This window comes from Oceanicaulis sp. HTCC2633 (assembly GCF_000152745.1).
Lineage (GTDB): Bacteria > Pseudomonadota > Alphaproteobacteria > Caulobacterales > Maricaulaceae > Oceanicaulis.
Map to the genome: position 1 here is coordinate 363481 of NZ_CH672428.1, position 55059 is coordinate 418539.

The window sequence follows — 55059 nt, forward strand, 5'->3', positions numbered from 1 at the left end:
GAGCCGATCACCATTGTGCTGTCGCGCATGGGCTGGGTGCGCGCGCTCAAGGGCCATACCGATGACGTCACGGGCATCAAGCACAAGGATGGCGACGAAACCGCCTTCTCGCTAAAGGCCGAGACGACCGACAAGATCCTGATGCTCACCACCGATGGCCGGGTCTATACGCTGGACGCCTCCAAGCTTCCCGGCGGGCGCGGCTTTGGCGAGCCGGTGCGTCTGTTGATCGATATGGATGAGAGCGCCGAGCCGGTCGCGCTGTTCAAATACTCGCCTGATCGCAAGCTGCTGCTGGCCTCCACCTCCGGGCATGGTTTTGTGGTGGCGGAGAAGGAACTGCCCGCCATCAAGCGCGCGGGCCGGCAGGTGCTCAACGTTATCGACGGGCACAAGGCCATGATGGCCCTGCCCATGACGGGCGACCGCATTGCGGTGCTGGGCGAGAACAAGAAGTTGCTGGTCTTCGCCGCTGACGAAATCCCTGAAATGGTGCGCGGCAAGGGCGTGCGCCTTCTGGGCGGAAAGGCGGGCGAGGTCGCCGACATCACCGTGTTCAATGCCGAAGAGGGCCTTGTGCGGGTCGATCCGGCGGGCCGTCGCCATCTTGTGGAAGACTGGCGCTATTACGAAGGCAAGCGCGCCCAGGCCGGCAAGCTGGCCCCGCGCGGCTTCTCATCAAAGAGCTTTGGCGGACGTTAGGGCTTTTACCGAACCATAACTTGGCCTTCTCCCCCAATCGGAGTAAGGCTTTGATGGGTTTCCCCTCAGCGCCATCAAGGAGCGTTACATGGAATTGCTGATTGTTTTCGGTGTGATCGTCCTGATCGGCCTGTTCGTGATGATGATCTACAACCGGCTGGTGGCGCTGCGTCAGACGACGCGCCAGGCCTGGGGCGATATCGATGTGCAGCTCAAGCAGCGGCACGATCTGGTTCCGAACCTTGTCGAGACCGTCAAGGGCTATGCCGGTCACGAGAAAGAGACGCTGGAAAGCGTCGTGAAGGCCCGCCAGCAGGCGGTGGACGCCAGTTCGGTCAAGGACCTGGCCCAGGCCGAGAACGTGCTGTCCGGTGCGCTGCGTCAGCTCTTCGCGCTGTCTGAAAGCTATCCGGATCTGAAGGCGAACCAGAACTTCCTGTCGCTGCAGAACGAGCTCGCCGATCTTGAGAACAAGATCGCCGCCTCGCGCCGCTTCTTCAACAATGCGGTCAGCGAATACAACACGGCGCGCGAGCAGTTCCCGGCGGTGATCCTGGCGAACTCCTTCGGCTTCAATGAGGCGGACTTCTTTGAAGTCGCCGCCAATGAACGCGCGGCGGTCAACGCTGCGCCGTCGGTGAAGTTCTAGGGCGATGCGCAGGTCTGAGGGAGGCGCATGATGATCGCCGCCACGGGCCTGCGCACCCATATCTGGAACAACAACCTCAAATCCATCCTGCTGCTGGCCGGGTTTCCGGTTCTGGTCCTGGCGCTCGTCTTCGCGGCGGCGCTGATCCTGGTCGAGCCGGGCGCGCCCACGGTCAAGGGCGGCGCGGGCGAGGACGTGATGCTGGCGGCGCTCGACTGGACGCTCAGCGCCTTTCCCTTTGTGGTGATCGGGGTGGCGATCTGGTTCGCCATCGCCTGGTTCAGCCATCAGGCGATCATCGACGCCTCGACCGGGGCGAGGAAAGTCAGTCGCACCGACGCGCCCGAGCTTTACAACCTTCTTGAGAACCTCACGATTTCGCGCGGCATGCCGATGCCGTCGCTGCGGATTATCGAGACCGATGCGCTGAACGCCTATGCGTCCGGCCTGAGCGAGAAGAAAGCCGTGATCACCGTCACGCGCGGCCTGATGGAGCGGCTGGATCGCGATGAGCTCGAAGCGGTGCTGGCCCATGAGTTGAGCCATGTGATCAACCGTGATGTGCGCCTGCTGGTCATAGCGGTGATCTTTGTCGGCATCATCTCCTTCACCGTGGAGATCGCCGCTCGCAGCGTGTTCTATGGCTCGCTCTCGCGGGCTGGCGGCGGTCGACGCGGCCGGTCCGGCAATGCGGGCGTCATTCTGCTGGTGGCGGGCCTGATCGTGGCGTTGGCGTATGGCCTCGCCATCGTCATCCGTTTCGCGCTTTCCCGTTCTCGCGAATACATGGCGGACGCAGGCGCGGTGGAGCTGACGAAAAACCCGGACGCCATGATTTCGGCCTTGGAGAAAATCTCCGGCCATAGCGAGATCAAGGACGCGCCCAAGGAGGTGCGTCAGATGTTCATCGACAATGAGACCCAGGCGAGTTTCGCCGGTCTTTTCGCCACGCACCCGCCCATCGAGAAGCGCATCGAGGCGCTGGTCGACTATGCGGGCGGTCATCGCCGGGTGCGCGAGACCTCGATCCCTGAAATCTGACCTAGTCCTTCAGCTCTTCGGGATGGTCCTCGCTGAGCAAGGGCGCATAGGACAGGGCGTAGAGATACCAGATCGAGGAGAAGAGGGCGGCGATCATCGGTCCGACAATGATCCCCACCGCGCCAAACAGCGTCAGCCCGCCCAGCGTGGAGATCAGGATCATCAGGTCAGGCAGCTTGGCGTCCTGACCCACGAGGCGCGGGCGCAGCAGATTGTCGATCAGACCCACCACCAGCGCGCCCCAGGCGATCAGAAGGCCGCCGGCGACATAATGACCGCTGGCGATCAGCCAGATGCCCGCCGGTCCCCAGACCAGAGGCGGTCCTATGCCCGGAATGACCGACAGCACGGTCGTCACGGTCGCCCAGAACAGCGCGCCGGGCACGCCGGCGAGCGCGAGCGCAATGCCTGTCAGCACGCCCTGGATGATGGCGATGACGAAGGTGCCCTTCACCGTGGCGCGAATGGTCGACATGGCGCGCTCGACCAGCAGATCGCGATCCTCGCGCGGCATGGGCATCAGCTTGAGGCCGTGCTCGGCCAGCGACGGCCCACGTGTAAGAAAGAAGAACAGCGCGAACAGCATCACCACCAGATCGAGAAACGCTCCGAAGGTTCCCGATGTGGCCTTGCGCAAACCGTCCACCAGCCAGCCGCCGGCATTGGAGGCGAATTGTGCAGCCTGATTGGTGATGTCCTGTTGGTAAGGGGCGAGACTTTCACGGAAGGGCAGCCAGTCGGGCAGGGCCTCGATGCCGCCTTCGCGGATGAGCCGGATCTGGTCTTGCAGCCAGGGCGCGACCGTGCCGGTCACCTGCACGGCCTGATCGGCCACGAGCGCGAGGATGGCGGTCAGCGGGATCAGGACGACGAAGACGGCCAGAACCAACACAAGGCCCGCGGCTGCAGATGAAGAGCCGAAGGTGATGGGTTTGAGGAAACGATGCACGGGGTTGAGGAACATCGCAAAGACCGCCGCCATGAAAAGCGGGCTGAGAAAGCCGCGGATCATCCAGATGAAGATGACCGAGACGCCCAGCGCCAGCAGCACGATGAAGACCCGCTGCAGCGCCTGCCGGTCCGACATCAGGGCGGACAGATTGCTGTCTCCAGAGGATGAGTCCGTCTCTGTGTCGTCAGTCATAAAGCAGTCCAGGCAGCGCTGTCGCGAGCCAGGGCAGAGCCGCCACGGTCGCGATCATCAGAAGCTGGATTATGACGAAAGGCGCCGCGCCCCGATAGATCGCGGCTGAAGTCACTTCCGGCGGCGCGACGCCGCGCAGATAGAACAGCGCAAAGCCGAAGGGCGGGGTCAGGAAGCTGGTCTGAAGATTGAGCGCCATCATCACGCCGAGCCAGACCGGATCCACGCCCATCATGAACAGGACGGGCGCAACGATCGGCACCACGACGAATGTGATCTCGATGAAGTCGAGGAAGAAGCCCAGCAGGAACATCACCACCATGACCACGATGAGCGCGCCGGTCGCGCCGCCGGGCGCGGCCTCGAGCGCCGCGCGGACGGTGTGATCCCCGCCGAGCTCTCGGAAGACGAGCGCGAACAAGCTCGCCCCGATCAGGATGACGAAGACCATGGCCGAGATTTGCGCAGTGGACCGCATTACCGCGTCGAGCACGCCGGTTCGGAACAACCGGATGCAGGCGAAGAGCACGCCGAGAATGGCGAGCGCGGAGAGGGCGTAGGCCACGCCGGTCTGAAGCGCCGTCGCGCCTGCCCGCAGATCAAAAAGCAAAGGTGAGAGCAACAGGGCGAAGAGGGCGATGGTGCTGAGAAGGATCAGGCGCTGGCCAAAGACGGGATTGCGCGTCGCGCCGCTATTGCGATAGCCCGCGAGAAGTATCGCGCCCAGAGCGCCCACGCCTGCCGCCTCGGTCGGGGTGGCGAGACCGCCCAAGATCGAGCCCAGCACCGCGATGATCAGGATGAGCGGCGGGACGAGCGCCTGCAGCAGCTTGCCCCAGTCCGCGTGCATCTCCTCTTTCGGAATGGCGGGCGAGGCGGACGGGCGAAGGATCGCGACGCTGACCTGATAGAGCACATAGACCACCACCAGCAGCAAACCCGGGATCAGAGCCCCTGCGAAGAGATCGCCCACAGAAACGATGTCGGGCGAGAAGATGCCCTGGGCGCGCTGCGCCTCGGCATAGGCGGATGAGAGTTGATCGCCCAGCAGCACCAGCACGATGGAGGGCGGAATGATCTGGCCGAGCGTGCCGGCCGCGGCGATCGAGCCCGCCGCCAGTGAGGGCGAATAGCCGCGCTTGAGCATGGTGGGCAGGGACAGAAGGCCCATGGTCACCACCGTGGCGCCGACAATGCCGGTGGAGGCGGCGAGCAGTGCGCCCACAATCACGACAGAGATCCCCAGTCCGCCGCGTAGCGAGCCGAAGAGCGAGCCCATGGCGTCGAGCAATTGTTCGGCGATGCGAGATTTTTCCAGCATCACCCCCATGAACACAAAGAGCGGCACGGCCACGAGAATGGCTTTGTCCATCTCCATGATGTTGCCGTAGATGCGCTGCGGGAAGGCGCGCAGATGGAAGGGGTCAAAGAGCCCCAGCGCCAGTCCGATGAGGGCGAAGGCAAGCCCGACGCCCGCCAGCGTGAACGCCACGGGAAAGCCGCGCAGCAAGGCCACAAACGCTGCAACGAACATGGCGAAGGGCAGAAGAGAGATAATCAAGTCCATGGATTAGCCTCTAAAGCTCATGTTCTGCATCATCGTGGCCGGCAGGCGGCGGAGTCTCGCCGGACAGGGTCAAAGCGGCGCGAGAGGCCATGGCGAAACCCTGCGCGATCATCATCACGGCGAAGACCGGAATGGCGGTTTTCAGAAGGAAGACCAGCGGCAGGCCGTCGCTTTCGCGCGAGCGCTCGAGAATGCGCCAGGCGCCGCCCACATAGCTTTCGGACGTCATCAGGATCAGCCAGCACATCGGAATGAGCGCCAGATAGACGCCCAGAAGGTCCGTCCAGGCTTTGCCGCGCTCGGACAGCCTTGTGTAGAGAATGTCCACGCGGACATGGCCGCCATGGTAGAGCGTCGCCGCGCTCGACAGCAGGAACAGGATCGCGTGAAGATAGATCACGCTTTCCTGCAGCTTGGTGATCGAGACGCCGAAGACATAGCGCTGCACGACGATCAGGCCGGTCACGAGAACAAGGCCCAGCGCCGCCCAGCGCACCATGTCCCCGACGGTCAGGGAGATCGCATCAAAGAGCGCGATCAGACGTCTCAAGAGCTTTGAAACCGGCTGCGGCAGGCCTCTGAAACGCCCGTAGAGCGCGCTCAGAAGGGCGATGAGAAGAAACGGGCTCAGCCCCAGACCGAGCCAGCCGAGCCCCGTGCCGGCCAGGGCGGCGACACCGCGCAGATGGGCGTCCAGAAGGGCGCCCACGGCTCCGCCGCTGATAGCGTCCACACCGAGCAACAGGACCGTGATCCCGATCAGGGCGAGCAACAGGAGGTCGGCGAGCTTCATGGTCTAGCGACCAAGCACGAGTTCGCGGTTCTGATAATAGGGCGCTTCGGACACATTGGCCCAGTCCCGTCCCAGACGGCGCGCTTCGCGATAGCTCTCATAGACGCGACGGCTGAGCGGATCGGCATTTGCCGTATCGGCCACCACCTGTTCGGAAATGCGCCCGACTTCGCGCCAGATCTCTTCAGAGAACTGACGCAGCTGCACGCCATGCTCTCCCGTCAGGGTGCGCAAGGCGAGGCCGTTCTGATAGGTGAATTCGGCGAGAGACTGGTTGTTGGCGGCGCGCGCTGCGGCGCGGACGATGGCCTGCTGATCGGCGGGCAGGGAGTCCCAGACGCCGCGATTCAGGCCGACGGCGAGCGCCGAGCCCGGCTCGTGGAAGCCCGGACCGTAATAATAGGGCGCCTCACGATAGAAGCCGAACGCCAGATCGTTCCACGGGCCCACCCATTCGGTGGCGTCGATCGCGCCCGATTGCAGGGATTGATAGATCTCGCCGCCCGACAGCGCCACGGCGGCGCCGCCAAGCTCGCGCAGCACTGAACCGCCCAGACCCGGAATGCGCATGCGCAGGCCGCGGAAATCCTCGAGCGTGTTCACCTCGCGCTTGAACCAGCCGCCCATCTGGTGGCCCGAATTGCCGGCCTGGAAGGCGATCAGGCCGAACTGGCCGGACAACTCCTCCCAGAGCTCCTGACCGCCGCCATATTCGACCCAGCCCATGATTTCATGGGCGGTCATGCCCATGGGGACGGCGCAATAGAAGTTGAAGGCGGGCGAGCGGCCCTGCCAGTAGTATTCCGCGCCATGATACATGTCTGCGACGCCGTTCGAGACTGCGTCGAAGACCTCGAACGCGCCGACGATCTCGCCTGCGCCATAGACCTCGACGTCCAGAGCGCCGCCGCTCATCTCGGTGATGAATTGCGCGGTGCGCTCCGCCGCCGAACCCAGTCCCGGAAATCCGGTGGGCCAGGTGGTGACCATGCGCAAACGGCGCGTGCGATTGCGGTTCACCGCCGGGGCGGCCGGAGCGCTCTGCGCGCCATTTTCCTGAGAACAGGCCGATGCGGCGCCAGCGGCGACCACCGCCGCGCCGGACAGGAATGTACGACGATCCATGGTTCCTCCCCCTTGGATGGCCTGATTATGGTTCAGGTCCTCATCCGGTGTTGCGTCTGATCAATCGTGCGCGTCCCCGGGCGGCTGCAATATGCGCCAGCCTTCAGGTTCAAGCACTTCAAGCGGTTTGTACTGAGCCTTGTAGTCCATTTTCGGACTGCCTTGCACCCAATATCCCAGATACACGAACGGCAGGTTTTCCGCCTTCGCCCTTTCCACGTGGTCCAGAATGATATGGGCCCCGAGGCTGTCCTTCGCGCGTTCCGGCGCAAAGAAGCTGTAGACCAGAGAGAACCCGTCGATCAGCCGGTCAACGAGAACGCAGGCGATGAGCTGGCCTGCGCTATCGCGGTATTCCACCAGTTCGGTCTGTTCCGACCCGTCCTCGACCATCGACGCGAAGTCGAAGAAATCCATCCCCGCCATGTCGCCGTCGCCATGACGCGTATTGAGATAGCGGCTCAGAAGCGCGAACTGCTCGGGCATGGCTTCGGCCGGACGCGCCATACGCAAGAGGTCCGCATTCCGCCGGGACACCCGGCGTTGGGTGCGCGAGGGTTCGAAGTCGGCGACCGGAATGCGCGCCGACTTGCACGCCGAACACAGCTCGCAGGCCGGACGGTAGAGAATGGACTGGGACCGCCGAAAGCCGGCATGGGTGAGGATGTTGTTCAGATGCGCGGTCTGGTCATTGTCCACGCGCGTGAAGATCTTCCGCTCCATCCGGCCCTCGAGATAGGGGCAGGGCGTCGGCGCCGTCAGGAAGAACGGCAATTGACGGGTGGCGAACGGTCGGGTCACGGACATCCTCTGCGCGTTACGAGTCGAGCCAGTCTAACCTGAGCTAGGTCAGCGTGAAACTGATCGCCACCAAAACCGTGAAGGCCAGCCAGATCAAGACAGCGAGCGGCGCGCCGGCGCGAATGAAGTCGGCGAACCGGTATTTGCCGGGCCCCATGACCAGAAGATTGGTCTGATAGCCGATCGGGGTGGCGAAGCAGGTGTTGGCGGCGAACAGCACCGTCAAGGCGAACAGGTGCGGGTCTGCGCCCACCGAATTGGCCGCCGTGACTGCGATGGGTGTGAACAGGATCGCAGTGGCGTTGTTGGAGAGCACGTTGGTCAGCACCATCACCAGGAAGAACAGCGCAGAGACTAGCGCCGTCGTTCCGAGGGGTGAGAACACATGCACCACGCCCATGGCGAGCACGGTGGCGCCGCCGGTCGCTTCCATCGCTGTTCCAAGGGCGAACGCCGATCCGATGAGCAGGTAGAGCTTGAGGTCGAAGGCGCGAGCGGCCTGGCGCACATTCAGACATCCCGTGCCGATCATCGCGGCGGCGCCGATAAGCGACGCGGCCACAATGGGCAGGATGCCGGTGGAAGCGGTGAGTATGACGCCCGCCAGAATGAGCCGGGCGATCGAGGCCTTGCGGATGTCGGGCAGGTCTGACGTCGCCCAGTCCATCAGCAGCACGTCCCGGTCCAGACGCAAGCGACGCATGGCGTCCGCGCCGCCGAACAGCAAGAGGACATCGCCAGCCTCGAGACGGATTTCCCCCAGCTTCGCCCGGATCATGCGCGAGCGGCGCTGCACGCCCAGCACGATGGCGCCCACCGCGTGACGGAACCCGATCTGACGCACGGTGCGGCCGATCAGGCGTGAGCCGGGAGACACCACCGCTTCTGTCAGAGCCAGGCGTTCGCCCCGGGTGGGCAGGTCGGCGGGGCCGGCCGAGCGCAGAACGCCCTCAACAAATTCGGCCCGGCTCGAGAGCAGTTCGGTCAGTTTCTTGCGCGTCGCCGCAATGATGATGAGATCACCCTGCTTGAGCTCGATCTCGTCAAAGGGCGGCAGGAAGGCGTCCTCTCCGCGCTGGATCATGCGCACGGTGATGTCGCCCAGCTCGGTGAACATGCCGGCGACCGGTTTGGCGCCGATCATGGGGTGACCGGCCGTGACTTCGATCTGGGCGATATACTGCTTGCCGGGGGAGCCGCCCTTGTCGTCCTCGGCTTCCTCCCGCTCGGGCAAGAGTCGGGGCATGATGAAGGTGATGTAGAGTATGCCCACCACAGAGAGGATCATGCCGATGCGGCCCGGCTCGAAGAAGCCCAGCTTCTCCCCCGTGGTCGCCAGCAGGCTGTCCGCCACAAGAAGGTTGGTGGACGAGCCGATCAGCGTGGTCATGCCCGCGAAGATGCACACAAAGCTGAGCGGCATCATGAAGATGGACGCCGACCCTCCCATCCGCGCCGCCACAGCGCCCAGAATGGGAATGAACATCACCACGACAGGCGTATTGTTGATGAAGGCGGAGACCCCGAAGACCAGCGCGAACAGCGTGATGATGGTCAGCTTGGGCCGCACGTCGAACATCGACAGAAGCGTCCGGGTCGGTCCGTCCAGCGCGCCGGTGTGGAAGATGCCCTGACCCACGACGAGCAGCGCCATGATGGTCAGAAGCGCCGGATTGGCGAATCCGGCCAGCAGCGTGGCGGCTGTGGGCGCATCCGGCGCGCCGAAGAACTCGAAGAAGACAAGAGCGACGCACAGGATCACCACCGAGACCAGCTCGAGGGCGAACTTTTCCCAGCAGTAAAAGACGATGGCTCCGCAAACGCCGAGCAGTACCGCCCACATCCGCCAGTCCGAAAGGACCGAAAGATCGTCCATGCCTGTCACTCTTGCCGCACGCGGATTCGCGCCAAAGGCTTCAGGTTAACGTCTTTGCGCCCGGATGCGAGCGTCAAGCGCTGCATCCGGGCCAATCGGGTGTGGAGGGCTAGAGGGAGTGACCCGGCGGTATGGCGGGCGCTTCACGCAGCAGCGTGATCGACAGGCGTCGATTGCCCGGCAGATAGGGATCGTCGGGGAAGAGCGGCTCGGCGCCGGCCTTGCCGCGGACTTCCGCAATCCGGTGATCGGGAATGCCGGCCTCGGTCATGATGTTCAGCGCGGCGTTGGCGCGCGCGGAGGACAATTCCCAGTTGGACACGCCGCCGACCGGAGCCGGGCTGGCGTCGGTATGGCCGGAAATCGTGATCCGGTTCGGCAGGCGCAGGACGATCTCGGAGATCGTGCGCAACAGCACGCGGGCGCGGCTGTTGGGTTCGATCGCGCCCGGCTCGAACATCGGGCGGCCTTCCTGGTCGATCAGCTGGATGCGCAGTCCTTCAGGCGTTTCCTCGATGAGGACATGACGCGACAGCTCGGCGAGTTCGGGCATGTCCTGCAGCGCCTGACGCAGGGATTGCTCGGCGCTTGCGAATTGCGCCGCTTCACGACGCGCGACGGCGCTGGCGAGGGCGTCAGAGGACGCCTCGGGCTGGCCGCCGGCTGCGCCTGAGGCCTGATCGGCCTCCTGTTCGCGCGAGACATCCTGTTCGGAGCGGGGCGCGAGGCGTTCAACGATGGAGGAGGAACCCGATCCCCGCGCGCCGTCATCGCCAAAGCTGGTGCCGCCCAGAACGCCGCCCGAACCGGACGTGGTGCGGCTGACGCTTGCGGGTGCGAAATAGTCCGCGATGCCCTGACGCTGTTCGGGTTCTGTGTTATTGATCAGCCACATCATGAGGAAGAACGCCATCATTGCCGTCACGAAGTCGGCATAGGCGACCTTCCAGGCGCCGCCATGGTGACCATGGCCGCCGCCCTTCTTGACTTTCTTGATGACGATCGGTTGATCCGAACTCATATCCACCCACCTTCGGCTTTTCTGGCGGACACCTTGGCGCAACAGGGTTAAATCTGCGTTGTCAAAACGAATCAGGAGTGAAATTTGTCACTGTTCGAGCGCGAATTCCGTGATTGCCTTGGCCGCTTCGCGACCGGAGTGGCCCTGATCACGGTTATGGATGAAGGGGCTGCGCGGGCGATGACGATCAATTCGTTCGCCTCTGTGTCCCTGGATCCGCCGCTGATCCTCTGGTCGCTCGCCAAGGATAGTCATCGCTATGATCGCTTCCTGAATGCGCAGAACTTCGCCGTGAACATCCTCGCGGCCGATCAGGCGGATCTGTCCGCCGCCTGTGCGCGCAATGACGATCTTCACGCCAATGGAGGCCAGTGGACGCTGGCGGACAATGGCGCGCCCCTGCTCAAGGACGCGATTGCGCGTTTTGAATGCCGTCGCCATGCCGTCATGCCTGGCGGCGACCATGAGATCATTCTGGGCGAAGTGCTGAACGTGGACCGGCCGCGGGATGCAGAAGCGCTGGTTTTCGTTCGTTCGGGTTACAAGCAGATCTGAGACCGCATCATGTTCGCAGACGTCAAACGCCTAGAGGCCGAGTTCGCCCAAATCCACGAGCACTGGTCGCCGCGGGTCATCGCCCGTGTCAATGACCAGTATGTCAAGCTCGCCAAGCTCAAGGGCGAGTTTGTCTGGCATGATCATGCGCACGAGGACGAGTTGTTCTTCATCGTGAAGGGACGGCTCGAGATGCAATATGAGGACAGGAGTGTGGCCCTGTCCGAAGGCGACATGCATGTCGTTCCCAAAGGCGTCCAGCACAATCCCGTCGCGCAAGAGGAATGCTGGGTCATGCTGGTCGAGCCGGTCGAGACCAAGCACACAGGCGATGTCATGGCGGACAAGACCCGCAGTCTGGACGAGCAATTGGCCGGTAGCGGCCTTGAAGGAGCATAAAATGGCGGTTGTCGCATTCCTGGGTCTTGGCGTGATGGGGTTCCCCATGGCGGGGCATCTGAGTAAGGCCGGACACGACGTGCGGGTCTGGAACCGGACCGCCGCCAAGGCGAGAGACTGGGCGACGAGGTATGACGGCGCGGCCTGCGACTCTGTGGAAGCGGCGGTCGATGGCGCCGATTGCGTCTTCATGTGCCTGGGTGACGATCCAGATGTGCGTGTGGTGGCGGATCTGGCCTTGCCTGCCATGAAGTCGGGCGCGGCGCTGGTCGATCACACCACGGCGTCCGCCGAACTGGCGCGTCAACTCGCTGAAACGGCGAAAGTGATGGGCATCGGGTTCCTCGACGCGCCGGTCTCCGGCGGTCAGGCGGGCGCCGAGAATGGCCAGTTGTCGATCATGTGCGGCGGCGAGACGGAGGTGTTCGCGAAGGCCGAAGCGATCATGAGCTGTTACGCCAAGGCCATGGTCCACGCCGGACCGGCAGGCGCAGGCCAGCTGACAAAGATGGTCAATCAGATCTGCATCGCCGGTGTGGTGCAAGGGCTGGCCGAGGGCCTTCACTTCGCCAAGCGCGCGGGACTTGATCCGGAAACAGTGATCTCCGCAGTCTCGAAGGGCGCTGCTCAAAGCTGGCAGATGGAGAACCGCTGGCAGACCATGGTCAACGGTGAATTCAATTTCGGATTTGCAGTGAACTGGATGCGCAAGGATCTTCGCATTGCGCTCGAAGAGGCGCGCAGCAATGGTGCGCGCCTGCCGGCGGCAGCGCTGGTTGATCAGTTCTATGCCGAGATCGAGGCCATGGGCGGGGATCGCTGGGACACTTCCAGCCTGATCGCCCGTCTGGAAAACGCCGATCGGACCTGACGCTCATGCGCCTGATTGAAGTCACCTTTCCCGATGGCGAGAAAGTCCAGCCGATCCTCAAGGCCACCTTGAAGACCAATCCGCTCGACCATCGCCTGACCGAGCCGGACAATCAGGGCAAGCGCCTGTTGCGCCTGACGTTTCGGGACGGGGATGGACAAAAGGCGATCGATGCTGTCCAGGCCATTCTGGAGGGCGAGCAGAACTGGCGGCTCGTCGTCATACCTATCGAGGCGAGCGTGCCGCGCCTTGAGGAAAACCCTGACGAGGAGACTCGCACAAAGCGTCGTCTGGCGTTGCGCGAGGAGATGTATCAGGACATCGCCAAGGGCGCCGAGATCAATTCCGACTTCCTGATGCTGACCGCGCTGTCCACGGTCGTGGTGGTGTTCGGCCTGTCTGCAGACAATGTCGCCGCGGTGATCGGGGCCATGGTGATCGCGCCGCTGCTGGGGCCCATCCTCGCCTTTTCCTTCGGATCCGCCCTGGGTGATCTGGCCTTGATGCTGAAAGCGGCGAAGACGGCTGTCACGGGCCTCGCCCTGGGGCTGGCGCTCAGTTTCGTGGTGGGGCTGATCTACGAACCCAATCTGTTTTCTGACGAGCTGATGAGCCGCACCGTGGTGGGACCTGACTCCGCAGCGCTCGCCTTGGCCGCGGGCGCGGCCGCCGCCTTGTCGATCGCGACCGGTCTGCCGGCCGCGCTCGTGGGCGTGATGGTGGCGGTGGCGCTGTTGCCGCCGGCCTCCGCTGCAGGCTTGCTCGCGGGCAGCGGGGCGTGGGAGCTGGCCGGGCGGGCGACCCTGCTCCTGTCGATCAATGTGGTGGCGGTCAATCTCAGCGCGCTCATGGTCTACTATTTCAAGGGCGTGAGGCCGCGCACCTGGCTGGAGCGCCGATCCGCCAAGCGCTCGGTTTATGTGAATGCGGGCGTCTGGATCACCCTGATCGTGATCCTGTCTGCGCTGGCGGCCCATTTCGCGGCGACGGGCGGTGAGGGTGTCCAGCTATGAATGTCGCCTTCGTGTTCCTGACTCTGAACTATATCGGCATCTTCGTGTTCGCCCTCTCAGGCGGAATCCTTTCGGCGCGCAAGCATCTCGATCCGTTCGGCGCCGCCGTGATCGGCGCTGTCACCGGCATGGGCGGCGGCACGCTGCGCGACATGCTGCTGGGGAGGTTGCCGGTCTACTGGATCGATGCGCCGCATTATCTTCTGCTCGCGCTCGCGGGCGGCGTGATTGGCTATTACGGCTCCGAACTCGTGCGGGGTGAAGAGGGCGCGCGCTATCGCGCCCTTGTCTGGGCGGACGGCGCGGGACTGGCGGTGTTCTGCGTGCTGGGCGCCCAGGCGGGCCTGACGGCGGGCGCGCACTGGACCATTGCGTTGGTGACGGGGGTGATGAGCGCCGCATTCGGCGGGCTGGTGCGCGACATCATCGTCAATGATGTGCCGCTGATCCTTCGCGCGGACGTGTATGCGCTCGCGGCGCTTTTTGGCGCGTCGGTCTATGTGGGCGCCGTCTCTCTGGATGTTCCGACCGGCGCCGCGGCTGTCGGGGCCGCCCTCGCAGCGTTTGTGCTGCGGGGTTGCGCAATCCAGTTCAGATGGTCGATCCCGCCGATCGGACGCGTGGACTAGCGGATGACGGGACGCACCGCGCAAGTCGCGAGATAGGCGGACGCCGCTGCGATGGCGGCGACGCCGACCAGAAGGATGCCTGTGCTGATCTGCTGCAAAGTCAGCATCAATCCAATTGCGCTTGTCCCGACCAGAGCCAGCAACAACAACAAGATGGGCGGCGAAAACTCCCATCGATAGAGGTGACCGCACGTCGAACATCGTGCGTGTCTGGATGAGATCAGGCTGAAAAGTGCGGACACTTCAAGCGGCGTCTGACAATTCGGACACCTGTACATAATAATCCTCAAAAAAGCGATTTCGCCTTTGAGGTATATCACAGATGGTCAAGAACAACCACAAGGTCGTCTATCAGGTCTTCAGCCGCTTCTATTCCGCATGACAGCCGTACAAGATCGTCCGGTGTCGGGCTGCTAGGCCCTTCAATCGGCTTGCGATGCTCGATCAGGCTCTCCACGCCGCCAATGGATGTGGCTTGCAGGAACACCCTGGTGGAGGCGCACAGCTTGCGTGCTGCATCCGCGCCGCCCTTGAGCCGGATCGAGAGAAGGCCGCCAAAACCGCCCGTCATCTGACGCGCGGCGACGGCATGGCCCGGATGGCTTTCCAGACCAGGATAGAGCACATGGCTTACCGCCTTGTGCTGGCTCAGGGTCTGCGCGAGCTGCATGGCGTTGCGACTCTGGCGTTCGTAACGGACGAACAGGGTGCGCAGGCCACGCATCATCAGCCAGCTGTCGAACGCGCTCGGGATCGCCCCTGACAGGCTGTGTCCCGTGCACAGTCTTTCCCAACGCTCATTGTGTTCCTTCGTCGCCACAGCCCCCATCAGCACGTCGGAATGCCCGTTGAGATATTTGGTGGCCGAATGCATGACGAGGTCGGCCCCCAGATCCAGAGCGCGTGTGGTGCAGGGCGGGGCGCATGTGCTGTCAACGCCCAGCATCGCCCCGGCCTCATGCGCGATCTCGGCGGCGCGCGCGATATCGACGATCGCCCAGCTGGGGTTGGCGGGCGTCTCGATCCACACAAGCTCGGTCCGGCCGCCCTGGACCGCTTTTTTCAGGCCATTGATATCGTGCGGTTCAAAGAAGCTCAGCGAGATGAGGCCCTTTGAGGCGAGGTGATGCAGGAGCTTCTTCGCGCCGTAATACATTTCGGTCTGCGCAACCACATGCGCGCCGACCTCCAGCGTGTCGAGCACGGCGGAGATCGCCGCCAGGCCGGAGCTGAACAGGCGCGCATCCGCAGCATTCTCGAGGGCGGCCAGGACCTTGGCGGCTTGCACTTCGGTCGGGCCCTGAGGGCGGCGATAATCCATCTCGCCCACCAGCGCGTTCTTCTGGTCGCGCATGAACGTGGTGGCGGGGTGGACAGGCGGGATCACCGCGCCGGTTTCCCGGTCGGTCTGGTGCAGGGCCTGGGCGGCGAGAGTTTCGGGACGCTTAGCCATTGAGGAGTTCCGCCGCTTTCGGTGCAAAATAGGTCAGGACGCCGTCTGCGCCGGCGCGTTTGAACGCCAGGAGGCTTTCGAGCATGGCGCGTTCGCCATCAATCCAGCCGTTTTGCGCGGCGGCCTGGATCATCGCGTATTCGCCCGAGACCTGAAAGGCATAGGTCGGCATCTCGAAGGTCGCTTTCAGGCGCGCCACGATATCGAGATAGGGCAATCCCGGTTTGACCATGATCATGTCCGCGCCTTCATCGATATCGAGCGCGACTTCGCGGATCGCCTCGTCGGTATTGGCGGGGTCCATCTGGTAGGTCTTCTTGTCGCCCTGGAGCGCGGTGGCGCTGCCAATGGCGTCGCGATAGGGGCCATAGAAGGCCGAAGCGTATTTTGCGGCGTAGGACATGATCATCGTGTCCTGGAAGCCCTCAGCGTCGAGCGCCTCGCGAATCGATCCGATTCGCCCATCCATCATGTCCGACGGAGCGACCACGTCGGCGCCCGAAGCCGCCTGCATGAGCGCCTGGCTGCACAGGCGTTCGACTGTCGCGTCATTGAGGATGACGCCATCCTCGATCAAACCGTCATGGCCATGGTCGGTGAAGGGGTCGAGCGCGACGTCGCAGATGATTCCCACTTCAGGAGCCGCATCCTTCATCGCCTTGATGGCCTGCGCCACCAGACCGTCCGGATTGTCCGCCTCACGCCCGTTTTCATCCTTCAGGGACGGATCGATATGGGGGAAGATCGCAATGGCCGGAATGCCCAGATCGCGGGCCCGACGGGCCGCGTCGGCGGCCGCCTTCACGCTCAGGCGCTTCACGCCCGGCATGGAGGCGACAGGCTCGGTCGGGTCCGCCTTGTCAGACACCACCAGCGTCCAGATCAGGTCGTTCGGCGTCAGCGTATGTTCGCGCATCAGGCGGCGAGACCAGTCATGAGCGCGCATTCGGCGCATACGGGTGGTGGGAAAAGCGGCCATCTTGGTCTATCTCGCTTGCAGCAAATCAGAACACATCGCGTTTTTCGCGGTCGGAGCCGGTCCAACCCGGTCTGTTTAGGAGGTTTCCCCGTGCATTTCGAGCTGTCAGAAGAGCAAGCGCTGATTCAGGACGCAGCCCGCAAGTTCGCCGACGATCGTCTCAAGCCCCATGCGGCGCAATGGGACGAGGACAAGCACTTCCCCGTGGATGTGCTGCGCGAGGCGGCCGAGATGGGGTTCGCCGGCATCTACACCCGTGAGGATGTAGGCGGGTCGGCCATGAGCCGGGTTGATGCGGCCCTGATCTTTGAACAACTTTCGCGCGGTTGCGTATCCACTGCAGCCTTCATCTCCATCCACAACATGGTCAGCTGGATGATCGACAGCTGGGGCAATGACGAACAGCGCCAGCGCTGGCTGCCTGAAATGACCCGGATGGACAAGATCGCATCCTATTGCCTGACCGAGCCGGGCGCAGGGTCCGACGCCGCCAATCTGCGCACCAAGGCGGTGCGGGATGGCGATCATTATGTGCTTAATGGCTCGAAGGCCTTCATCTCCGGCGCAGGCACGAGCGATCTTTACGCCGTGATGTGCCGCACCGGCGAGGATGGCCCCAAGGGCATTTCCACAATCATCGTGGAGAAAGACACGCCCGGCCTGAGCTTCGGTGCGAATGAGCGCAAGATGGGCTGGAATTCCCAGCCGACCCGCGTGGTCACCTTTGAAGATTGCCGCGTGCCGGTCGAGAACCGGATCGGTGAGGAAGGGCAGGGCTTCGGCTTCGCCATGCAGGGCTTGAATGGCGGTCGCATCAATATCGGCGCCTGTTCGCTGGGCGGCGCCGCGGAAGCCGTGGATCTCGCCACACAATACGCCAAGGAGCGCAGCCAGTTCGGTCGCAATATCGCAGACTTCCAGGCCACCCAGTTCAAGCTGGCCGACATGGTCACCGAGCTTGATGCGTCACGCATGATGCTCTTGCGTGCGGCTGACAGCGTGGATCGCAAGGATCCGTCAGCCGCCATGCATTGCGCCATGGCCAAGCGCTTCGCCACAGATATGGGCTTCAAGATCGCCAATGACGCGCTGCAGATCCATGGCGGTTACGGCTATCTGAAGGATTATCCGCTCGAGCGCATCGTGCGCGATCTGCGAGTCCACCAGATCCTGGAAGGCACCAACGAGATCATGCGGGTGATCATCGCCAAGGACGTGCTGCGCTAGGTCGCGTGGCCGATACGCTCTATAGGCGCTAGAAACTTTTTCAATTGGCCCCGCCGGACCGAGCGGGGCATTGAACTCTATTCCGTCCAGAGAGGATCTCTCATGACTGAAGACGTCATCGTTCGCAAAGCCGGCTCGGTGGGCCGCATCACCCTGAACCGGCCCAAGGCGCTCAATGCGCTCAATCAGGAGATGGTCACCGCCATGGTCGAGGCGCTTCAGAGCTGGGCCGACGACAAGACGGTGAAGGCTGTGGTCGTGGACGGCGCTGGAGAGAAGGGCTTCTGCGCGGGCGGCGATATCCGCATGCTGGCGGAAAGCGGCAAGGCCGGCGACGACCGGGCCTGGACCTTCTGGCGCGACGAGTACCAGCTCAACACCCTGATTGCCGAATACCCCAAACCCTATGTGGCGCTGATTGACGGCATCACCATGGGCGGCGGTGTCGGCGTGTCGATCCATGGCGAGTTCCGGGTGGCGGGCGATCGCACCCTGTTCGCCATGCCCGAGACCGGCATCGGCTTTCACCCTGATGTGGGCGGGGCCTATTTCCTGCCGCGCCTGAATGGCGAACTTGGCGTGTGGATGGGCCTTACAGGCGCACGCCTGAAGACGGCGGACTGCATCGCAGCGGGCGTCGCGACCCATTATGTGCCGACCGACAATTACGAGGCGCTGATCGAGGCGCTTGAAACCGAAACCCTTGATGATGAGGGCGAGAAGGTCGACGCCATCATCGAGCGCTTCTCCGGCGATGCGGGGCAGTCTGATCTGGGGGTGGTGCAGCCGCTGATCGACGCCGCGTTCGAAGGCGATGATGTCAGCGTCATTCTCAACCGCCTCGAGGCGGCCGATGACGCCTGGTCCAAGGCCGTTCTGAAAATTCTATCAAGCAAGTCTCCGACTGCCGTGAAGGTGACGCTAAAGGCTCTGCGCAAGGGCGCTGAGCTGTCCCTGCGCGATGTCATGGTTCAGGACCTGCGCGTCTCCAGCCGTTTCCTGCGTGAAGGTTCGGATTTCTACGAAGGCGTGCGCGCGGTGATCATCGACAAGGACAATGCGCCGAACTGGTCAGCGCCGGTATCGGACGCCGAGGTCGACGCCTATTTCGAACCGCTTGCTGCGGACAAGGAAATGGCGTTCCTCGACTAGGAACAGGGCAGGGCGGACCAACCGCCCGCTCCTCAGACACAAGGGAGGACCGCATGGCGGTTATTGCATTCATTGGGCTCGGCAATATGGGCTCTGGCATGGCGGCGAACCTCTTGAAGGCTGGCCATTCTCTGCGCGCCTATGATCTGAACAAGGACGCGGTGGCGCTGCTGGAGAAGAAGGGCGCGACGCCGGCCGCCGATCTGCGCGAAGCGGTGACCGACGCTGATGTGGTCGTCACCATGCTGCCTGCCGGTCAGCATGTGCGTGGTGTTTATCTGGATGATGGCGGCGTGCTCTCGCTCGCCAAATCCGATGCGGTGCTGATTGATTGCTCCACCATCGATGTGGACAGCGCCCGTGAAGTCGCAACCAAGGCTTCTGAAGCCGGTTTCGCTTTTGTGGACGCGCCGGTTTCCGGCGGCGTTGCGGCGGCCGAAGGCGGTACGCTGACCTTCATGGTGGGCGGTCCTGTCGAGGCCTTCGCCAAGGCTGAACCCATCCTTGAAAACATGGGCAAGGCTGTCATTCGCGCCGGCGAGGCTGGCGCTGGCCAGGCCGCCAAGATCTGCAACAACATGCTTCTGGGCATCCACATGATCGGCACGTGCGAGGCGATGAACCTCGCCATCAAGCTGGGCCTTGATCCGCAGAACTTCTTTGACATCGCCTCCAAGGCGTCCGGCCAGAACTGGTCCTTGACCAGTTACTGTCCGGTTCCGGGCCCTGTGCCGACCGCGCCGTCCAACCGCGATTACGTGCCGGGCTTCGCTGCGCCGATGATGCTCAAAGACTTAAACCTTGCCATGCAGACATCGAAATCGGCCGGTGTGAACACGCCCATGGGCGAGAAGGCGCAAACCATCTATGACGCCTTCGTCGAAGAGGGCGGAGCCGCCATGGACTTTTCGGGCGTTATCAAATGGTTGTCCGGAGACATGAAGTAAATCGTTCGGACGCTGAATTTGAGAAGCGTTGTCAAGAGCTGAATGCGACCTTTGGTCCCTGACCGCTGCTAGGACAAGTTCAGAATCATATGTCATTGTGCAGATGACATGCTGACCTCTAGGGAGAGCCGCTCGCGCCTTGGGCGCCAGTGCAAGTGAAATGGATTACCGCAGCGCTTTCAAAGCCTCCGTCGCCCGTGTTCGCGCAGAAGGCCGTTACCGTGTGTTCGCCAATCTGCGTCGGGTTAAGGGCCAGTTCCCGCGCGCCCGTCTGCGCACGGATGACGGCGATACCCGCGACGTGGTGGTGTGGTGCTCCAATGACTATCTCGGCATGGGCCAGAGCCCGTGTGTGACCGGCGCCATGAAACAGGCGATCGACGATGTCGGCGCCGGGGCGGGCGGCACTCGAAACATCTCCGGCACGACCCATTATCACGTGGAGCTGGAAGCCAGTCTGGCGGACCTTCATCAGAAGGAAAGCGCGCTTCTCTTCACCTCCGGCTACATCGCCAATCAGGCGACGCTGGCGACCCTGGGCAAGATCCTGCCGGGGCTGATCATCTTCTCGGACGAGCTGAACCACGCCTCGATGATCGAAGGCGTCAAAGGCGCCAAATGCGAGAAGCATGTCTGGCGTCACAATGACGTGGCCCATCTCGAAGAGCTGCTGAAAGCGGCCCCGAAAGACGCGCCCAAGCTGATCGCGCTTGAATCCGTCTATTCCATGGATGGCGATATCGGCCCGCTCGAAGAGGTCTGTGATCTCGCCGACAAGTACAATGCGCTGACCTATCTGGATGAAGTGCACGCGGTGGGGCTTTACGGCCTGCGCGGCGCGGGCGTCGCCGAGCGTGAGGGCTTGCTGGACCGTTTCGACATCATCGAAGGCACGCTGGGCAAGGCGTTCGGCGTGATGGGCGGCTATATCGCCGCGGACGAAGTGATCGTGGATGCGATCCGCTCCTGGGCGCCGGGCTTCATCTTCACGACGTCACTGGCGCCGGCTCTGGCCGCGGGAGCCCGCGCCAGCGTTGAATACCTCAAGAGCGCTTATCATCTGCGCGAACAGCATCAGGAGCGCGCGGCGACCCTGAAGGCGCGCTTCCGCGAGGCGGGCATCCCGGTGCTGGACTCGATTACTCACATCGTCCCGGTCCATGTGGGCGATCCGGTTCTGTGCAAGCGCATGACCGATGAGCTCCTGGACGTTCACGGCATCTATGTGCAGCCCATCAACTATCCCACCGTGCCCAAGGGCACCGAGCGGATGCGCCTGACGCCAACCCCGCTGCATGATGATTCCATGATGGATGAGCTGCTTGAGGCGGTGAAGACCGTCTACGCCAAGCATGTGGGCCTGAAGGTCGCCTGATGACGGACGATCCCGCCCAGGATCGTGAGTTCATCTTCGAATTCGTCACTGTTGGCGATTCAGTGCGCGTGGCGGCGGTAGACGTCGCCACAGGAACCGAGGTGGTCGTGTTCGGGCCGGTCCACACGGCCCAGTCCGATCTTCAGCGTCTGGCGGCGCGCAAGCTGATCCGCCGTCTCGTTCAGGACGGGCATCATCCGGACTCAAAAACGCCCCGGCCAGGCGGCCGGGGCGTGATTGTGTAGTCCGGTTCGAAGTCGCGCTTATTTCTTGCGCGCGCCGCGGCCCAGACCGATTTCCTTGGCGAATTCCGAGCGACGCTTGGAATAGTTCGGCGCCACCATCGGATAGTCAGCCGGCAGGCCCCATTTGCGACGATAGTCTTCCGGGGACATGTCGTATTGGGAGCGCAGATAGCGCTTGAGCATTTTCAGTTTCTTGCCGTCTTCCAGGCAGACGATGTAGTCGTCGCTGACAGAGCGGGACACAGGAACCGCCGGCTTGGCCTTGGGTTCGGGCTTGGCCGGTTCGCCGGAAATCTCTTTCATGGTGGCGTAAACCGACTTGATCATGTCCGGAACGCTTTCCGCCGGCACAGAATTGTGCGTGAGAAAAGATGCGACGATGTCGGTGGTCATGCGCATCAGTTCTTCATTGTCGACGGGCAGCAGTGTCTCTTCAGTCATATTCTGATCCTTGCGCAACTTTATAGCGTGTGCGTCTGAAAATGAGATGTACTGTGTTTAATCAACGCATATTCGCTGTACAAGTATTGAGATAAAAAAATCTGCAGCATTTGTAGCGCTTTTTGGGTTGCAATCCATTCACCGTATAGATTGCTGATGCAAGTGTGTGGATTAAACGCGTTCTAGCGCCTTGTCCGGGCTGGCGGCGGGCCGTATGTAGCTAGCAAAGTCCTCTATACGGAGTGCGAGATGGCTGACGCGCAATCTACCGCCCAACACACCTCTTTCTTTTCTCAATCGCTGGCCGATGCGGATCCGCAGCTGGCCTCCGCGATCAGCAAGGAAATCCACCGTCAGCAGACCCAGATCGAACTGATCGCGTCGGAAAACATCGTCTCGCGCGCCGTGCTGGAGGCGCAGGGTTCTCCGCTGACCAACAAATACGCCGAAGGGTATCCCGGACGCCGGTATTACGGCGGCTGCGAATTTGTGGATATCGCCGAGGAGCTCGCCATTGACCGCGCAAAGAAACTGTTCGGCGCCGCCTATGCCAATGTTCAGCCCAATTCCGGCAGCCAGGCCAACCAGGCCGTGTTTCTGGCGCTGCTCAAGCCCGGCGACAAGATCCTCGGCCTCGACCTGTCTGCCGGCGGTCACCTGACCCATGGCGCCCGTCCGAACATGTCGGGCAAATGGTTTGAAGCCCATGCGTATGGCGTGCGCGAGGACAATGCGCTGATCGACTATGATAAGCTGCGCGAGCAGGCCAAGGAGCTTCAGCCGCAGATGATCATTGCGGGCGGCTCCGCCTATCCGCGCGAGATCGACTTCCAGGCCTTCCGGGATATTGCGGATGAGGTTGGCGCCTATCTCCTGGTGGACATGGCGCACTTTGCCGGTCTCGTGGCGGGCGGCGCATATCCGAACCCGGTGCCGTTGGCTGATGTCTGCACCACCACCACACACAAGACCCTGCGCGGTCCGCGCGGCGGCATGATCATCAGCCGCGATGCGGATCTCGGCAAGAAGTTCAACTCCGCTGTCTTCCCGGGTCTGCAGGGCGGTCCGCTGATGCACGTCATCGCCGCGAAGGCCGTCGCCTTTGGAGAAGCGCTGCGTCCCGAGTTCAAGGCCTATGCCGCATCCGTCATCGAGAACTGCCGCGCCATGGCCGGCGCATTGTCGGACGCAGGCTATGACATTGTCTCCGGCGGCACCGACAGCCATCTGGCGCTGGTGGATCTGCGCCCGAAATCCCTGACGGGCGACATTTCCGAAGCGGCTCTCGAACGCGCGCACATGACCTGCAACAAGAATGGCGTGCCGTTTGATCCTGAAAAGCCGACTGTCACCTCCGGTCTGCGCGTGGGCGCTCCGGCGGGCACGACGCGCGGGTTCGGTGCTGACGAGTTCCGGCGTGTGGGTGAGATGATGGCGGAAGTTCTTGATGCGCTGGCCGCCAACAAGGATGGCGGCGACGCCGCAGTTGAAGCGCGCGTCCGGGATGAAGTGATCGGCCTGTGTGAACGCTTCCCCATCTATCCGGCTCTCGGCTAGGCTTCATCCATGCGGTGTCCCTTTTGCTCGAACCCTGATTCCCAGGTGAAGGATTCCCGCCCGGCTGAAGACAGCCAGGCGATCCGGCGGCGTCGGCATTGTCCAGCCTGCGGCGGGCGGTTCACAACGTTTGAACGGGTGCAGCTGCGGGATCTGCATGTCATCAAGTCGGACGGCAAACGCGAGGGATTTGATCGCGACAAGCTGGCCCGGTCCGTTCTTCTGGCGAGCCAGAAGCGCGCCATCGAGCGTGAGCGTGTGGAGCAGATGATCTCCGGCATTGTCCGGCGTCTTGAAAGCCGCGGCGATCCGGATGTCCCCGCCAGCGTCATTGGCGAGCTCGTCATGGACGGCTTGCGTAATCTCGATACGGTCGCCTATGTCCGCTACGCCTCGGTCTACAAGGACTTTCAGGAAGTCGACGACTTCTCCGAGTTCATCAAGGGCGAAAAACTCGGCCATGAGGACGAGCTGGACGGAGAGCAATGACGGCATCCGCCCCGATGCAGGTCACGCTCAAACTCGCCACCAGTCTTGATGGCCGCATCGCGCTGGCGAACGGTCAGTCTCAATGGATTACAGGTCCTGAGGCGCGTGCCGAGGTGCACCGCATGCGCGCCAGCCATGACGCCATCCTGACGGGTATCGGCACGGTGCTGGCCGATGACCCGCAGATGACCGCGCGTCCGGATGGCGCCCTGGCGAACCGCCAGCCCCAACGCATCGTTCTCGACAGCCAGCTGCGACTGCCGGCCTACGCCGAGATTCTGACCGGTGAGCCGGTCTGGGTCTTCCATACCGGAGGGGCCCGGTCCGACCTTGAAAATGTCGAGCTCTTCGAGACAGAGGCGGATGATGGGGGGCGCGTTTCCTTTTCGGCTGTCATGCAGAGCCTGGCGGCGAGGGGCGTCGGGAGCGTCATGATCGAAGCCGGCCGCGAGATCGCCGGGGCCGCCATCCGTTCTGACTGCGTCACCCGGATCGAATGGTTCCGCGCGCCCAGGCTTATCGGGGCGGAGGGCCGCGCCTGCATTGCAGGGCTTGGCCTTGAGGAACTGTCTCTCGCGCCCACATTCAAGCGCATGGAAGTTCGCGCCTGTGGCGCAGATCTCTGGGAAACCTACCAGAAGGGATGATCCCGATGTTCACCGGCCTCGTCTCCGCCCTGGGGCGGATCGTGTCTATCAAGGACGGCGATGTGCGCCGCATGACCGTCTCCAGCCCTTATGACGCGGACACGATCGCGCTTGGCGCGTCCATCGCTCATGCAGGCGTGTGCCTGACCGTTGTGGCGTGTCGAAAGACTCAAATGGGCGCGGAGTATGATCTCGATGTCTCCCCTGAAACCCTGTCCAAGACGACGCTCGGAAGCTGGAAAGCCGGTGACGGCGTCAATCTCGAACGGGCTCTGAAAGTCGGCGACGAGCTGGGCGGTCACATCGTTCAGGGTCATGTGGACGGGGTGGGGCGTGTGACGGCGCGAACCGATGAGGACGGTTGGATCCGCTTCATCGTGGAGGCTCCGACCGATCTGAGCCCGTTCATCGCCTACAAGGGCTCGATCGCGGTGGATGGCGTCTCGCTGACCGTGAACCGGGTCGAGGGAGACGAATTCGAACTGATGATCATCCCGCACACCGCCGAAGTCACAACTTTGGGAGCTTTGCAGGCTGGGACACGGGTAAACCTTGAGGTCGATGTGATGGCGCGCTACGCCGCCCGTCTGATGCAGGCGCGAGACGTCGCGCCCACTAACAATGAGGTCCAGTCGTGAGCGAATCCGCCCCCCAATCCGCGCTCTCCCCGGTCGAGGAGATCATCGAGGAAGCCCGCAACGGCCGGATGTTCATTCTGGTGGACGCCGAGGATCGCGAAAATGAAGGCGATCTGATCATTCCCGCCCAGTTCGCGACCCCCGATGTGATCAACTTCATGGCGCGCTATGGTCGCGGCCTGATCTGTCTGTCCATGACCCAGGACCGCGCAAAGACCTTGCAGCTGCCCTTCATGAGCCAGCGCAACCAGTCGCGCCACTCCACCAATTTCACTGTTTCGATTGAGGCCCGCGAAGGTATCTCCACCGGTATTTCCGCCCACGACCGCGCCTTGACGGTTGCGACCGCGATCGACCCGTCCAAGGGCTCTGAAGATGTGGTCTCTCCGGGGCACGTCTTCCCGCTGGTCGCGCGTGATGGCGGCGTGCTGGTTCGCGCGGGTCATACGGAAGCCGCCGTGGATATTGCGCGCCTGGCGGGCGTGAACCCGGCGGGCGTGATCTGCGAAATCATGAAGGATGACGGGACCATGGCCCGTCTTCCCGACCTCATCGAGTTCGCCAGGGAACATAATATGAAGATCGGCGCGATCGCCGATCTGATCGCCTATCGCCGCCAGCATGATCGCTTTGTCGAGCGTCGTCTGGATACCGAGGTGACGACCCAAGCGGGCGGCCCCTTCAAGCTGACCGTGTTCCGCTCGCTAGTGGACAATGTCGAGCATGTGGCTCTGCATAAAGGCGAAATCAAAGCAGACGCGCCCGCTCTCGTGCGCATGCACAAGGTCAGCTTCGCTGATGACGTGCTGGGCGCGCTTGGCGGACGCACGGGTCTGGTGGATAAGGGCGTGAAAGCGCTCTCAGAACATGACGGACCGGCCGTGATGGTGTTTATTCGCGAGACCAATCGCGCTGCGATCACCGAGCGTTTTGGCGCAGCGCCGTCAGATCCGCCCGATACGCGTGAAGAACGTCGCTTGCGGGAATACGGGCTGGGCGCTCAAATATTGCTGGATCTGGGCGTGCGCAAGATGACCCTCTTGTCCACCACGCCACAAAACATTGTGGGGCTGGACGGCTACGGCCTTGAAGTCGTCGAGCAACGCGAATTTGATTGAAGGAGGCGCGAGTGAGCGCTGAAACCCGTGTGCTGCTCATCGCAGCGCCTTTCTATGAAGACATCACCGAGCAACTCGTGGCCGGCGCCAAGGGCGCGTGCGACGCCTCCGGCGTTACTACTGACGTCGTGGAAGTGCCGGGCGCGCTGGAAATTCCCGCCGTCATCGCACTCGCCGAACAGGGCAAGTCGCCTTACGACGCTTATGTGGCGCTCGGCTGCGTGATCCGCGGCGAGACCAGCCATTTTGATTATGTCTGCGGGGAATCTGCGCGCGGGCTGATGGAGCTGACGCTCAAGGGCGTTCCGGTCGGCAACGGCATTCTGACCGTCGAGAACATCAAGCAGGCGCGCGTTCGCGCCAATGTGGATGAGAAGAACAAGGGCGGCGATGCCGCCAACGCCGCGCTGGCCCTTCTGGAACTCAAACGCAAGTTCGGGGCGGCTTGATGAGCGATCCCAGCCAGGAAGCCGCTTCTGATCGTCGGGCCCGCCTGCGTCGTTCCGCACGGCTGAGTGCGGTTCAGGCGCTCTATCAGATGGAGACCTCGGGCTCGGGCGCGAAAGCCGTGGTCAAGGAATTTCGCGATCATCGCTTTGGCTATGAAGATGAGCCGGGTGATTATGTGGAGACCGATGAGGACTTCTTCGAGAACCTCGTGACGGGCATCGTCTCCATTCAGGCTGATGTGGACAAGCGGATTTCCGGCGTTCTGAAGGAAGGCTGGAAGCTGTCGCGTCTGGACGCCACCGTGCGCGCCATCCTGCGTGCGGGCGGTTATGAACTGATCGCGCGCAAGGACGTGCCGCCGGCCGTTGTGATCAACGAATATGTCGATGTGGCGCACGCTTTCTTTGAGGGCACGGAGCCTGGCTTTGTGAACGCGACGCTTGATGCGCTCGCCAAGCAGGTGCGTGACGCCTGATCTGATGAGCGGGCAGGGCGAGTTCGAATACATCCGGTCGCGCCTTGCCCCGCTCAGCGTCGGCCTGCCCGGAGCGGCGAACCTCACCGATGATGGCGCTGTCCTGTCGCCGCCAGAGGGTTGCGAATGGGCGATCACGGCGGATACGCTGGTCGAAGGCCGTCACTTTCCCCTCCGTGAAGATCCGGCGCTCGCAGCCCGCAAGGCATTGCGCGTCAATCTCTCTGATCTCGCCGCCATGGGCGCGGACCCTCACGCCTATCTCGCCTGCGTCGTCTGGCCGGAAACGGGCCGTGAAGCGCGCATGACGGGGTTTGCAGACGGGCTGGCGCTGGATCAGGCCGAGTTCGGTGTTCATCTCGCCGGGGGCGATACGACGTCCGCTGATGGTCCCTGGATGATTTCGATCACCGCGTTTGGCGCCGTTCCCACGGGCCAGGCGGTGCGTCGGGCTGGCGCGAAGCCGGGCGATGTAGCGATCTTGACCGGAACCATCGGGGATGCGGGCCTGGGGCTTCTCGTTCGTCAGGGCGAGTATGCGCCGAATCAGGATGATGCGGCCTATCTCGATCAGCGCTTCACCTTGCCGGAGCCGCGTTGCGCCCTGTCATCCCTGGTGCGTTCATTCGCACATTCGGCAATTGATATCTCTGACGGCCTGCTTTCGGATGCGCGCCATATTGCACATGCGGCCGGCGTCTCGCTGACCCTTGATCTGGACAAAATGCCGCGTTCTGAGGCGGCTGAAGCCTGGCTGTCGCGCCAGGCTGATCGTGACGAAGCGCTGATGACGCTGGCGTCGATGGGCGATGACTACGAGCTTCTTGTGACGATCCCTCAGGATAGAGCGCAGGCGTTTATCGAAGCCGTTCAGGTGCTTGGCGTTCAGGCTTCACGCCTTGGCGAGGTCTGCGTCTCGCCATCGTCTACGGGCCAGCTCGTTGTCACGGCGGAGAATCGGGTGCTCTCGCCTTCGTCTTTTGGCTTTACGCATTTTTGACGCTTCTCCCGTAAGGAAGACGTATGATTCGTATTCTCTCATACGCACTGTGCGCTTCGCTCGCTCTCTCCACCCCCGCGCTTGCCGGGGGCGGTGGAGGCGGAGGCGGAGGCGGCGGTGGGGGCGGTGGCGGCTCCACCGGGCCTGGAGCAGTCGCGTCCACGGATCTGCCGCTCTACAACTCTGTTGAGGAAGCGACCCAGGCGCTGATGCGAGAGTTTGGCGAGGACGAAACCTGTCCGCGTAATGTGGATGTGCCGTCGATTGTCGTGCCGGTTGAATCTCATCACTATCTTTATGGCTATGCGTTTGTAACGCCACGGATTTGTCTGGCGCGCGGCGTCAGCGAGACCCGATTCATCGAGCGCTTGCATTTCATGGTCGACGTGATGGTGCGCTCCGCCCATCGCCATCCCTTCCATATGGATGATCAGGGTGTGATTGATCGCGAAGCGACCCGGGAAGTTCTTCTGAGCGCCCTTGGTGAAGTCGTTGATCCGGCTCAGATCGAGCGCCTGGATCTTCTGGGATCCGATATCCGGCCCATGAACTGATCCGAGAGTATAGCTGCGCTGCAGCATTTCTCTTTACTGTTGCATCCCCCTTAAAAGCGTGACTAGGCTTTTAGCTATCAAAGCAAAAGCCGCCGGTCATTGGGGCTTGTTCCCATGTCTCTGAAGCGGCTGTGAAAACAGTACTCAGACGCTCGGGGAGGGTGTCATGCAATCAGTGACTATCTGGCTCTGGATCTCGCTGGCCTGTGGCGGGTTGGCCGTGCTCTACGGGGCTTTCCAGATTCGTTCCATTCTGTCGGCCAGCGCCGGCACAGAGCGCATGCAGGAAATCGCCAGCGCCATACAGGAAGGCGCCAACGCCTATCTCAAACGCCAGTACATGACGATCGCCGCCGTTGGGGCGGCGATTTTGATTCTGGTGGGCGTCCTGCTCGGTCCGGTCGTGGCCATCGGTTTCCTGATCGGGGCGCTTCTGTCCGGTGCCGCAGGCTTCATCGGCATGCTTGTGTCGGTCCGCGCGAATGTGCGCACCACCCAGGCGGCGATGGATTCTCTGCAGGCCGGGCTTTCGATGGCGTTCAGGGCCGGGGCGATCACGGGCATGCTCGTGGCGGGATTGGCGCTGCTGGCGGTCACCGGATATTATCTGTTCCTCACTCAGGGCGCGTCCTTCAACGCGTCTGAACACCCCAGGGAAATCATTGATGGTCTCGTAGCCCTCGGCTTTGGCGCGTCCCTGATCTCCATCTTCGCCCGGCTGGGCGGCGGCATCTTCACCAAGGGCGCCGATGTGGGCGGCGACATGGTCGGCAAGGTCGAAGCGGGCATCCCCGAGGATGATCCGCGCAACGCCGCCACCATTGCCGACAATGTGGGCGATAATGTCGGCGACTGCGCTGGCATGGCGGCCGACCTGTTCGAGACCTATGCGGTGACCATTGTGGCGACCATGGTGCTCGCCTCGATCTATTTCCGCGACGCCATGGGCGCTGTCACCCTCGACGCGATGATGATCTATCCGCTCGCCATTGGCGGTGTCTGCATGGTCGCCTCGATCCTGGGCGCGTTCTTCGTGCGGCTCGGCAAGGGTTCCACCAATGTCATGGGCGCGCTCTACAAGGGCTTTTTCGCCTCAGCGCTGTTCTCGATTGTCGGACTGGGCATCGCGACCCATTTCGTTCTCGGCTTTGATTCTACCGTTCTGACCGCCATGGGGCGCGAAATCAGCGCCCTGTCGCTGTTCTATTGCGGCCTGACAGGTCTGGCGGTGACGGGTCTCATCGTCTGGATCACTGAATTCTATACCGGCGTGAACTACGGCCCGGTGAAATCGGTGGCCAAGGCGTCGGAGTCCGGCCATGGCGCGAACGTCATCCAGGGCCTTGCCGTGTCGATGGAAGCCACCGCGCTGCCGGCGCTGGTGATCATCGGCGCCATCATGCTCACCTTCAACCTGGCGGGCCTGTTCGGCATCGCCATCGCGGTGACGACCATGCTCGCGCTGGCAGGCATGGTGGTTGCGCTCGACGCGTTCGGCCCGGTGACCGACAATGCCGGCGGCATTGCCGAGATGGCGGGGCTGGAAGGCGCGGTGCGTGACACCACCGACATGCTCGATGCGGTCGGCAACACCACCAAGGCGGTCACCAAGGGCTACGCCATCGGCTCGGCCGGGCTGGGGGCGCTGGTGCTGTTCGCCGCCTATACCGAGGATCTGGCTTTCTTCGCCTCCGATCCAGAGACCTATCCGTTCTTCGCCGGATTGACGGTGAATTTCTCGCTGTCCAACCCCTATGTGGTGGTGGGCCTGCTGTTCGGCGGTCTGTTGCCTTTCCTCTTTGGCGGCATGTCGATGACGGCGGTCGGCCGGGCTGCCCAGGCTGTGGTCGAGGAAGTGCGTCGCCAGTTCCGTGAAGAGCCGGGCATCATGAAGGGCGAGGTGAAGCCCGATTATGGCCGGGCGGTGGACCTTCTGACCAAGGCGGCGATCCGGGAGATGATCATCCCCTCGCTCCTGCCGGTGCTCAGCCCGATCGTCCTGTTCTTCGTGGTGAACGCCATCGCAGGACGGGCCGAGGCCCTGGCCAGCGTGGGCGCGATGTTGCTGGGCGTGATCGTGACTGGCCTTTATGTGGCGATCTCCATGACCGCCGGCGGCGGGGCCTGGGACAACGCCAAGAAATACATCGAGGACGGCCATCATGGCGGCAAGGGATCTGAAGCCCACAAGGCCGCAGTGACCGGCGACACCGTGGGCGATCCCTACAAGGACACGGCGGGACCCGCTGTGAACCCGATGATCAAGATCACCAATATCGTGGCCTTGCTCATGCTGGCGGTGCTGGCGGGCCTTTAGGCCGTCACACGGCGCAAAGAAAAACCCCCGGCGTTTGGCGTCGGGGGTTTTTTGTATTCGGGTGAAGGAGCGTCTAGCCGCCCGGGCGCGGACCGCCGGCGCCGCCGGGCAGGTTCTGCTCGCCGCCGAACTGTTCGCTCGGCAGACGGCCCACATTCCCGAGAAGCTGTTCGAGAATGGTCAGCTCGCGGCCGCGGGTCGGGGTTTCCCGATCCACGAAGGCGACGACACGGCCATCTTCCATGCCGTATTCGTCCACCGCGCTCACCACGCCATTCTCGTCAAAGCGTACGGCGATGATGCGGCGTTCGCGCGTGTCCGGACGCAGATAGGCGAGATATTCGCGGGTGGCGGAAATGTAATACCAGGTGTCCTGTTCAAAAGCGCCGCGGGTGGAGGGATTGCCCAGGGTCGCCAGGACGGTGGACTGGCTGTCCACGCCGACCGTCAGTTCGGGCACTTCACCGTCCGGATAGCGGAAGCCGTGACTGCGCAGGGTCGGATTGCAGGCCGAGACCAGTCCGGCGCTGATCAGGACGGTAGCGGTGAGGATGGCTCGGCTGAGGCGCATAAGGGCTCCTATAACGGCATCTTTGACGCGGGCGTCAGTGGTCAGTCGGCTTGCGCAGGGCTATCTGCTTGACGTAACCGGATGGAACCATAGCCGCAAGCGCTCAGTGAGGGGAGCCTGTTAATACATGTTCAGCCGACTGTTCAGGAAAGACCGCCGCAAACAGATCGCGCGGCGTCTGTATGACTCGCTCGTGCGCGCCGCCCGGTCTCCCGAGTTCTACGGTCCCAAGGCGGTTGAGGACAGCGTGGACGGACGCTTTGACATGATCGTGCTGCACGCGGTCCTGCTGATGCGTCGCCTGCGCGAGGGCGAGGAGGCGGGCCGCGATCTCGCCCAGCTGGTCTTTGACGTGATGTTCGATGACATGGATGCGGCCCTGCGAGAAATGGCGACCGGCGATCTCAGCGTCGGCAAGAAGATCAAGATCATGGGGGAGGCCTTCTATGGCCGCGCCAAGGCCTATGAAACGCCCCTGAGCGAGGGAGACCGGAGCGCTCTGGCTCAAGCCATAGAACGCAATCTCTTTGAGGAAAGTCCATTGAGCGCAGAGGTCTGTGATCGGCTGGCCGCCTATGCGCTGGACAGCGCCGAACGCCTGCGTGACCAACCCATCGAGAGCCTCCTTGCAGGCGAAGCCCCCCGGTATGCTCGCCTGTGAGGAAGCGGAGCGCTTCTCTTGCATTGATAGGGTCAATGAGTAAGGTTCGCGCGCCGCTGGCTGCTTGCCGGCGCGTATGTTGATTTAAGACGGATTGTCTATGACCTCACCGTTGGTCCTATCCATCGACGCCATGGGCGGCGATGATGCGCCGAAGATCGTTGTTGACGGCGTGGCGCAGTTTCTCAAAGGCCGCAAACGAGCGGTGAAGCTGATCCTTCATGGCGACGAGGCTCAGATCGCCCCGCTTGTGGCCGCCCATGAGGGTCTGGCCGACGCCTGCGAGATTCGCCATTCCGACAGTGAAGTGGACATGTCCGCCAAGCCGTCCGAAGCCGTGCGCCGGGCGCGGGGCTCTTCCATGTGGAACGCCGTTCTTTCCGTGAAAGAGGGCGAGGCGCATGTGGCGGTTTCGGCCGGCAATACCGGCGCGCTGATGGCCATCTCCAAGGTGGTGCTGCGCATGAAGAAGGGCGTTCACCGCCCCGCCATCGCCGCCAGCTGGCCGGCCCCGCAGGGTTTCTCCACCGTTCTGGATGTGGGCGCGAATGTGGACTGCTCGCCGTCGCAGCTCGTTGAGTTCGCCGTTCTGGGCGAGGCCTTTCACCGCGCCGTGCATGGCGTGAAGCATCCCACCGTGGGCCTGCTGAATGTGGGCCAGGAAGAGCTCAAGGGCGATCAGACCATCCGCGATGCGGACGCGCTGATCCGCGAAGCCGAGCTGGATCTTGATTATCAGGGCTTCATCGAAGGCGATGACATTTCCGCGGGCACCACGAATGTGGTCGTCACGGACGGCTTTACGGGCAATGTGGCGCTGAAGACCGCCGAAGGCACGGCGCGCCTTGTGGGCGGCTGGCTGCGCGAGGCGCTCACAAGCTCCTTCATCGCCAAGCTGGCGACCGGTCTTCTCAGCCTGGGGGCCCTGGGCCAGCTGCGCGCAAAGATGGATCCGCGCAACGTCAATGGCGGCGTGTTTCTGGGCCTGAACGGTGTTGTGGTCAAAAGCCATGGCGGGACGGATGCGCTTGGTTTCGCCACCTCGCTGCGCATTGCGCTCGAAATGGCGGACAGCCGCTTTTTGTCCGAGATCGAACAGAATCTGGAACGTCTGTCTGCGCTTGAAGCGGACGCCGCGTCCGAAGGGGAAACCGCTTGACCTATTCACGCATCGCCGGGATCGGCTCGCACCTGCCTGAGAAAGTCCTGACCAACAAGGGCATGGAGGCGATTGTCGAAACCAGCGACGAATGGATTCGCGAGCGGACGGGCATCACCAAGCGCCATATTGCAGCCGACGGCGAATATACCTCTGATCTTGGCGTGCAGGCGGCGCGCAAGGCGGTCGATCAGGCCGGTCTGTCCCTGGACCAGGTGGATCTGATCATTGTGGCGACAGCCACGCCGGATCTGACCTTTCCCGCCACGGCGACGATCGTCCAGCACAAGCTGGGCATCAAGCAGGGCTTCGCCTTCGACGTTCATGCGGTCTGCTCGGGCTTTCTCTACGCCCTGGCGACGGCGGACAGCTTCCTGCGCACGGGACAGGCCAAATGCGCGCTAGTGATCGGGGCCGAGACCTTCTCGCGCATTCTCGACTGGACCGATCGCACCACGTGCGTGCTCTTCGGCGACGGAGCCGGCGCCATGGTGCTGACCGCGGAAGAGGGGGATCCGGCCGAGTTCAAGGGCGTGCTCAAGACCTATCTGGAATCGGACGGTGAATACTGCGACCTTCTTTACGTCGATGGCGGTCCGTCCCGGACGAAGACCGTTGGCCATCTGCGGATGCAGGGCAATCAGGTGTTCCGGCACGCCGTGACGAAGATTTCCGGCGCCATGACGACGCTGTGCGCGCAAACCGGCGTGGATATCGCGGATATCGACTGGGTCGTGCCGCACCAGGCCAATCAGCGCATCCTGCTGGGCGTGGCGAAAAAGCTAGGCATTTCAGTGGATCAGGTTGTCTCGACCGTGGCCGAGCACGGCAACACCTCCGCCGCCTCCATCCCGCTGGCCTTTGACGCTGCGGTGCGTGACGGCCGCATCAAGCGGGGCGATACGGTGCTGATGGAAGCGCTTGGCGGCGGCTTCACCTGGGGCGCCGCGTTAGCGCGTTATTAAGCGCGTTCATTGTCCGACCTATGGTTAACGTTGACCATGATGGCGTTTGCGACGTAACGTCTTCATCGCAGACATTAAAACGGGGGCCAACATGGGTTCGAACACCGTCACGCGCGCCGATTTGTCAGATGCCGTCCACCGCGAAGTCGGCCTGTCCCGACACGAAAGCGCAGAGCTGGTTGAAGCCGTTCTCGACATGATCTCCGACAAGCTGGTCGGCGGTGAGTCAGTGAAGCTTTCCTCATTCGGATCGTTTCTCCTGCGCGACAAGACGGGCCGCGTCGGACGCAATCCCAAGACGGGTGAGGAAGTGCCGATCGAGCCGCGCCGCGTGCTGGTCTTCAAACCCTCGCAAGTGCTCAAGGACCGGGTGGACGCCGCCCTGTCCAAATAGGACCCGCCCATGAGCGAGAAATCGCCTGACGCCTACCGGACCATATCCGAAGCCGGGGAGGAGGCCGGACTGCCGCCTCACGTCCTGCGGTTCTGGGAAAGCAAGTTTGCACAGCTCAAACCCGTCAAGCGCGCCGGCGGACGGCGCATGTATCGCCGCCAGGACGTGTTGCTGCTCAAGGGTCTGCGCCGTCTGCTGTATGATGACGGGTACACCATCAAGGGCGCTCAGAAATATCTGCGCGAACATGGCGTCGCTGCGGTTGCATCCCTGGCCGACGCCGAGACGCCGAGCCCGGATCCCGCACAGGACCTGAAGCCGACCGTAGAGTCGCAACAGTCCGAGGCGCCCGTTCAGGCTGAGGTCCCGGTGCAGACGGCTCCGATTCATGACGGCGAGCCGGTCGCTCTGTCAGAGAGCCAGATCAATCTCGCGCGGCGAGCTTTGTCCCGGCTTGAACAAGCGCGTGCGCGTCTGAGCGGCGTGCTTGAGAAAACCGCCTGACTCGCGATGGCTTTCGGGCTGCAATCAGCTCTGCAGCAGACCGCGCAGAATGGTTGCCTGACGGCGTCTTGCCCCTTATACATCCCACCTCTCCGGACGCCGGGACCTGTTCGGAGACAGGAAAGTCGGAACGTGGCGCAGCCCGGTTAGCGCACTGGTCTGGGGGACCAGGGGTCGCGAGTTCAAATCTCGCCGTTCCGACCATTTCCCTTTTCGAAGACTTCTGATTTGTCTTCCCCAAGTTCACGAAACATATGACGACACTGTGAGAAGATCAGTGCGTTGTCTTCTGGTATCCGCGTCTGAAATTCTGCTCGTTTGAGCGAGGGTTCAAAACGATGAACACAGGAAGAGACGGATGCGATTTCTCACGCAGGCCATAACGCTCGCGCTCTTGGTGATACTGAGCACCGCATCACTGACAGAAGCGCAATCTGAAAATCTGGCCGAGATCGTCCGCGAAGAAGTCGAGGCCATGATGGCGCAGACCGGATTTGCTTCTGTATCCGTGGCGATCGTTGAGCAGGGTGAGAATGCAACCTATCATTTTGGACGGCTGTCCGATGGCTCGGGCCCCGATGATGAGACACTGTATGATATCGGTTCCCTGACCAAGACACATACCGGCCTGCTATTGGCGCTGGCTGTCTCTGACGGGCTGCTCGCTCTGGATGATCCTGTTGCGCTGTATATGCCGGAACTGGATCCAGGGGTGTTCTCGAAAAACGGCGAGCACGCCACGATCCGACATCTTGCGACCCATGTCTCCGGCATGCCTCAGGATCTCGCGTGCGACGCCCCTGATCAGACCCCCGATGCTTTGCTCGCCTGTTTTCTGGACCATGACCAGAGTGATCTTGTGGATCGTTTGCGGTCCATGGAACTTCTCTCGGTCCCGGGTGAGCAATATCGGTATTCCAATGCAGCTGTGCGGCTTCTTGGGCTGATACTGGAGCGTGTCTACGAGACCTCCTTTGATGAGCTCCTGACCGAACGGGTCTTTCCACGCACAGGCCAGACGGAAACCTACAGTGCACTCACGCCAGAACAGCATGCACGCTGGCAAGTTGGACAGCAGGCCGACGGCGACCAGGCTCCGGATGCATCCATGTATTTCAATCCGGCAGGCGGTTTGAAGTCCACGGCTCCGGATATGGGCCGATATATGCGCTATTATTTGACCAGTGAGGAGCCGCTGGCGCGGGACGCAGTCACATTGCTGGTTGGCGAACCCGACGGACTTGGACGCGCCTATATCTGGAACACGTTCAGACTCGACACCGTCGGTCAGCTTTATCATGGCGGCGGCACGTTCGGGACTTCCGCCTGGATTTCCATTTATCCCGAAGCGGGATTGGGCATTTTCATGGTGACCCCTTCTGTCAGCCCGACCGCCCAGGCGGACCTGAACGGCGCTTCAAACGCGATCATTGCGCGTTTGCGCTATGATGACTGACGGAATGCGCCAAGGCTCAGGCATGTCCGGGGATCAGGAATGGGTGGCGGATTTAACCTTCATCAATCCAACTTTTCCTTTCCGAACAAACTCGTGATAAGCCGAAACAGTCTTTTTGCGTTCGCGCATGCTCATGATGGGTTCGATGTCTGATTACGATGAGATCCTGATCGCTCTGCGCCGTATCACGCGTGCGATCGATATCCACTCCAAACGCCTGGTGAAAAGTTCCGGGCTGACCGCGCCCCAGCTGGTGGTGCTGCAGTCCCTGCGACAACGCGGTGAGCTTGCGCCGAGCGCCATCGCCCGCGTGGTGTCGCTCAGCCAGGCGACCGTCACATCCATCCTGGATCGTCTGGAAGCGCAGAAGCTGGTGGAGCGTCGGAGGTCTGAAAGCGACCGCCGCGTGGTGCTGGTGGGGCTGACCTCGCTGGGTCTGGAGAAGGCCCAGGGCGCTCCGGAGCTGCTTCAGGCGGGGTTCCTGCGCGCGTTTCGCGAATTGCCGAGCTGGGAGCAGCACATGCTGATCGCTTCGGTCCAGCGGGTCGCCGAGCTCATGGACGCCAAGGATATCGACGCCTCGCCGATTCTGGCCGCGGGCGAGATGAAGCATCTTTACGAGTACGACCAGTCAGGATCAGAGCCTGACAGCGAGACAGAGGCTGGCTGACATGAAAAGGGCGGGACCGTGATGCGGGCCCGCCCTTTTCTTCAGACGTCTGCAGCGTCTAGTAACCGCTCATCCGGGCGACTTCGCCGGCATTGAACGCGTCATCGCCCAGGAACTCGCCCGCGGCCTGCGCGCGCTTGTAGTAAAGGCCGATATCGTATTCGTCGGTCATGCCGACGCCGCCATGCATCTGGATGCCTTCGGCGGCGGCCAGACGGGACACCTGGGTGGCCTTGGCTTTCGCCGCCACGCACCAGAGCGGCGCCTGGCTCGGCTGGGTATCCAGCGTCGTCAGAGCCCGGCGCACCAGCGAACGCGCCAGTTCCAGCTCGCCCAGCAAATGGGCCGCGCGGTGCTGCAGGCCCTGGAAGCTCGAGATCGGCACGCCGAACTGCTCGCGCTCGGAGATATAGGCGATGGTGTCGTCAAACGCCTGTTCGGCCACACCGAGGGATTCCGCCGCCTGACAGGCGCGACCTGCATCCAGAAGGCGACGATAGGCGGCGTCTGAATCGTCAGCGCCGGACAGGAAGGCGTCGCCATCAAGCTTCACATCATCAAAGGTGAAGTCGGCGGGCACATGGCTGTCTACCGTACGGCGGTCCTCGCGAGAGACGCCGTTCGCTTTCGGATCGACCATGAAGAGGCCGATCTGATCGTCATCCATACGGGCTACGACGATCAGGAGGTCTGCGCCGGCGCCCTCATTCACGAAACGCTTTTTGCCAGACAGAACAAAGCCGTTGCCGTCTTTCTTTGCACGCGTCTCGATGTGGTCGGGGTTGTGTCGGGCCCGCTCGTCGAGCGCGATGGCGATTACCGTCTCGCCCGCCGCGATCCTGGGCAGCCATTTGGATTTCTGCGCGTCGGTGCCCGCGAGGTTGAAGGCGGTCGCGGCCAGAACCGAGGTCGACAGGAAGGGCGAGGAGGCGAGGGTGCGCCCCATCTCCTCCAGCACCAGGCCGGCTGCAGCATAGCCCATGTCCACACCGCCATGGTCCTCGCTGACCAGAACGCCGGACCAGCCCATTTCCGCAAAGGAGGACCAGAGTTCGGAGGAGAAGCCCGTCGGGCTTTTTTCATCGCGCAGGGCGCGCAGGGCGGTGACGGGAGCGGATTCGGCGAGGAAGGCGCGCGCGGAATCGCGCAGCATCTGCTCGTCTTCGTTGAGAACAAAGCTCATCGATAAAGTCCTTGAGTTCTAAGGTGCGCCTAGGCGCCCGGCAGGTTCAGAACGCGCTTGGCGACGATGTTGAGGTTGATCTCGCTGGTGCCGCCCTCGATGGAGTTGGCGCGCGAGCGCAACCAGGAGCGCGCGACCTCGCCGTCGCTCTCCTTCTCGCCTTCCCACAGCAAGCCGTCATAGCCCAGGGCGGACATGTTCAGCTCGTTGCGGCGCTTGTTCAGTTCCGTGCCCATGTATTTGAGAAGCGAGGCGCGCGCCCCCACGCCTTCGCCATGGTCCGCTTCTTCCTTCACCCGGCGCATCGTGGCGTCGAACGCCAGACCATCGATGGTCAGGCGGGCCACATCGCCGCGCAGGATCGGGTCGGACATCTTGCCGTCCGCATCCACTTCGCCGGACTGATGCGCGGCGGTGACCGGGTTGAGACCGCCGAAGGCGGCTTCGGAGACGATGCCGGCGCGTTCGTGGCTGAGAAGGTATTTCGCGATTTCCCAACCCTGGCCGGCCTCGCCGACGCGGTTCTTCACCAGCGCCTTCGCATCATCAAAGAAGGTCTCGCAGAAGGGCGATTTGCCCGAGATCAGCTTGATCGGCTTGGTTGTGACGCCCGGCTGGTCCATGTCGATCAGCAGGAAGGAAATGCCATTGTATTTGGGCGCATCCGCTTCGGTGCGGACCAGCGCGAAGATCCAGTCGGACTTGTCCGCGTAGGAGGTCCAGACCTTCTGGCCATTGACGGTGTAATGATCGCCCTCGAGCACGCCCTTGGTGCGCAGGGAGACCAGGTCAGAACCGGCGCCCGGCTCGGAATAGCCCTGGCACCAGCGGATTTCGCCGCGCGCGATCGGCGGCAGGAATTCGAGCTTCTGCTCATGCGTGCCGTATTTCAACAGCGCCGGGCCCAGCATCCAGATGCCGAAGCTGTCGAGCGGGGAGCGCGCATTGATCGCCTTCATTTCCTCTTTGAGGACAAAGGCTTCTTCTTTGCTCAAGCCGCCGCCGCCATATTCCTTGGGCCAGGTCGGCAAGGTCCAGCCGCGCTCGGCCATGCGCTCGAGCCAGACTTTCTGGTCTTCGCTGGCGAAGGTCCAGTTGCGGCCGCCCCAGCAGATATCGGCTTCGGACTTGATCGGCTGACGCATGCCCTGGGGACAGTTGGCCTCGAGCCAATCTTTTGTTTCCTTGCGGAAATTCTCAAGCGACATGATGCGCTCCTCCCTTGGTTTTGAAAGAAAGGTAAGGCGCTAAGGAGTTCATGACCAGCCCTGTTTTGCGCCTGCAGCACTGGCATGTCGCCGCAGCCGTCACTTGCCCCCGCGCGTCCGTCGGATATGTAGCTAGCATGACGCCTTGTTCGATCAGGATCCGAGATGACGACGCACGCGCTTCCCAAGCCCTTCACCGCCGCTGACACACATCGCGGCATGTTCTGGTGGCTGGTGGTGGTGGGGCTGTTCGTCTGCGCGATGATCATCGTGGGCGGAGCGACCCGTCTGACAGACTCAGGTCTCTCGATCACCGAATGGCGGCCCGTGACCGGCGCGATCCCGCCCTTGACCGAGGCAGGCTGGGAGGTCGAGCTCGAGAAATATCGCCAGACCCCCGAATACCAGGAACAGAACCGCGGCATGTCCATGGCCGAGTTCCAGTTCATCTACTGGTGGGAATGGGGTCATCGCCAGCTCGGGCGGACGCTGGGCCTCGTCTATTTCGCGCCCTTCATGTTCTTCCTGTTCACCAGGCAGGCGCCGAAACGGCTTCTGCCGCGCCTTTGGGTGCTGTTCGGTCTGGGCGGTCTTCAGGGCGCGATCGGCTGGTGGATGGTGTCTTCGGGCCTCGTGGACCGTCTCGACGTCAGTCAGTACCGGCTCGCCACACATCTCAGCATGGCCTTCCTGATCCTGGGGCTGACGCTGTGGACGGCGCTGGAGCTGCGCTACGGGCAGGCGCAAGCGCTCACACGATCAAGACTGTTCCGGCCCGCAGCGATTTTCTGGGGCGCTGTGCTGTTTCAGATTGCGCTTGGCGCCTTCGTGGCGGGGCTGGATGCGGGACGAATCTTCAATACCTGGCCGGGCTTTTACGGTCAGCTGATCCCGGACGATTATCTGAGCGGCATGCCCTTCTGGCAGGCGATCTTTGAGAGCCGCCCGGCCGTCCAGTTCCAGCACCGCTGGTTCGCCTACATCCTGTTTGTGGGCGGTCTCTGGCTGGGTTGGCGGATGATCAGGAGCCCAGCCGTGGAGCTCAAGCGCATGGGCGTGGTGGTCTCCGCAGCGCTTTTGGTGCAGGTCGCGCTTGGGATCATCACGCTGATCCATGTGGCGCCGCTGTCGCTGTCTTTGATGCACCAGGCCGGCGGCATCATCCTGTTCCTGACCAGCGGCGCGCTGGCCTGGACCGCCGCACGGGGCGCGGTTCTGGTGGAGCCTGAACTGGCGAAGAACGAGGCCTAGGCCTCGTCTCCGCTCACCACGGTGCGCGACAGGACTTCACGGGCGACCAGCTTGACGCTGGAATCGGCTGCGTCATAGACCGCCATGATGCCGCTCGAGAACGCCATGCCGCCGTAATTGGCTTCGGTGACGGCGAGGGCGGTCGGGCGTTCGAAGGCCGGAGCGCTGAGGCCGTCCTCGAACTGCACGTCCACGATCAGATCCAGGGATCGCGCGTCATAGACCGAGACCAATCCGGTCTGGGCGGAAGCGATCAGCGCCACCGGACGGCCCAGCAATTCGGTATAGGAGACATCCGCGACGGAGAGCCCGGCGGCGAAGGCGGACTGGGCGCTCTCCGGCGTCACCCGGGCCAGACCGGCGGTCGGGCCGGCGACCAGGAGATCGTCCTCGGCGGCGGCGCAGGAGCGCGCCGGGAAGGGCAGGGTGCGCGCTGCGCGTTCCTCCACGGACAGACCGGCGCCGCCAGCGTCACGCACGCGCACGATGCGGGCTTCCGCGTCTTCGCCCAGCACCGCGAGCTCGACATAGCCAATGCCCTGGCTGAACAGGCAGACGCCGGCCGCGGTGGACAGGGCGGCCTCGCTTTCCAGCGGCAGTTCGATCACTTCCCGGGTTTCGCGCACGATCACGAAGCCGCGCAGTGCGCCCATGTCATCAATGCCGAACAGCAGCGGAAAGGTTTCGCCGCGCAAGGCGAAGTTCGAGACGCCGGCCAGACCGCGCAGTTCAGGACCCGCAGCGCTGATGATCGTTTCGCCATCGATATTGTAGACGTCAAAGCCGCCGCCCGTGAGAGAGGACGCCAGCAGACCGGTCCAGGGCGCGTCGTCATTGGGCAGGAAGATCAGGGATTCAGCCCGTCCCGCCGTTTCAAAGGCGCCGGTCACCATCGCGTTCCGGGTCTCTACGGTCACGTCATTGTCTTCGTTCTCGGGCGCGGGCGCCTCACAGCCCGCCATCAGGAGCAGGCCGCCGGACAGTGCAGCAGACAGAAGAAGACGGGTACGGCGTGCGGTCATGGTCAGCCTCGGCTCAAACAGGGCGAAAACGCGTGTCGGCGCACAGTATATGCAATCCGTCATGGCGTCACACAACGGCTGCAGCCTTGTGATTTCAACGGCCTTTTCTAAGTGCGGTAATAAGATACCGTATTTCTAAGTACCTGAAAAACAGCTAATTTCACAACAGGTGTTGACGTGACTGTCTGGCGCGCGTAGAAGCCGCCCACCTTCGCGACAGGGATGGGCCCTGGCGCGTGAAAACGGACACCAAGGCAGAGCGATGAAGACCTTTACCGCCAAGCCCGCGGACGTCGAGAAAAAGTGGGTCGTGATTGACGCCGAAGGGGCCATTGTTGGTCGCCTGGCTGCGTACATCGCCACGCGTCTCCGCGGCAAGCACCGCCCTGATTACACCCCGCACGTCGACACCGGCGACCACGTTGTGGTCATCAACGCCGACAAGGTGGTGTTCACGGGCCGCAAGTTCCAGGACAAGCGCTACTATCGCCACACCGGTCACCCGGGCGGCATCAAGGAAACCTCTCCGCGCAAAGTGCTGGAAGGCCGTTTCCCCGAGCGCGTGGTCGAGATGGCCGTCAAGCGCATGCTTCCGAAAGAAAGCCCGCTCGCACGTTCGCAGTTCTCCAAACTGCGCGTGTACGCTGGCGCGGAGCATCCGCATGAAGCGCAGAACCCTGAAGTCGTCGACTTCAAGTCCATGAACACCAAGAACGCGCGGGGCTAATGAACATGGCTGATGAAGCTCGTTCCCTGGAAGACCTGAAGTCCGCTCTGCAGGACGCAGGCTCCGACATCGTTCCGGAAGCTCCGGAAGAACAAGTTCTGGCTGAGCCGAAACTCGACGAGTTTGGCCGCGCCTATGCGACCGGTCGTCGTAAGGACGCCACCGCGCGCGTCTGGATCAAGCCGGGCTCCGGCAAGATCATCGTCAATGGCCGCGACCAGGAAGTGTATTTCGCACGTCCGGTGCTGCGCATGATGATCGCCCAGCCGTTTGAGGCTGCTGACCGTGCCGATGCGTTCGACGTGTACTGCACCGTCAAGGGCGGCGGTCTGTCCGGCCAGGCCGGCGCGGTCCGTCACGGCATCTCCCGTGCGCTGACCTATTTCGAGCCGTCCCTGCGCGGCGTGCTCAAGGCTGGCGGCTTCCTCACCCGCGACTCCCGCGTGGTCGAGCGTAAGAAATACGGCCGCAAGAAAGCCCGTCGCAGCTTCCAGTTCTCGAAGCGCTAGGACGATCTTTCCGATCCGATTACGTCAAAGGGCGGCTCAGTCGAGCCGCCCTTTTTCGTTTGCGCCGCGCTTCCAAGACGGGTGCGCTCATGCTCTCATCCTCCAAAATGCACAAGGGAGGAGACGATCATGATCGAGGTGACGCCAAGTGGCGGGTCCTGCGGCGCAGAGGTACGTGGCGTGGACCTGTCCAGGCCATTATCAGACAGCGAGATCGACGAGATCCACGCCGCCTGGCTGGACCATCATGTGCTCGCCTTTCCCGATCAGAAGCTGGATGACGACCAGCTGGAAGCCTTCTGCCAACAATTCGGGCGGTTTGGCGAGGATCCGTATTTCAACCCTATTCCGGGTCGCACCCATATCGCAGCGGTGAAACGGGAGGCGGACGAGACCAACCCGATCTTCGCCGAGCACTGGCATTCGGACTGGAGCTTTCTGGCCCAGCCGCCCAAGGGCACGGTGCTCTACAGTCTCGACATCCCGCCCGTGGGCGGCGACACGCTGTTCTCCAACCAGCATCTGGCGTTCGAGGCCATGCCCGACGAGATGCGGGCCCGGTTTGCAGATCTTCAGGCCATCCATTCCCCGGTGATGGGCTATTCGCTCAAGGGCGCCTATGGCGATGTCAGCAAGAATGGCGCGATGGATATCCGCCCGTCAGCCGAGGCCGAGCATGTGCGCTTCACCCATCCGCTCGTTCCCGCACATCCGGAAACCGGACGACGTGGCCTGCTCAGCGGGATCGGCTATTGGATCGGATTTGAAGGCGTGGACGATCACAAAGCGCTGGAACTGATCCTGGAGCTCAATGAGTGGCAATCGCGGCCCGAGTTCGTTTTCGCCCAGAAATGGGAAACGGACATGCTGGTGATGTGGGACAATCGCAGCGTCGTCCACAAGGCGACCGGCGGGTATGAAGGCTATCGCCGCGAGCTGCACCGGATCACGCTTTACTGACACATCAAAAACGGGCGACGCCAAAGAGCGCCGCCCGTTCGACAAAAGTCTTTTTTGAACCGTTGCTTAGGCGTCCGCCAGAGACCGTGTCGCCCAGGGGCCTTTGACGGCGAAGGTGCGGCCTGGACCGTTCTGCACGTTGAAGAACAGGGTGGACCCGTCCGGCGAGAAGCAGGGTCCGGTGATCTCGCTATACTCGCCCTCGACGTCCGACGCGGCGTTGCGACCGATCGTGTAGACGCGGCCATCGGGCGTGATTCCGCGAATGAATTGCTCGTTATCGCCATCCTCGACCACGACGAGATCGCCCCAGGGCGCGACCGTGATGTTGTCGCACTTCTCAAGCACGCGCTCGTCAGTGGTCTGAACCAGCAAGGTCAGCTCGCCCGGCTGAGCGGTTTCGCCGTCCTGGCCTTCAAGTGGAGAGGGGCGATAGCGCCAGATCTGGCCGATATGTTCCGGTCCGCCATCCGTGCAGCAGAAGAAGACTTCATTGTCGCCGAACCACATGCCTTCGCCGCGGGTGAAGTTGGCGGCCCCGGCGTCCACCATGCGGCTGGCGAGGTCATTGTTCGGGTTATGCCCGTCAACAACGTCGATCCATTCCACCGCCAGGGTTTCGCCCACGGCGACAGTCTGGGCGTGCGCGTCCCAATTGTTGGTGTTGAGACCCGGTTGGCCGGAGATCATGAGCGCTTGCAGGCGGCCGCCTTCGTGAAGCTGCCCGGGAACATTCGGGATGAAGCGGGTGATCAGCGATGGACGCGCATCCTCGGTCTGGTAGACGATCGAGGTGCGCGGGTCCGTGGCGCAGGCTTCGCGATTGAACCGCCCCATGGCGGTCAGGGGCTCGGCGCGCACCAGCTCCGTCGCCTGAGCGGGCACTTCAAAGGCATAGCCATGATCGCGCGCGCCATAACCGGGCCCCGCCTGGGTCAGGCTTTCCTCACACGTGATCCAGCTGCCCCAGGGCGTCGGCCCGCCGGCGCAATTGCGCTCTGTGCCGCCGAGCGACAGGAATTGCCGCACAACGCGGCGGCTGGCGAGGTCCACATGGATCGTCGTCGTGCCGCCCAGATGGGTCAGCGCGCCGTCTTCATGGTCATAGAGCTTGCCGACGTCGATCGCGGACAGGCGTTCGCCATCCTCTCCGAAGGCGGACTTGTCAGCCTCGTCCGGCGACATTTCGTGATTGCGCACCAGAATGACCTGACCGTCTTCAAGGCCGGGGAAACAGGCCATGCCGTCATGATCGCCCGGCACGATCAAGCCATCGTCCATGGGCTCGCCGGTTTCCGACAGCGTCACATAATCAAACCCTGCCGGCAGATCGAATAATCCGTTCGGATCCGTCTCGAGCGGGCCGAACCCGGCCACTTGATTGAGATAGCCTGCGGCTTGCGCCTGAGCGCGAGCGCTCAGAAGCGGCAAGGCGCCAAAGGCGGCGCTGACGGCGGCGGCATTGGACAGGAAGCGGCGACGGGAGAGGGACATGGGATATCCGTTCGCTGTTATTCAGTAACGAGCTCTGATCCTAGGCTGGTTTTATGACACTGGCTTATCGGTCAGACGTTCCGTCAGCGCTTTTGCTAGGGCGTCAAAAACCAGACGGATACGCGGATTGGTCTGAAGCTCGCGATGGGTGACCAGCCAGACCGGGAAATCGACCCGGACCTGGTCTGCCAGCACCGGCTCCAGACCCTCGCAGAACTCACCATCGGGCAGGATGCACAGCCCAAGACCCTGACGCACCATCGCCAACAGAACCTCGCCATGGCCGCTGAAGACACGCAGCTGATCCGGCGTCACCTTCAGCCCGAGCTGCTGATAGACCTCCAGCGCCTGATCAAGATTGTCGAACCCCAGGAAATCATGGCCATGGATGTCCGCAAGCGCAGAGGGAGCGCCGCGTTGCTCAACATAGCCCTGTGAGGCGTAAAGGCCGGCCGTGTGTTCGCCGATTAGCCTGCCGATGAGTTCATCCTCGGAGGGACGCACATGGCGAACGGCGATATCGGCTTCGCGTCGTCGCAGATCTTGCAGTGAGTTGGAGGCGATGACCTCCAGCGTCAGCTCCGGCGCCCTGTGCCTGAGGGCCTCGATCACGGGCGGCAGATAGCTCATGGCGAACAGGCTGGTCGCTGTGATGGAGACCTTGCCCTGCATGGAGGTGGAGCGGCCCTCCGCCGCCAGCGACAGGTCGAGCGCCCCATCCAGCATCACCTTCGCAGGCGACAGCAGGGCCTGACCGGCTTCGGTCAGCGCCATGCTTCGCGTGCCGCGTTCAAACAGCGTCACACCAAGATGGGCTTCGAGCGCGCTCACCTGGCGCGACAGGGTGGGCTGGGTTAGCCCCAGAGCGCGAGAGGCGGCCGAAAACGAACCTTCCTGGGCGGTGGCAAGGAAGGCGCGAACCTGATTCCAGTCCAGATCGACAGCTGACCATTTCATCGAAAAGCGTATATCAGATGCGCGCATTTCATCAATATTCAAATAGACGATGACCGGGCATCGGTCAGGGATAACAACAGAACAGGACGGTCAGGACCTCATCCATGTCGCAGGATAAAGCCTTCTGGGATCGCATTGCGCGAAAATACGCGCAGGACCCTATCGCCGATCAGACGAGCTATGAGCACAAGCTGGAAAAGACGCGCGCGCATTTCACGCCTGAAAGCCGTGTTCTGGAGTATGGCTGCGGGACCGGATCGACAGCGATCCTGCATGCGCCCCATGTGCGCGAGATCGTGGCCACGGACCTGTCCGACGAGATGATCGCCATCGCCCGGGAACGGGCGGCGGAAGCCGGGGTGAACAATATCCGGTTCGAGGCGACTGACGTCGCCGATCTGCATGAACGGGACGAGAGCTTTGACGTGGTGCTGGCGCTCAATGTCCTGCATCTGGTTCCGGACCGTCAGGCGGCCATGCGCCTGAGCCGTGATCTGCTCAAGCCCGGCGGCGTCTTCATCACCAGCACGGCCTGTCTGGGCGACGGCATGGCCTTTCTGGCGCTGATCAAGCCGGTCATGCGCCTGTTCCGTGCCTGGCCGGATTTTCAGATCTTCAAGGAAACGCGACTGGCCGAGGAGTTGCGCGCGTCCGGTTTCGAGATCGAATACCGCTTCAAGCCGGCGAAAACGCCGGTGGTCTTCCTGATCGCTCGCAAGACAGCCGCCTAGCTGCGGACCCGCACATACTCACCCGGCGCCGGGCAGAGCGGTTCACGTACGCCGCCGCCCGGCGCGCGAGCCGGAACCATCTCGTCGGACTGGGTCATCAGCCAGTCACGCCAATGCGGCCACCAGGAGCCGGGGTTCTCGGTCGCGCCCTCCATCCAGGCCTCGCGGGTCTCGGGCAGGGCGCTATTGGTCCAGTGCTGGTATTTCCTGGCGTCAGGATGGTTCACCACGCCGGCGATATGGCCCGAACCCGCCATCATGTACTCCACCGGCCCGCCGAAGAGCTGCGCGGAGCGATAGACGCTGTCGGCCGGGGCGATGTGGTCCATCTGGCTCGCCTGCATGAAGATCGGGATGGTGACATCCTTCATGTCCAGCACATGCCCGCCCAGCTCCAGCTTGCCTTCAGACAACAGGTTCTGGCGATAGAAGGCGTTGAGATAGAACAGGTGCAGCGTCTTGGGCATCCGCGTCTGGTCGGCGTTCCAGTACAGAAGATCAAACGCCTGCGGCTCCTTGCCCAGAAGGTAGTTCTTGATGACGAAGGACCAGACGAGATCGTTCGAGCGCAGCATGTTGAAAGTGTCCGACATGGTGCGGCCGTCCAGCACGCCGCCCTGGGCGTCCATCAGGCGCGAGATCTCGCCGATCCATTCCTCATCCACGAACACCAGAAGATCGCCCGCCAGCTTGAAATCGTGCTGGGCGGCGAAGAAGGTGGCGGACGCGATGCGGTCATCACCTTCCGCCGCCATCAGCGCCAGCGCCGAGCCCAGCATGGTCCCGCCAATGCAATAGCCCACCGTGTCGATCTGATGTTCGCCGGTGACCTCCTCGACCACGTCCAGAGCCTCATAAAGCCCTTCGCGGATATAATCCTCGAAGGTTGCGTCCTTCAGAGAGGCGTCCGGATTGACCCAGGAGATCAGGAAGACGGTGAAGCCCTGCTCGGTCAGCCAGCGGATCATCGAGCCCTGGGGCCGCAGGTCGAGAATGTAGAACTTGTTGATCCAGGGCGGCGCGATCAGCAGCGGCCGCTGGCGCACCTGTTCGGTGGCGGGCGCATACTGGATCAGCTCCATCACCCGGTTGCGGTAGATCACCTCGCCGGGCGTGGTCGCGATATCCTTGCCCACTTCAAAGCCGGTCATGTCGGTCTGGCTCAGCGCCAGACGGCCGTCTCCGCGCTCGAGATCTTCCACCAGCCGCATCAGCCCGCGCGTGAGGTTCTCGCCGCGAGTCCTGAACGTTTCTTCCAGAACCTCAGGATTGGTCAGCGCGAAATTGGTGGGGGCGAGGGCGTCCACCATCTGCTGGGTCAGGAAATGGACCTTGCGTTTTGTGGTCTCGTCCACGCCTTTGACGCCATCGACCAGCCCCATCAGGAAGCGCTGGTTCAGCAGATAGGACTGCTTCATGGCGTCAAACAGCGGATGCTCGCTCCAGGTGCTCGATTTCCAGCGCTTGTCGGACGGGTCGGGCTCGATGACGGGCTGTGTCGTCTCTCCGCTCATCATCCGGCGGGTCGCGTTCGACCAGAGGTCCAGATACCCGGCATAGAGATCGGCCTGGGCCTGCATGATCAGCTCGGGATCGGACAGGATGTGCTCCCAGGCTTGCAGCATCTCCGGATTGGCGTGCATGGGATCGATCTGGGGCGCCATCTTGGGATCGCCCTCAAGCGAACGCTTCATGGCGTCGCTCATCAGTTTCTGTCCCTTGATCGAGGCCTGCAGCACGCGCCGCGACATCTCTTCAAGGCTTTGCAGATTCTCGTCCGACAGCGTGCCCAGGAACGGGTCTGTTCCGCGCTCAGGCGAGGCTGCAGGGTCAGGTTGCGGCGCGTCAGCGGTCTTCGACTGCGCCTTGGATTTGGGCTTGGCGTCACGCTTCGAAGTCGCGCTCTTGCGCGTCGCGGCCTTCTGGGTCGCTGTCCCTGAGGCCGTTTTGCGCCTGGTCGCCTTGGGAGTCGCGGTCTTTTTCGGCTCTGAGGACGAACCATCAGAGGAGGAAGAAGAGGATTTGCGCGTTGTCATTCGCCCGGACTCCTTACAGTGGGTGACAGCCACGGGACAAAGCGTATAGAAAGCCTCGACCGCGTCCAACGGTCAGTAGGTCGCTGGAAGGCCAAGATGCTGCAAAAAACATTTCTGTTCGTGACGCCGCTTCTGATGGCGGGCTGCATGATGGCGCCGGCCCGACAGGATCCGCGCTGGACCGATGACGCCCTGGCCGCTCAGCCGCCTGCCGACGCGCCGGTCTATGTGCAGACCCTGCGCCTGTCGCCTGATGAACGCGAGACCCTGACCGCGCTGGAAGCCCAGGTGGTCGAAACCGGCCAGGAGGTGCTGGACGAGGGCGACGCCCTTCGCGGCCCCGATCCGGATACCGAACGCTATGCCGCTGAACAGCGCGAGCGCGCGCAAGTCCCCCAATAACAACGTTTACATCCTGATTGCCTGAAGGAAGACGCCCCATGTCTGATGGTTTCGCCCTGGATCGCCTGGTTACTGATGCGCTGAACGCCGCCGAGAAGGCCGCCATCGCCGCATCCGCCCTTGTGGGTCGGGGCGACAAGATCGCCGCTGACCAGGCCGCCGTGGACGCCATGCGCACTGGCCTGAACGCGACGCCGATGAAAGGCCGCATCGTCATTGGCGAAGGCGAACGCGATGAAGCGCCCATGCTCTATATCGGCGAGGAAGTCGGCACGGGCGAGGGCCCCGAAATCGACATTGCGCTCGATCCGCTCGAAGGCACCAGCCTGACCGCCAAGGGCATGGCGAACGCGCTGGCCGTGCTGTCGCTGGCGCCGCGCGGCGGCCTGCTGCATGCGCCGGACACCTATATGGACAAGATCGCCATCGGGGCCGGCTATCCCGAGGGCGTCATCAATCTCGACGCCAGCCCGGCGGACAACATCAAGGCGATGGCGAAAGCCAAGGGCGTCAACCCGTCCGACATGACCGCCTGCGTCCTCGACCGTGAGCGCCATGAAGACATCATCGAATCGATCCGCTCGACCGGCGCGCGCGTGAACTTCATCACCGATGGCGATGTGGCCGGCTGCATCAACGCCGCCGATCCTGACGGCGAAGCCGACATCTATATCGGTCGCGGCGGCGCGCCCGAAGGCGTTCTGAGCGCCTCGGCGCTGCGGTGCCTGGGCGGTCAGATGCAGGGCCGTCTGCACTTCCGCACCGATGACGAGCGTGAACGCGCCAAGCGCGTCGGCATCGCCGATCTCGACCGCAAGTATTCCCTGAAAGAGCTCGCCTCCCAGGATTGCCTGTTCATCGCCACCGGCGTCACGAACGGCGACATGGTGTCCGGCGTCACCTTCGGTCCGGGCTATGTGGAAACCCAGTCTCTGGTCTTCTCGTCCGCTTCGGGTCTGCGCCGCATCATCACCACGCGGCGTCCGCACCAGTCTTGAGCGCGATGAGCGAGCCGCTCTTCGGCGTCCGCCAGTCCCTGGGCGGACGCAGCTGGCGGCTGAAGGCCGCTGACGACAACGCCATTCAGGCCATTTGCCGCGCCACCGGCGTCTCTGACGCCCTGGGGCGGCTCATGGCCGCGCGCGGCCTTACGGCGGAAGATGCGCCTGCCTTTCTGGCGCCGAAGCTGCGCGACAGCTTCCCCGATCCGTCCACGCTGAAGGGCATGGACGAAGCCGCGCGTCGCATCTGGGACGCGCTGGACGCGGGCGACCGCATTGCGCTCTTTGCCGATTATGATGTGGACGGCGCGACCTCGGCCGCCCAGCTGGGCGGCTGGCTGCGCACGCTGGGCGCAGACCCCATCATCTATGTGCCCGACCGGATCGAGGAGGGCTATGGCCCCAACGCTCCGGCGCTGAAGTCTCTCAAGGAGCAGGGCGCGCGCCTTGTGATCACGCTCGATTGCGGCGCGGCCTCGGTCGGCCCGCTGACGGCGGCGCATGAAATGGGCCTGCCCGTCGTCGTGATCGATCACCATCTCATGGATGGCGAGATCCCGCCCGCTGATGCGCTGGTCAATCCCAACCAGCCCGGGGACGTCTCAGGGTGCGGCCATCTGGCCGCGGCGGGCGTGACCTTCGTCCTGCTGGCGGCTTTGAACCGGGAAGGGCGTCGGCGCGGCGCCTTCAAGGGTCAAGCTGAACCCAATGTGCTTGATTTCGCTGATCTCGCCGCCCTTGGCACCATTTGCGACGTGGTCTCCCTGACCGGCGTCAATCGCGCTATTGTCGCCCAGGGCCTGAAGGTTATGAGCGCCTGGTCACGCCCCGGCATGGCGGCCTTGGCCGCGGCGGCGGGCGTTCAGGGCCCGGCCTCGCCTTATCATGCCGGTTTTCTTCTTGGGCCGCGCATCAATGCGGGCGGACGCGTGGGTCAGTCTGATCTGGGCGCACGCCTGATGATGACGCAGGACCCCAAGGAAGCCGCGCACATCGCCCAGACGCTCGACGCGCTCAATGCCGAACGCCGCGCCATTGAGACGGAGGTGCTCGATCAGGCGCAGGCTCAGGTGGAAGCGCTCAAGCTCGAGGATGACACGCCGATCCTGATCGCCTCGGGCGAGCACTGGCATCCGGGCGTCATCGGCATTGTGGCGGGCCGGATCAAGGAACGCTTCAACCGGCCCGCCATCGTCATTGGCGTTGATCCTGAAACGGGGCTCGGCAAGGGCTCCGGCCGGTCCTGTACAGGCGTCAATCTGGGCGCAGCCGTTGCGGCTGCCCGGGAAGAGGGCTTGCTGGTGGCGGGCGGCGGACACGCCATGGCCTGCGGACTGACCGTGGACGTCAACCGCATCGGAGAGCTAACAGACTACCTCACAGCGCGACTGAAGCAGGAGTGGATAGCCGCCGAGGAGGCGCGCACCTATTCGGTGGACGCCGTCATCAGCCCGTCGGCCGTGTCATTTGAGTTCTGCGAAGCGCTATCCGCAGCGGAACCTTACGGGATGGGAAATCCTGAACCGCGATTCGCCTTTTCCTCACTGCGGCGGACCTATGCCCAGCGGGTCGGGACGGATCATGTGCGCTTCACCTTTGAATCGCCGGGCGGCGGCCGTCTCACGGGCATCAGCTTCAGAAGCGCCGATCAGCCCATGGGGCAGGCGCTGCTGAATGGTCCGGACGGTTTGTGGCACGTGGCGGGCAAGCTGCGCGCCGAGGACAATCGCTATGGCCGCAAGGCGGAGCTGCATCTGGAAGATCTGGCGAAAGCGGACTGATCTTGATGCAGCGCATGCTGCAAAACCTGTACAGACCCGCTTGCATCGCTGCGCCGGTCCAGATATATCACCGCCTCCACACCGATGCGGGCCCTTCGTCTATCGGTTAGGACGCCAGGTTTTCAACCTGGAAAGAGGGGTTCGATTCCCCTAGGGCCTGCCATCGGTGTGATTATCCAGAACAAGCCGCCCTCCGGGGCGGTTTTTGTTTTTGTGCAGGCTGGTTTTGACGCGATCACAACCGTGTCTGTAACGGGCTGGCGGAACCTGCAAAACGCCGCTTGCCACTCACAGACGGGACCGGTATACGACCGCTCCCGACGCGCTGCGGGCCCTTCGTCTATCGGTTAGGACGCCAGGTTTTCAACCTGGAAAGAGGGGTTCGATTCCCCTAGGGCCTGCCACGCGCGCCGCTTCTCCCTATATCGCAAGAACTGAGGCCGCCTCGCTCTGTGAGGCCGCTTTGAGTCGCGCGCAAGAAAAACGGCGTCCAGTTTCCCGAACGCCGTTCTTCAGATCATCAGGCGAGGGGACTTAGCCCTTCTTCACGCGGTCCATGGCGACCGTGATCAGTTCGCGAGCGCGCTCGACGCCGTGCCAGCCCTGAACCTTCACCCATTTGTTGGGCTCGAGATCCTTGTAGTGCTCGAAGAAATGGGTGATGCGCGCCAGCTGCGCCCCGTGGACATCGTGGTAATCCTTGATGTCGTCATAGAAGGGGGTGAGCTTGGCGTGCGGCGCGGCGAGAATCTTCTCGTCCTGACCGCTCTCATCTTCCATCAGCAGCACGCCGATCGGACGGGCGCGCACGACGCAGCCCGGCACCAGCTCGGTCTGGCCCAGCACCATCACATCGATGGGATCGCCATCATCGGACAGGGTGTGCGGCATGAAACCGTAATTGCACGGATAGCGCATCGGGGTGTGCAGGAAGCGGTCAACGAACACGGTGCCCGAATCCTTGTCGAGCTCGTACTTGACCGGCTGACCGCCCACGGGAACCTCGATGATGACGTTGATGTCCTCGGGCGGGTTCACGCCGGCGCTGATTTTATCAATGCGCACGAATATCCTCCAGCGAAACGCAAATGTTGGCGCGCAAAAAACCGTGTCAGGCGCTCTGCTGCAAGCAATTTGTGCGGTGCAAGACCAATTGCCGACTCTCAGCCCGTCAGGAGGCGCGTAGAGAGATTGCGCGGGAGGGCTCACAGAGCTAGCTTGCGCGCCATGATGATCCGTTCTCGCATTCTTGCTCTGGCTGCCGCCGCACTTGTCGGCTTCGGCTCCGCCGGCTGCGCCCTGGCGCAGTCTGTCGATCCCACTGCGCCCGACGCCGTCGTGCAATATGGCGGGCCGGACCCGCTTGTGATTGAAGGCGATTTCGGCGAGCACACCTTCACCGTCGAGGTGGCTGACACCGACGATTCGCGTGAGCGCGGCCTGATGCACCGCGAGAGCATGGATCCGGACGCCGGCATGCTGTTCGATTTCGGGCGCGAGGATTTCATCTCGATCTGGATGGCGAACACGATCATCCCGCTCGACATCCTCTATGTCCGGGCGAATGGCGAGATCGCCAAGATCATAACCGGCGCGCAGCCCTTTTCCCGCCGTCCCATGTCTTCCGATTACCGTGTCGTCGCCGTGGTCGAACTCAATGGCGGCCGGACTCTGGAGCTGGGCATCGAACCGGGCGACATCGTGCGTCACCCGCTGTTCGGCAATGTGGAGACTCCGGAGTCTGCAGCCGGGGACGCTGACTCCGAAGAGACTGTGGAAGAGGCTCCCGAGCAGCGCTAGGGCGCTTGCGCCTTCGGGCGCAGCCCCCTAAACGTCACCTCAAGTCGGGGCGTAGCGCAGCCTGGTAGCGCATCTGGTTTGGGACCAGAGGGTCGCAAGTTCGAATCTTGCCGCCCCGACCATTGTCTTCAGGGCTTGTTAGCAGGCCCTCAGGCAGACAGGACGTGGATAGCCAAGTCTGGACGAGAAACATGTTCGCGAAGATCTACAAACCTTCCAAGACGGCCATGCAATCGGGTCGCGCCAAGTCCCAGGACTGGGTGCTGGAATTTGAACCGGCCATGGCCAAGCGTCCCGACCCCCTGATGGGCTGGTCTTCGACATCTGACATGCGCCGTCAGATTCATCTCAATTTCGAGAGCAAGGA

Annotated in this window: 59 protein-coding genes, 4 tRNA genes and 1 pseudogene (2 of these 64 cut by a window edge); 44 read left to right on the top strand and 20 right to left on the bottom strand. The window is 62.8% G+C overall.

What is annotated here, in order from left to right:
- The 3 genes from parC to OA2633_RS01835 form a co-directional block, all read left to right on the top strand.
- On the top strand, positions 1-702 hold the final stretch of the coding sequence (gene parC / locus OA2633_RS01825; RefSeq protein ID WP_009800770.1) for a DNA topoisomerase IV subunit A. 1539 nt of this gene lie to the left of the window's left edge; 702 of the gene's 2241 nt are visible here — the last part of the coding sequence; its start codon lies off the left edge, out of view; the stop codon is at positions 700-702.
- An 88-nt stretch (positions 703-790) separates the two neighbouring features.
- Entirely contained in the window at positions 791-1351 is a 561-nt protein-coding gene (locus OA2633_RS01830) for a LemA family protein (RefSeq protein ID WP_009800771.1), read from the top strand.
- Between the two features lie 27 nt (positions 1352-1378).
- Positions 1379-2392: a M48 family metallopeptidase gene (locus tag OA2633_RS01835; protein WP_009800772.1), complete on the top strand. Its 1014-nt coding sequence runs from the start codon at positions 1379-1381 to the stop codon at positions 2390-2392.
- Between the two features lies 1 nt (position 2393).
- On the opposite strand, the gene OA2633_RS01840 is transcribed toward OA2633_RS01835, so the two are convergent.
- The 7 genes from OA2633_RS01840 to OA2633_RS01870 form a co-directional block, all read right to left on the bottom strand.
- Positions 2394-3536 (bottom strand): AI-2E family transporter, encoded by a 1143-nt coding sequence (locus OA2633_RS01840; protein ID WP_009800773.1) that lies wholly within the window; start codon positions 3534-3536, stop codon positions 2394-2396.
- Positions 3529-5103 carry a TRAP transporter large permease subunit gene (locus OA2633_RS01845; protein ID WP_009800774.1) on the bottom strand — a complete coding sequence of 525 codons (1575 nt, stop codon included), beginning with the start codon at positions 5101-5103 and terminating at the stop codon, positions 3529-3531. The genes OA2633_RS01840 and OA2633_RS01845 overlap by 8 nt, the downstream gene beginning before the upstream one ends.
- Before the next feature lie 10 nt (positions 5104-5113).
- Positions 5114-5896, bottom strand: a complete 783-nt coding sequence (locus tag OA2633_RS01850) for a TRAP transporter small permease subunit (protein ID WP_009800775.1) — start codon at positions 5894-5896, stop codon at positions 5114-5116.
- Between the two features lie 3 nt (positions 5897-5899).
- Positions 5900-7021 carry a TRAP transporter substrate-binding protein gene (locus OA2633_RS01855; protein ID WP_009800776.1) on the bottom strand — a complete coding sequence of 374 codons (1122 nt, stop codon included), beginning with the start codon at positions 7019-7021 and terminating at the stop codon, positions 5900-5902.
- 60 nt (positions 7022-7081) lie between these two features.
- Entirely contained in the window at positions 7082-7828 is a 747-nt protein-coding gene (locus OA2633_RS01860) for an arginyltransferase (RefSeq protein WP_009800777.1), read from the bottom strand.
- A 37-nt stretch (positions 7829-7865) separates the two neighbouring features.
- The gene (locus OA2633_RS01865) at positions 7866-9698 is read right to left on the bottom strand and encodes an SLC13 family permease (RefSeq protein ID WP_009800778.1); all 1833 of its coding nucleotides are present in this window, start codon (positions 9696-9698) and stop codon (positions 7866-7868) included.
- A 109-nt stretch (positions 9699-9807) separates the two neighbouring features.
- Positions 9808-10719, bottom strand: coding sequence for a flagellar motor protein MotB (locus tag OA2633_RS01870; protein WP_009800779.1), 912 nt, complete (start codon positions 10717-10719; stop codon positions 9808-9810).
- Positions 10720-10803: 84 nt separating this feature from the next.
- On the opposite strand from OA2633_RS01870, the gene OA2633_RS01875 reads away from it, so the two are divergent.
- Genes OA2633_RS01875 through OA2633_RS01895 form a run of 5 tightly spaced genes read left to right on the top strand, consistent with a single transcriptional unit; the run spans position 10804 to position 14186 of the window.
- Positions 10804-11274, top strand: a complete 471-nt coding sequence (locus OA2633_RS01875; RefSeq protein WP_009800780.1) for a flavin reductase family protein — start codon at positions 10804-10806, stop codon at positions 11272-11274.
- Between the two features lie 9 nt (positions 11275-11283).
- Positions 11284-11673: a cupin domain-containing protein gene (locus OA2633_RS01880; protein WP_009800781.1), complete on the top strand. Its 390-nt coding sequence runs from the start codon at positions 11284-11286 to the stop codon at positions 11671-11673.
- Between the two features lies 1 nt (position 11674).
- Entirely contained in the window at positions 11675-12544 is an 870-nt protein-coding gene (locus tag OA2633_RS01885) for an NAD(P)-dependent oxidoreductase (protein ID WP_009800782.1), read from the top strand.
- 5 nt (positions 12545-12549) lie between these two features.
- A complete protein-coding gene (locus OA2633_RS01890) occupies positions 12550-13557 on the top strand; it encodes a TIGR00341 family protein (protein ID WP_009800783.1) in 1008 nt (335 codons plus the stop codon).
- A complete protein-coding gene (locus tag OA2633_RS01895; RefSeq protein WP_009800784.1) occupies positions 13554-14186 on the top strand; it encodes a trimeric intracellular cation channel family protein in 633 nt (210 codons plus the stop codon). Before OA2633_RS01890 ends, OA2633_RS01895 begins: the two co-directional genes overlap by 4 nt.
- Here the strand turns inward: OA2633_RS01895 and OA2633_RS16440 are convergent.
- From OA2633_RS16440 to hemB, 4 genes and pseudogenes are all read right to left on the bottom strand, one after another.
- Positions 14183-14338, bottom strand: coding sequence for a hypothetical protein (locus tag OA2633_RS16440; RefSeq protein WP_241760682.1), 156 nt, complete (start codon positions 14336-14338; stop codon positions 14183-14185). The genes OA2633_RS01895 and OA2633_RS16440 overlap by 4 nt on opposite strands.
- A 36-nt stretch (positions 14339-14374) precedes the next feature.
- Positions 14375-14464: pseudogene (locus OA2633_RS16670) on the bottom strand (hypothetical protein); the annotation flags it as partial.
- Between the two features lie 38 nt (positions 14465-14502).
- Positions 14503-15639, bottom strand: a complete 1137-nt coding sequence (locus OA2633_RS01900; RefSeq protein ID WP_009800786.1) for a PLP-dependent aspartate aminotransferase family protein — start codon at positions 15637-15639, stop codon at positions 14503-14505.
- Positions 15632-16618, bottom strand: coding sequence for a porphobilinogen synthase (hemB, locus tag OA2633_RS01905; protein WP_009800787.1), 987 nt, complete (start codon positions 16616-16618; stop codon positions 15632-15634). The genes OA2633_RS01900 and hemB overlap by 8 nt, the downstream gene beginning before the upstream one ends.
- Before the next feature lie 90 nt (positions 16619-16708).
- Between hemB and OA2633_RS01910 the strand changes: the two genes are divergently transcribed.
- From OA2633_RS01910 to OA2633_RS01930, 5 genes are all read left to right on the top strand, one after another.
- Positions 16709-17845: an isobutyryl-CoA dehydrogenase gene (locus OA2633_RS01910; RefSeq protein WP_009800788.1), complete on the top strand. Its 1137-nt coding sequence runs from the start codon at positions 16709-16711 to the stop codon at positions 17843-17845.
- A gap of 102 nt (positions 17846-17947) precedes the next feature.
- Positions 17948-18997: an enoyl-CoA hydratase/isomerase family protein gene (locus OA2633_RS01915; protein WP_009800789.1), complete on the top strand. Its 1050-nt coding sequence runs from the start codon at positions 17948-17950 to the stop codon at positions 18995-18997.
- Between the two features lie 53 nt (positions 18998-19050).
- A complete protein-coding gene (gene mmsB, locus OA2633_RS01920; RefSeq protein ID WP_009800790.1) occupies positions 19051-19944 on the top strand; it encodes a 3-hydroxyisobutyrate dehydrogenase in 894 nt (297 codons plus the stop codon).
- A gap of 160 nt (positions 19945-20104) precedes the next feature.
- A complete protein-coding gene (hemA, locus tag OA2633_RS01925; RefSeq protein ID WP_009800791.1) occupies positions 20105-21319 on the top strand; it encodes a 5-aminolevulinate synthase in 1215 nt (404 codons plus the stop codon).
- Positions 21319-21564, top strand: coding sequence for a hypothetical protein (locus tag OA2633_RS01930; protein ID WP_009800792.1), 246 nt, complete (start codon positions 21319-21321; stop codon positions 21562-21564). The genes hemA and OA2633_RS01930 overlap by 1 nt, the downstream gene beginning before the upstream one ends.
- 18 nt (positions 21565-21582) lie before the next feature.
- Here the strand turns inward: OA2633_RS01930 and OA2633_RS01935 are convergent, their stop codons facing one another.
- A complete protein-coding gene (locus tag OA2633_RS01935; RefSeq protein WP_009800793.1) occupies positions 21583-22005 on the bottom strand; it encodes a MucR family transcriptional regulator in 423 nt (140 codons plus the stop codon).
- A 249-nt stretch (positions 22006-22254) separates the two neighbouring features.
- On the opposite strand from OA2633_RS01935, the gene glyA reads away from it, so the two are divergent.
- The 10 genes from glyA (at position 22255) to OA2633_RS01985 (ending at position 31250) form a co-directional block, all read left to right on the top strand.
- A complete protein-coding gene (glyA, locus tag OA2633_RS01940; protein WP_009800794.1) occupies positions 22255-23562 on the top strand; it encodes a serine hydroxymethyltransferase in 1308 nt (435 codons plus the stop codon).
- Positions 23563-23571: 9 nt separating this feature from the next.
- Positions 23572-24051 carry a transcriptional regulator NrdR gene (gene nrdR, locus OA2633_RS01945; protein WP_040612359.1) on the top strand — a complete coding sequence of 160 codons (480 nt, stop codon included), beginning with the start codon at positions 23572-23574 and terminating at the stop codon, positions 24049-24051.
- Positions 24048-24698, top strand: coding sequence for a RibD family protein (locus OA2633_RS01950; protein ID WP_156776042.1), 651 nt, complete (start codon positions 24048-24050; stop codon positions 24696-24698). The genes nrdR and OA2633_RS01950 overlap by 4 nt, the downstream gene beginning before the upstream one ends.
- Before the next feature lie 5 nt (positions 24699-24703).
- Positions 24704-25336, top strand: a complete 633-nt coding sequence (locus OA2633_RS01955) for a riboflavin synthase (RefSeq protein WP_009800797.1) — start codon at positions 24704-24706, stop codon at positions 25334-25336.
- A complete protein-coding gene (ribB, locus tag OA2633_RS01960) occupies positions 25333-26454 on the top strand; it encodes a 3,4-dihydroxy-2-butanone-4-phosphate synthase (RefSeq protein WP_009800798.1) in 1122 nt (373 codons plus the stop codon). Before OA2633_RS01955 ends, ribB begins: the two co-directional genes overlap by 4 nt.
- Positions 26455-26465: 11 nt before the next feature.
- Positions 26466-26903, top strand: coding sequence for a 6,7-dimethyl-8-ribityllumazine synthase (locus OA2633_RS01965; RefSeq protein ID WP_009800799.1), 438 nt, complete (start codon positions 26466-26468; stop codon positions 26901-26903).
- Positions 26903-27379 (top strand): transcription antitermination factor NusB, encoded by a 477-nt coding sequence (nusB, locus tag OA2633_RS01970; protein WP_009800800.1) that lies wholly within the window; start codon positions 26903-26905, stop codon positions 27377-27379. Before OA2633_RS01965 ends, nusB begins: the two co-directional genes overlap by 1 nt.
- Complete coding sequence (gene thiL, locus OA2633_RS01975) at positions 27369-28379, top strand: thiamine-phosphate kinase (protein WP_009800801.1); 1011 nt, start codon at positions 27369-27371, stop codon at positions 28377-28379. The genes nusB and thiL overlap by 11 nt, the downstream gene beginning before the upstream one ends.
- A gap of 23 nt (positions 28380-28402) precedes the next feature.
- The gene (locus tag OA2633_RS15990; protein ID WP_156776044.1) at positions 28403-28933 is read left to right on the top strand and encodes a hypothetical protein; all 531 of its coding nucleotides are present in this window, start codon (positions 28403-28405) and stop codon (positions 28931-28933) included.
- Between the two features lie 166 nt (positions 28934-29099).
- Complete coding sequence (locus OA2633_RS01985; protein ID WP_009800803.1) at positions 29100-31250, top strand: sodium-translocating pyrophosphatase; 2151 nt, start codon at positions 29100-29102, stop codon at positions 31248-31250.
- 73 nt (positions 31251-31323) lie between these two features.
- On the opposite strand, the gene OA2633_RS01990 is transcribed toward OA2633_RS01985, so the two are convergent.
- Complete coding sequence (locus tag OA2633_RS01990; RefSeq protein ID WP_009800804.1) at positions 31324-31821, bottom strand: outer membrane protein assembly factor BamE; 498 nt, start codon at positions 31819-31821, stop codon at positions 31324-31326.
- 127 nt (positions 31822-31948) lie between these two features.
- Here OA2633_RS01990 and OA2633_RS01995 point away from each other — a divergent pair, with 127 nt between their 5' ends.
- From OA2633_RS01995 to OA2633_RS02030, 8 genes are all read left to right on the top strand, one after another.
- The gene (locus tag OA2633_RS01995) at positions 31949-32482 is read left to right on the top strand and encodes a ubiquinol-cytochrome C chaperone family protein (RefSeq protein WP_009800805.1); all 534 of its coding nucleotides are present in this window, start codon (positions 31949-31951) and stop codon (positions 32480-32482) included.
- 100 nt (positions 32483-32582) lie between these two features.
- On the top strand, positions 32583-33641 hold the full coding sequence (plsX, locus tag OA2633_RS02000; protein ID WP_009800806.1) for a phosphate acyltransferase PlsX: 1059 nt from the start codon (positions 32583-32585) through the stop codon (positions 33639-33641).
- Positions 33638-34606 (top strand): beta-ketoacyl-ACP synthase III, encoded by a 969-nt coding sequence (locus tag OA2633_RS02005; RefSeq protein WP_009800807.1) that lies wholly within the window; start codon positions 33638-33640, stop codon positions 34604-34606. Before plsX ends, OA2633_RS02005 begins: the two co-directional genes overlap by 4 nt.
- Positions 34607-34697: 91 nt before the next feature.
- Complete coding sequence (locus OA2633_RS02010) at positions 34698-35000, top strand: integration host factor subunit alpha (RefSeq protein ID WP_009800808.1); 303 nt, start codon at positions 34698-34700, stop codon at positions 34998-35000.
- Between the two features lie 9 nt (positions 35001-35009).
- Positions 35010-35504 carry a MerR family transcriptional regulator gene (locus OA2633_RS02015; RefSeq protein WP_009800809.1) on the top strand — a complete coding sequence of 165 codons (495 nt, stop codon included), beginning with the start codon at positions 35010-35012 and terminating at the stop codon, positions 35502-35504.
- Positions 35505-35630: 126 nt separating this feature from the next.
- Positions 35631-35708, top strand: a tRNA-Pro gene (locus OA2633_RS02020).
- A 154-nt stretch (positions 35709-35862) separates the two neighbouring features.
- Complete coding sequence (locus OA2633_RS02025; protein ID WP_009800810.1) at positions 35863-36960, top strand: serine hydrolase; 1098 nt, start codon at positions 35863-35865, stop codon at positions 36958-36960.
- Positions 36961-37105: 145 nt separating this feature from the next.
- Complete coding sequence (locus OA2633_RS02030) at positions 37106-37630, top strand: MarR family winged helix-turn-helix transcriptional regulator (protein ID WP_040612913.1); 525 nt, start codon at positions 37106-37108, stop codon at positions 37628-37630.
- 58 nt (positions 37631-37688) lie between these two features.
- Here OA2633_RS02030 and OA2633_RS02035 read toward each other — a convergent pair whose 3' ends face one another.
- Positions 37689-38813 (bottom strand): acyl-CoA dehydrogenase family protein, encoded by a 1125-nt coding sequence (locus OA2633_RS02035; RefSeq protein ID WP_009800812.1) that lies wholly within the window; start codon positions 38811-38813, stop codon positions 37689-37691.
- A 29-nt stretch (positions 38814-38842) separates the two neighbouring features.
- A complete protein-coding gene (locus OA2633_RS02040) occupies positions 38843-40024 on the bottom strand; it encodes an acyl-CoA dehydrogenase family protein (RefSeq protein ID WP_156776046.1) in 1182 nt (393 codons plus the stop codon).
- Between the two features lie 162 nt (positions 40025-40186).
- Here OA2633_RS02040 and OA2633_RS02045 point away from each other — a divergent pair, with 162 nt between their 5' ends.
- Entirely contained in the window at positions 40187-41272 is a 1086-nt protein-coding gene (locus OA2633_RS02045) for a COX15/CtaA family protein (RefSeq protein WP_009800814.1), read from the top strand.
- On the opposite strand, the gene OA2633_RS02050 is transcribed toward OA2633_RS02045, so the two are convergent.
- Positions 41269-42294: a hypothetical protein gene (locus OA2633_RS02050; RefSeq protein ID WP_009800815.1), complete on the bottom strand. Its 1026-nt coding sequence runs from the start codon at positions 42292-42294 to the stop codon at positions 41269-41271. The genes OA2633_RS02045 and OA2633_RS02050 overlap by 4 nt on opposite strands.
- Before the next feature lie 262 nt (positions 42295-42556).
- On the opposite strand from OA2633_RS02050, the gene rplM reads away from it, so the two are divergent.
- The 3 genes from rplM to OA2633_RS02065 all read left to right on the top strand — a co-directional run bounded on the left by rplM (position 42557) and on the right by OA2633_RS02065 (position 44490).
- Positions 42557-43021, top strand: a complete 465-nt coding sequence (gene rplM, locus OA2633_RS02055) for a 50S ribosomal protein L13 (RefSeq protein ID WP_009800816.1) — start codon at positions 42557-42559, stop codon at positions 43019-43021.
- Between the two features lie 5 nt (positions 43022-43026).
- Positions 43027-43530 carry a 30S ribosomal protein S9 gene (rpsI, locus tag OA2633_RS02060; protein WP_009800817.1) on the top strand — a complete coding sequence of 168 codons (504 nt, stop codon included), beginning with the start codon at positions 43027-43029 and terminating at the stop codon, positions 43528-43530.
- Positions 43531-43659: 129 nt separating this feature from the next.
- Positions 43660-44490, top strand: coding sequence for a TauD/TfdA family dioxygenase (locus OA2633_RS02065; protein WP_009800818.1), 831 nt, complete (start codon positions 43660-43662; stop codon positions 44488-44490).
- Between the two features lie 66 nt (positions 44491-44556).
- Here the strand turns inward: OA2633_RS02065 and OA2633_RS02070 are convergent, their stop codons facing one another.
- Complete coding sequence (locus OA2633_RS02070; RefSeq protein ID WP_009800819.1) at positions 44557-45984, bottom strand: alkaline phosphatase PhoX; 1428 nt, start codon at positions 45982-45984, stop codon at positions 44557-44559.
- Between the two features lie 51 nt (positions 45985-46035).
- Complete coding sequence (locus tag OA2633_RS02075; RefSeq protein ID WP_040612364.1) at positions 46036-46941, bottom strand: LysR family transcriptional regulator; 906 nt, start codon at positions 46939-46941, stop codon at positions 46036-46038.
- Between the two features lie 104 nt (positions 46942-47045).
- On the opposite strand from OA2633_RS02075, the gene OA2633_RS02080 reads away from it, so the two are divergent.
- On the top strand, positions 47046-47672 hold the full coding sequence (locus OA2633_RS02080) for a bifunctional 2-polyprenyl-6-hydroxyphenol methylase/3-demethylubiquinol 3-O-methyltransferase UbiG (protein ID WP_009800821.1): 627 nt from the start codon (positions 47046-47048) through the stop codon (positions 47670-47672).
- On the opposite strand, the gene phaC is transcribed toward OA2633_RS02080, so the two are convergent.
- The gene (gene phaC, locus OA2633_RS02085; RefSeq protein ID WP_009800822.1) at positions 47669-49708 is read right to left on the bottom strand and encodes a class I poly(R)-hydroxyalkanoic acid synthase; all 2040 of its coding nucleotides are present in this window, start codon (positions 49706-49708) and stop codon (positions 47669-47671) included. The two genes, OA2633_RS02080 and phaC, sit on opposite strands and share 4 nt — an antisense overlap.
- A gap of 96 nt (positions 49709-49804) precedes the next feature.
- Here phaC and OA2633_RS02090 point away from each other — a divergent pair, with 96 nt between their 5' ends.
- From OA2633_RS02090 to OA2633_RS02110, 5 genes are all read left to right on the top strand, one after another.
- Complete coding sequence (locus OA2633_RS02090) at positions 49805-50110, top strand: hypothetical protein (RefSeq protein WP_009800823.1); 306 nt, start codon at positions 49805-49807, stop codon at positions 50108-50110.
- A 38-nt stretch (positions 50111-50148) separates the two neighbouring features.
- On the top strand, positions 50149-51108 hold the full coding sequence (gene glpX, locus OA2633_RS02095) for a class II fructose-bisphosphatase (protein ID WP_009800824.1): 960 nt from the start codon (positions 50149-50151) through the stop codon (positions 51106-51108).
- A 5-nt stretch (positions 51109-51113) separates the two neighbouring features.
- Positions 51114-52892 carry a single-stranded-DNA-specific exonuclease RecJ gene (recJ, locus tag OA2633_RS02100; RefSeq protein ID WP_009800825.1) on the top strand — a complete coding sequence of 593 codons (1779 nt, stop codon included), beginning with the start codon at positions 51114-51116 and terminating at the stop codon, positions 52890-52892.
- An 88-nt stretch (positions 52893-52980) separates the two neighbouring features.
- A tRNA-Glu gene (locus OA2633_RS02105) sits at positions 52981-53055 on the top strand.
- A gap of 166 nt (positions 53056-53221) precedes the next feature.
- A tRNA-Glu gene (locus OA2633_RS02110) sits at positions 53222-53296 on the top strand.
- 130 nt (positions 53297-53426) lie between these two features.
- On the opposite strand, the gene ppa is transcribed toward OA2633_RS02110, so the two are convergent.
- Positions 53427-53957: an inorganic diphosphatase gene (ppa, locus tag OA2633_RS02115; RefSeq protein WP_009800826.1), complete on the bottom strand. Its 531-nt coding sequence runs from the start codon at positions 53955-53957 to the stop codon at positions 53427-53429.
- Positions 53958-54119: 162 nt separating this feature from the next.
- On the opposite strand from ppa, the gene OA2633_RS02120 reads away from it, so the two are divergent.
- The 3 genes from OA2633_RS02120 to OA2633_RS02130 all read left to right on the top strand — a co-directional run.
- Positions 54120-54692 carry a DUF192 domain-containing protein gene (locus OA2633_RS02120; RefSeq protein ID WP_009800827.1) on the top strand — a complete coding sequence of 191 codons (573 nt, stop codon included), beginning with the start codon at positions 54120-54122 and terminating at the stop codon, positions 54690-54692.
- A 45-nt stretch (positions 54693-54737) separates the two neighbouring features.
- Positions 54738-54814, top strand: a tRNA-Pro gene (locus OA2633_RS02125).
- Between the two features lie 69 nt (positions 54815-54883).
- On the top strand, positions 54884-55059 hold the 5' portion of the coding sequence (locus OA2633_RS02130; protein ID WP_009800828.1) for an ETC complex I subunit. Its footprint extends 130 nt past the window's final position; the window shows 176 of its 306 coding nt (coding positions 1-176); the start codon lies at positions 54884-54886; its stop codon lies beyond the right edge, outside the window.

Excerpts from the sequence above, each read along its gene's own strand:
- hemB (WP_009800787.1), bottom strand. The coding sequence starts at position 16,618 with ATGGCCGCTTTTCCCACCACCCGTATGCGCCGAATGCGCGCTCATGAC.
- glpX (WP_009800824.1), top strand. The coding sequence starts at position 50,149 with ATGTCTGATGGTTTCGCCCTGGATCGCCTGGTTACTGATGCGCTGAAC.
- OA2633_RS01835 (WP_009800772.1), top strand. The coding sequence starts at position 1,379 with ATGATGATCGCCGCCACGGGCCTGCGCACCCATATCTGGAACAACAAC.
- OA2633_RS01855 (WP_009800776.1), bottom strand. The coding sequence starts at position 7,021 with ATGGATCGTCGTACATTCCTGTCCGGCGCGGCGGTGGTCGCCGCTGGC.
- recJ (WP_009800825.1), top strand. The coding sequence starts at position 51,114 with ATGAGCGAGCCGCTCTTCGGCGTCCGCCAGTCCCTGGGCGGACGCAGC.
- OA2633_RS01845 (WP_009800774.1), bottom strand. The coding sequence starts at position 5,103 with ATGGACTTGATTATCTCTCTTCTGCCCTTCGCCATGTTCGTTGCAGCG.
- phaC (WP_009800822.1), bottom strand. The coding sequence starts at position 49,708 with ATGACAACGCGCAAATCCTCTTCTTCCTCCTCTGATGGTTCGTCCTCA.
- OA2633_RS01985 (WP_009800803.1), top strand. The coding sequence starts at position 29,100 with ATGCAATCAGTGACTATCTGGCTCTGGATCTCGCTGGCCTGTGGCGGG.
- OA2633_RS15990 (WP_156776044.1), top strand. The coding sequence starts at position 28,403 with ATGATTCGTATTCTCTCATACGCACTGTGCGCTTCGCTCGCTCTCTCC.
- OA2633_RS02120 (WP_009800827.1), top strand. The coding sequence starts at position 54,120 with ATGATGATCCGTTCTCGCATTCTTGCTCTGGCTGCCGCCGCACTTGTC.
- OA2633_RS01935 (WP_009800793.1), bottom strand. The coding sequence starts at position 22,005 with ATGACTGAAGAGACACTGCTGCCCGTCGACAATGAAGAACTGATGCGC.
- OA2633_RS02035 (WP_009800812.1), bottom strand. The coding sequence starts at position 38,813 with ATGAGCTTTGTTCTCAACGAAGACGAGCAGATGCTGCGCGATTCCGCG.
- OA2633_RS01880 (WP_009800781.1), top strand. The coding sequence starts at position 11,284 with ATGTTCGCAGACGTCAAACGCCTAGAGGCCGAGTTCGCCCAAATCCAC.
- OA2633_RS01995 (WP_009800805.1), top strand. The coding sequence starts at position 31,949 with ATGTTCAGCCGACTGTTCAGGAAAGACCGCCGCAAACAGATCGCGCGG.
- nusB (WP_009800800.1), top strand. The coding sequence starts at position 26,903 with ATGAGCGATCCCAGCCAGGAAGCCGCTTCTGATCGTCGGGCCCGCCTG.
- OA2633_RS01870 (WP_009800779.1), bottom strand. The coding sequence starts at position 10,719 with ATGAGTTCGGATCAACCGATCGTCATCAAGAAAGTCAAGAAGGGCGGC.
- OA2633_RS02010 (WP_009800808.1), top strand. The coding sequence starts at position 34,698 with ATGGGTTCGAACACCGTCACGCGCGCCGATTTGTCAGATGCCGTCCAC.
- OA2633_RS02050 (WP_009800815.1), bottom strand. The coding sequence starts at position 42,294 with ATGACCGCACGCCGTACCCGTCTTCTTCTGTCTGCTGCACTGTCCGGC.
- OA2633_RS02065 (WP_009800818.1), top strand. The coding sequence starts at position 43,660 with ATGATCGAGGTGACGCCAAGTGGCGGGTCCTGCGGCGCAGAGGTACGT.
- OA2633_RS02015 (WP_009800809.1), top strand. The coding sequence starts at position 35,010 with ATGAGCGAGAAATCGCCTGACGCCTACCGGACCATATCCGAAGCCGGG.
- OA2633_RS01990 (WP_009800804.1), bottom strand. The coding sequence starts at position 31,821 with ATGCGCCTCAGCCGAGCCATCCTCACCGCTACCGTCCTGATCAGCGCC.
- OA2633_RS01830 (WP_009800771.1), top strand. The coding sequence starts at position 791 with ATGGAATTGCTGATTGTTTTCGGTGTGATCGTCCTGATCGGCCTGTTC.
- nrdR (WP_040612359.1), top strand. The coding sequence starts at position 23,572 with ATGCGGTGTCCCTTTTGCTCGAACCCTGATTCCCAGGTGAAGGATTCC.
- glyA (WP_009800794.1), top strand. The coding sequence starts at position 22,255 with ATGGCTGACGCGCAATCTACCGCCCAACACACCTCTTTCTTTTCTCAA.
- mmsB (WP_009800790.1), top strand. The coding sequence starts at position 19,051 with ATGGCGGTTATTGCATTCATTGGGCTCGGCAATATGGGCTCTGGCATG.
- OA2633_RS01930 (WP_009800792.1), top strand. The coding sequence starts at position 21,319 with ATGACGGACGATCCCGCCCAGGATCGTGAGTTCATCTTCGAATTCGTC.
- hemA (WP_009800791.1), top strand. The coding sequence starts at position 20,105 with ATGGATTACCGCAGCGCTTTCAAAGCCTCCGTCGCCCGTGTTCGCGCA.
- rplM (WP_009800816.1), top strand. The coding sequence starts at position 42,557 with ATGAAGACCTTTACCGCCAAGCCCGCGGACGTCGAGAAAAAGTGGGTC.
- OA2633_RS02090 (WP_009800823.1), top strand. The coding sequence starts at position 49,805 with ATGCTGCAAAAAACATTTCTGTTCGTGACGCCGCTTCTGATGGCGGGC.
- OA2633_RS01900 (WP_009800786.1), bottom strand. The coding sequence starts at position 15,639 with ATGGCTAAGCGTCCCGAAACTCTCGCCGCCCAGGCCCTGCACCAGACC.
- OA2633_RS01885 (WP_009800782.1), top strand. The coding sequence starts at position 11,675 with ATGGCGGTTGTCGCATTCCTGGGTCTTGGCGTGATGGGGTTCCCCATG.
- OA2633_RS02080 (WP_009800821.1), top strand. The coding sequence starts at position 47,046 with ATGTCGCAGGATAAAGCCTTCTGGGATCGCATTGCGCGAAAATACGCG.
- OA2633_RS01895 (WP_009800784.1), top strand. The coding sequence starts at position 13,554 with ATGAATGTCGCCTTCGTGTTCCTGACTCTGAACTATATCGGCATCTTC.
- OA2633_RS01915 (WP_009800789.1), top strand. The coding sequence starts at position 17,948 with ATGACTGAAGACGTCATCGTTCGCAAAGCCGGCTCGGTGGGCCGCATC.
- OA2633_RS02030 (WP_040612913.1), top strand. The coding sequence starts at position 37,106 with ATGTCTGATTACGATGAGATCCTGATCGCTCTGCGCCGTATCACGCGT.
- OA2633_RS01850 (WP_009800775.1), bottom strand. The coding sequence starts at position 5,896 with ATGAAGCTCGCCGACCTCCTGTTGCTCGCCCTGATCGGGATCACGGTC.
- OA2633_RS01950 (WP_156776042.1), top strand. The coding sequence starts at position 24,048 with ATGACGGCATCCGCCCCGATGCAGGTCACGCTCAAACTCGCCACCAGT.
- rpsI (WP_009800817.1), top strand. The coding sequence starts at position 43,027 with ATGGCTGATGAAGCTCGTTCCCTGGAAGACCTGAAGTCCGCTCTGCAG.
- OA2633_RS02045 (WP_009800814.1), top strand. The coding sequence starts at position 40,187 with ATGACGACGCACGCGCTTCCCAAGCCCTTCACCGCCGCTGACACACAT.
- plsX (WP_009800806.1), top strand. The coding sequence starts at position 32,583 with ATGACCTCACCGTTGGTCCTATCCATCGACGCCATGGGCGGCGATGAT.
- OA2633_RS02075 (WP_040612364.1), bottom strand. The coding sequence starts at position 46,941 with ATGAAATGGTCAGCTGTCGATCTGGACTGGAATCAGGTTCGCGCCTTC.
- OA2633_RS01860 (WP_009800777.1), bottom strand. The coding sequence starts at position 7,828 with ATGTCCGTGACCCGACCGTTCGCCACCCGTCAATTGCCGTTCTTCCTG.
- OA2633_RS01865 (WP_009800778.1), bottom strand. The coding sequence starts at position 9,698 with ATGGACGATCTTTCGGTCCTTTCGGACTGGCGGATGTGGGCGGTACTG.
- OA2633_RS01890 (WP_009800783.1), top strand. The coding sequence starts at position 12,550 with ATGCGCCTGATTGAAGTCACCTTTCCCGATGGCGAGAAAGTCCAGCCG.
- OA2633_RS01955 (WP_009800797.1), top strand. The coding sequence starts at position 24,704 with ATGTTCACCGGCCTCGTCTCCGCCCTGGGGCGGATCGTGTCTATCAAG.
- OA2633_RS02025 (WP_009800810.1), top strand. The coding sequence starts at position 35,863 with ATGCGATTTCTCACGCAGGCCATAACGCTCGCGCTCTTGGTGATACTG.
- OA2633_RS01840 (WP_009800773.1), bottom strand. The coding sequence starts at position 3,536 with ATGACTGACGACACAGAGACGGACTCATCCTCTGGAGACAGCAATCTG.
- OA2633_RS02070 (WP_009800819.1), bottom strand. The coding sequence starts at position 45,984 with ATGTCCCTCTCCCGTCGCCGCTTCCTGTCCAATGCCGCCGCCGTCAGC.